The organism is uncultured Pseudoflavonifractor sp. (assembly GCA_904419835.1).
Lineage (GTDB): Bacteria > Bacillota > Clostridia > Oscillospirales > Oscillospiraceae > Pseudoflavonifractor.
Map to the genome: position 1 here is coordinate 1 of CAJFTA010000002.1, position 57,671 is coordinate 57,671.

Here is a 57,671-nt window from a genome sequence, read left to right on the forward strand (position 1 = left end):
GGCATTCGATTCCACGCGAGGCGGGCGGCTGCCCCCTCGCGCTCCCCCGCCCCGACACAGGCGGATTCTGTTCAACCGAGGTTTTTCGACACGCTGAAAAATGGCGCTCTCCCATGGGGAGAGCGCCATTTTTATGCGTTTGATTAGAAATCCGCGTTGCCAACAGTTCTGGGATGGGGCAGGACGTCGCGGATGTTGCCGATGCCGGTGAGGTACATGACCATTCGCTCGAAGCCCAGGCCGAAGCCGGCGTGCTTGCAGCCGCCGTACCGACGCAGGTCCAGGTACCACCAGTAGTCCTCGGGGTTCATACCCAGCTCCTTGATGCGGTTCTCCAGCACGTCCAGCCGCTCCTCACGCTGGGAGCCGCCGATGATCTCGCCGATGCCGGGCACCAGGCAGTCGGCGGCGGCCACGGTCTTTCCGTCGTCGTTGAGGCGCATGTAGAAGGCCTTGATCTCACGGGGATAGTCGGTGACAAAGACGGGCTTCTTGAAGATCTGCTCGGTGAGGTAGCGCTCGTGCTCGGTCTGGAGGTCGCAGCCCCACTCCACCTTGTAGTCAAACTTGTCGTTGTTCTGCTTGAGCAGCTCCACCGCCTCGGTGTAGGTCACCCGGCCGAAGTCGGAGGAGGCCACGTGCTCCAGCCGCTCCTTCAGCCCCTTGTCCACAAAGGAGTTGAAGAAGTTCAGCTCATCGGGGCATTTCTCCATTACGGTGTTGATAATGTGCTTGATCATGGCCTCGGCCACGTCCATGTCGCCGGCCAGGTCGCAGAAGGCCATCTCGGGCTCGATCATCCAGAACTCGGCGGCGTGGCGGGTGGTGTTGGACTTCTCGGCCCGGAAGGTGGGGCCGAAGGTGTACACGTTGCCGAAGGCCATGGCGAAGTTCTCGGCGTTGAGCTGGCCGGACACGGTCAGGTTGGCGCTCTTGCCGAAGAAGTCCTGGCTGTAATCCACGGTGCCGTCGTCCTTCCTGGGCGGGTTCTCCATGTCCAGGGTGGTGACGCGGAACATCTCGCCCGCGCCCTCGCAGTCGCTGGCGGTGATGATGGGGGTGTGGACATACACAAAGCCCCGGTCCTGGAAGAAGGTGTGGATGGCGTGGGCCGCCACGCTCCGCACCCGGAAGGCGGCGGAGAACAGGTTGGTGCGGGGCCGCAGGTGCTGGATGGTGCGCAGGTACTCCACGCTCTGGATGGTGCGCAGGTACTCCACGCTGTGGCGCTTCTTCTGGAGGGGGTAGTCAGGGGTGGAGGGGCCCTCCACGGCGATGGCGTCGGCCTTGACCTCCAGAGGCTGCTTGGCCCCGGGGGTGAGGACCACCTTACCGGTGACGATAAGGGCGGCGCCCACGTTCTGCCCGGCGATCTCCTTGTAATTGTCCAGCACGCCGGCGTCCATGACGATCTGAAGGTTCTTGAAGCAGGAGCCGTCGTTGAGCTCAATGAAGCCGAAGGACTTCATGTCCCGGATGGTGCGGGCCCAGCCGCAGACGGTGACCGTCTGCCCGCCGAACTGCTCCTGGTCGGCGAAAATCTGAGAAATGGTCGTGCGTTCCAAAGCGAATCCTCCTCGATTCTTTGCAGTTGCCTCTCAGTATATCCTTTTTTCACCTGATTTGCAACCACTCCGGGCAGATTGACGGAGAAAAAAGCCGCCCCGGACGTTCAAGCCCGGGACGGACTGCGCTCATATGCGCTCCGGACGTTTCAGCCGCCGGGAGAGCGCCCACACCGCCCAGGCGGTCAGGCATCCCAGCACCGGCGCCGCGCACCACCAGCCCGCCAGGACCCACGCCATGGCGTACCACTCGGCGGAGGCCACAAACCACAGCCCGGGGACGGCCAGCAGCACGGCGGGCAGGAGGATGCGCCATTTTAGTTTGGCCGTCCGGCACAGGAGCAGCTCCAGGAGGAACATGGGGATGAAGTGGGCGTACAGCAGCAGAAGCTGGTGCCATGGGGGGATATCCAGCGGGAGGTCCCAAAAGGCCGTGACCAGAACCGCGGCGTAGGCGGCGAAGGTAATCAGGGTGAGGGAGAGCAGGACAGCATTTCCTTTTCCGTTGATGCGTACCATAACAACACCTCATTTCTAAAGCCGTTCAGTATATCAGTACATTGGGATGAAAAAGAGCCAGGGGGCGGTGACCAGGGCCATAGCCAGGGCGATGATGTGCTTTTCTCTGGCCGTGAGCAGGTCGCACCTGCCCATGGCTTTTTTATCAAAGAAGTAGATGCACACCCCGGCAATGGCCACCCCGGCCAGGGTCCACAGAAAGGCGGCGGGATGGGCGAAGGCGTTGTGCATGATGTGGCCCACCGAGGACTCCCACCAGCTGCCAAAGGGGACGGCAAGAAGCCAACCCAGCAGCATCCACGCCACGCCGATAGCGTCGGCGGCAAAGCCCAGCAGCCAGAACTTCCACCACAGCTGCTTTACCACCCCGCCCTTGTCCCGGTGCTTCAGGGCCAGCAGGGTGAGCAGGAGCAGCAGACAGTCGACCAGCAGGTTGCCCGGGATGACAATAAGCCACACCTGGGGGAAGAGCACCAGCATCCAGATGGGGAAAATCACGTTGTAGAGCCTGTGTTCCCGTTTCATTTTTTCATCCTCCTCTCTTTGACGGTACGGAACAGGGCGCCCACGGTGTTGCCCAGCAGCACGGAGCACAGGACGATGGGGATCATCGCTCCGTCGGCCACGTTGGAGACCAGCCTGGCCAGCAGAACGAAGCAGAGGGTCAGCAGGGCGCAGACTACGGGGTACAGGGGGCAGAAACCCTGCCGCCGGCCCAGGAACAGCCCGGAGAAGAAGCCCCCCGCCGGCAGGATGAGCATGGCGTAGATGGCGGAGAAAATGGGGATGGGGGATTCGCACAGCCGCAGCACCATGGGCAGAACCAGGCACATGAGGGCCGCGAAGGGGAGGTAGGGCAGGGTCTCCCGCCACTTCAGGGGGGACGGTCCCGGGGAGAGGCCCAGCCTCTGCCGGATGGCGGCCACCTCCACATACCAGCCCACCCAGCGGCCCAGCCAGATGAGCAGATAGACCGCCGCCAGCAGCCCAAGATAGAGCGCCACAGGCCAGAACTCCCCCCAGTTCCACCCGCACAGGACCACCAGCACCGTGAGCGTACCGGCGGTGGCGGCGAAGTGGGCCAGGGAGCGGAGCACCAGGGTGGGGCCGTCGTCCGCGAAGGGCAGGGTGGACAGCCCCACCACCGCCCCCATGAGGAAGTAGAGCCCCAGCTGAATGGCAAAGGCCAGGGGGGCGGAGCCGGTCAGGTACTCCAGGTCATAGCTCACCAGCCGGAAGATGGGATTGGGCCCCATGGCGATGAGCCCGCCGCTCACCAGACCGTTGAACACCCCGCCCAGGGGGATGAGGGCGGCGATGCCGATGAGTCCGCCCAGGAGAATGCGGATAAGCCACTGCTTCTGTCTGTCCGTCATAGCGATTCCCTCCTCTCACAGCCCAAGGGCTTCCTTGATCTTTTTCACGTACCGGCGGGACACATAGCACACCGTACCCCCCGCCAGGGTCATCTTGATGGTGCCTGTCAGGGTCAGGTCCAGGGCGGTGACCTTGCGCAGGTTGACGATCTCCGACTGGGAGATGCGCACAAAGGTGTGCCGGTCCAGCCGGGCCTCCAGCTCGTAGAGCCGCTCCTTCAGGTCGAACACCCCGTCGGCGGTCTGGGCCCTGACCCCCTTGTCCTCCCCGTAACACCGGAGCAGCTCTTCCGCCGGGATGGGGAAGGCGGCGCCCTCCCGCCAGCCGATGAGCCGGTCCCCGCTCTCCAGCCGGGCGGCCAGGGCCTTTATCTCGTCGGTGAGGGCGGGGGCCGTGATGGTCGCCGAGGGCGCGCCGCAGCCCGGGTCAATCTTTATGATAACCTTCATGGAACCCACCCCCTTTTCACCTTAACTATAACCAAAAAGAGACCGTCTGTCCATGCCATCGGGACAGACGGTCTCTCTGCCGGAATATTCGGTTGCAGATGGCTCAGGGAGCGCCCGCTTCCCCCACTGTGTAGGTCCAGGAGCCGTCCTCCGCCATCTGGGCGGTACAGTCGGAAAAGGCATAGCTGTCCGTGCCGGAGCGCCACTTCCGGGCCTCAAAGCCGGTCTCCGCGTCCCCTGTGATGGAGAACAGACAGCCGTCCTCCCAGGCGCAGAGGTTGGGGTCCTCCTCACCGCCCTCTGTCATGGGGGTGAGATAGCCCTCCTGCCAGAGCACCTCCAGAGGTACCTCCATAGCGGGCGACAGACGGCAGTCCTCGCCAAAGCGCCAGGCCAGGCCCGCTTTCTCGCCCGGGGTCAGGTCGGTCAGGCCGGACAGGTCCACAGCCAGCTGCTTGGCGCCCTCGTTCAGGCTGGGCTCTGCCGCCCACAGGTCGTTGAGCACCTGGAGGTAGAGGCCGCAGCAGCGGTCGTCCACGCTGCTTCCGTCCCCATCCAGGGCGTAGACCTCATAGAAGCCGGCGGGGCAACTGTACTGTACTGTCCCGTCAAAGGTAATGGTGATTTTCATGCCGTCTGCCAGGTCGTCCGGCGTGGCCGGGTGTCCGTCTATGGTGACGGGGCCATCATCCGCACCCAGGCGGTAGATGCCGCTGCCCCCATCCAGGTCGGCCACCATCAGGGCGCCTGTCTCCGCCCCGTCCACAATGCGCACGGTCAAGGTGAACTGCTTTCGCGCGCAGGCGGTCAGAACCAGCAGCCCGGTCAGGGCCAGCGCCAGGAGCCGAATTTTCATTGTACTTCCTCCTCCTTCCAGGTTTGGTTCTGTTTTTCAGACGTTTTTTATGATAAAAAGTTCCGTTTGTCCCTTGACAGGGGAGAGAAAAGATGTATAATAAGCAAATGATTACAAAACAAACTTTTGCTTAGGAGGCGAGGCCATGACCCAGCGGGAACGACAGATTCTCAAGTGGATTGAGGAGAACCCCCTCATCTCCCAGCAGGAGCTGGCGGAGAAGGCGGGCATCACCCGCTCCTCGGCGGCGGTGCACATCTCCAACCTGATGAAGCAGGGGCACATTGCCGGCCGGGGGTACATCGTCCGCACCGCACCCTACGCGGTGGTGGTGGGCGGCGTGAATATGGACATCGGCGGCCGTCCGTCCCACAAGCTGGTGCCTGCCGACTCCAATCCCGGTGCGGTGCGCATGAGCCTGGGCGGCGTGGGACGGAACATCGCCCACAACATGAGCCTGCTGGGTATGGATGTGCGGCTTCTCACCGCCTTTGGTGACGACATAAACGCCCAGCGCATCGCGGCCAGCTGCGGCGAGCTGGGGATTGACGTGAGCCAGTGCCTGACCGTGCCCGGCGGCGCTACCTCCACCTACCTCTTCATCACCGACGAGCGGGGGGACATGGCCCTGGCGGTGAGCGACATGGAGATTTACCAGCATGTGACCCCTGCGTTCCTGTCCAGCCGGTCCCGTCTGCTCCAGAACGCTCAGCTCATCGTGGTGGACACCAACATTCCCGCCGAGTCCATTGCCTGGCTGGCGGAGAACGTGCGGCTGCCCATCTTTGCCGACCCGGTATCCACCGCCAAGGCGGAGAAGCTCCGGTCGGTGCTGGGCAGGCTCCACACCCTCAAGCCCAACCGGCTGGAGGCCGAGCTGCTCTCCGGCGTGGCCATCACCGACGAGAAGAGCCTCAATGAGGCGGCGGACGCCCTGCTCTCCACCGGCCTGCGCCGGGTGTTCATCAGCCTGGGCGGGGACGGCGTGCTGGCCGCCGACCACAATGGCCGACTGCATGTGCCCTGCTGCCCGGGGGAGATGGTCAACACCACCGGCTGCGGGGACGCGGGCATGGCGGCCATCGCCTGGGCCTATCTGGAGGGTACCGGCCTGGAGGGCACCGCCCGTGCCGCCATGGCGGCGGGGGCCATCGCCATGGAGAGCGCCGAGACCATCAACCCCAATATGAGCGCACGCCTGCTGAAAGAGCGCATGGGCGCATAAGCCTGAAACAGAAAAATTCACTACAAAATGTAATATACATAAAATATTATTCTGGAGGTAATTAGAAATGAGCCTGAACAAGTATCTGGACGTCGCCCCTGAAGTGGCCGAGGCCATTGCCGCCGGTAAGCCCGTGGTGGCCCTGGAGTCCACCATCATCTCCCATGGCATGCCCTATCCCCAGAACGTGGAGACCGCTCTCAACGTAGAGCAGATCATCCGTGAGAACGGTGCCGTGCCCGCCACCATCGCCGTCATCGGCGGCCGCCTGAAGGCCGGCTGCACCAAGGAGGAGATCGAGTACCTGGGCAAGAAGGGCCTGAACGTCACCAAGGCCAGCCGCCGCGACCTGCCCGTGCTGGTGGCCCGGGGTGAGGACGGCGCCACCACCGTCACCACCACCATGATCATCGCCCACATGGCGGGCATCAAGGTCTTCGCCACCGGCGGCATCGGCGGCGTCCACCGCGGCGCCGAGACCACCATGGACATCTCCGCCGACCTGGAGGAGCTGGCCCAGACCCCCGTGATGGTGGTGTGCGCCGGCGCCAAGTCCATCCTGGACCTGGGCCTGACTCTGGAGTACCTGGAGACCCACGGCGTGCCCGTCATCGGCTTCGGCACCAAGGAGCTGCCCGCCTTCTACACCCGCAAGAGCGGCTTCGGTGTGGACTACGAGATTGACACCCCCGAGGAGCTGGCCGCTGCCTTCCATGTCCAGGGCGAGCTGGGCTACAAGGGCGGCATGCTGGTGACCAACCCCATCCCCGAGGAGTACTCCATGGACGCCGACGTCATCAACAAGGCCATCAACGACGCGGTGGAGGAGGCCAAGGCCCAGGGCATCCACGGCAAGGCCACCACTCCCTTCCTGCTGGCCAAGATTAAGGAGCTGACCGGCGGCAGCTCTCTGGACTCCAACATCCAGCTGGTGTACAACAACGCAAAGCTGGCCGCCAAGACCGCCGCTGCCCTCAGTGCCCTGAAGTAAGGCTTGGCAAAGCACAGAACAAAGACGCAGAAGAGAGCTCTGGGAATTCCCGGGGCTCTCTTCTGCGTCTGGAGGAATAAAATATTTCCCAGAGAAAAAGTATGGATTGACAGCGTCAGTGGAACATGTTATCATTTGGTTAGTTCAAACTAATTATTAGAGAAATAAAACTCCTGAAAGGAGGAGCTTCTATGACAGCCCTGCTCTGGGCCGCGGGAGGCACCGGCTTCACCTTCCTGATGACCAGCCTCGGCGCGGCCATGGTATTCTTTTTCCGAAAACAGGTGACCGCCCTGGCCCAGCGGATCTTCCTGGGCTTTGCGGCGGGGGTGATGATTGCCGCCTCGGTCTGGTCCCTGCTGATTCCCGCCATTGAGGAGGCCGAGGCGGCCGGTATGATTGGCTGGATTCCGGCAGCGGGAGGCTTTGTCCTGGGCGTGGCCCTGATGATCGCCATGGACGGTCTGCTGCCCCACCTGCATCCCGGCGCCCGTGAGCCGGAGGGCGTGAAGGCGCCTCTGAAGCGCACCACCCTGCTGGTCTTCGCGGTGACCCTACATAACATCCCCGAGGGCATGGCGGTGGGCCTGTCCTTTGCCCTGGCGGCCCAGCACGGCAACGACCCGGCCCTCTACGCCGCCGCCATGGCGCTGGCCATCGGCATCGGCATCCAGAACTTCCCCGAGGGGGCGGCCATCTCCCTTCCTCTGCGTCAGGAGGGCATGAGTCCGGTGAAATCCTTCCTGTGCGGCAGCCTGTCCGGCTTTGTGGAGCCGGTCTTCGGGATTCTCACCGTGCTGCTGGCGGGGCAGATTGCCCCGTTGATGCCCTGGCTGCTCTCTTTTGCGGCGGGCGCCATGATCTACGTGGTGGTGGAGGAGCTGATTCCCGAGGCCCATCTGGGGGAGCACTCTAACGTGGGCACCCTGGGGGTTATGGGCGGCTTCCTTATCATGATGATTCTGGACGTGGCCCTGGGATAAAAGCAAAACAGCGGCGGAAACAGACGTTTCCGCCACTGTTTTTGTGATTACAGCTTTTTTCTGGCCGCCAGGAAGCCGAAGGCCGTGCCGCAGGCACCGCCCACCAGATGCATGAAGTTGGCCACATTGTCCTGGACAAAGAGGATGGAGTATACCTCCTGGCCCAGATAGAGCAGTGCCACCAGAATCAGGGTGACAGGGATGGAGCCGGCCTTCATACCCGCCAAAGAGGAGAGCATGATGAGCATGAACACAATGCCGCTGGCCCCCAGCAGGGCCACCCCGGGGAAGAAGATGCACTGAAGCAGGCCGGACACGACGGCGGTGAGCGCAATGCCCGCCAGAAGGGTGCCGCTGCCGTACTTCTCCTCCAGCGGCGGGCCCACCACCAGCAGCAGAAGCATATTGCCCAGAAAGTGGTCCCACCCGGCGTGGCCCAGCACATGGCCCAGCAGGCGGACAAAGAAGAGGGGAGAGACGGGAGCGCGGTAGACCGAGAAGAGATGGAGGGTGGTCCACCCGCCGGTGAGCTGGTCCAGCAGCAGAGCCGCCAGGGAGAGAAAGAAGAACGTGAGGATAACCGGGGAATTGTACTGAATTCGTTTCACCTGTATCACCTCAGAAGTAAAATGGGAGCGTCAGGGCTTGCAGTTGCCGCAGGGGGAATACCCCTCCTCCACGGCCTCCTCCCGGCTGGAGAACAGGACCCGGTTCTGCTCGGCGGGCAGGTTGGGGCAGTCTTCCCGGTGGAATACCTTGGAGTTCAGGTTGCCGATGCAGGCCTCCTGGGCGCTCTCGCTCTGGCTGGGCTGGGGGGAGGCCTGGCTGTCCCGGCCGGGGGTGGGGGCGGCGTCCTTTTCCGTGGTGAAGGTGACGGCTGTGCCGTCGCTCACCGCCACCACCGTGCCCTGCTGATCGGTGCGGTACACGGTGGCGCCCGCGTCCCGCAGGCGGCTGAGCACGTCGTCAGAGGGGTGGCCGTAGTCGTTATTCTCTCCCACCGAGATGACCGCATACTCCGGCATGACCTCCCGAAGGAAGGAGTAGCTGGAGGAGGTGTCGCTGCCGTGGTGGCCCACCTTGAGGACCGTGGCGGACAGATCCGCGCCCTGCTCCAGCAGGTCCTTCTCCGCCTTGGCCTCCATGTCGCCGGTGAAGAGGAAGGAGGTGGTGCCGAAGTCCACCCGCAGCACAATGGAGGTGTTGTTGGTCTCACTGTACTCGGCTACAGGGCCCAGAACGGTCACCTGGGCCTCACCCAGGGCGAAGGTATCGCCGGGGGCGGGGATTTCCGGCTCCAGCCCCTGGGCCTCGGTGTACTTGACAAAATCCCCAAAGGCCTTGGAGTCATACTCGGTGACAGGGGAGAGGACGTGGCTGGCTGTGCAGGTGTTCAGCGGGCCGGACAGGCCGCCCACATGGTCCTCGTGGGCGTGGGTGCAGACCACATAGTCCAGCTGGTCGATGCCCTGCTGGTCCAGATAGGACACCACCAGGCTGCTGTCGGCCACGTTGCCGCCGTCGATGAGCATGGTATCCTCTCCGCACACCAGCAGAGCGGAGTCGGCCTGTCCCACATCGATGAAGTGTACAGCCAGGGTAGAGCCGTCCGGTACGGAGGAAGCGCCGCCCGACGGCGGGGCGAGCAGGTCGCAGCCCGTCAGGGAGACGAGCAGGCAGAGCAGAGCGAGCAGGGGGGCGATACGTCGTTTCATGGGAACTCCTTTTCCGCGTTGGTATACATAATGTGCAGACACCAGTATAAACCAAAGCGGCAAAAAAGAAAAGAGCGGCTTGAAAAGAAGAGGACGGCAGTTTTCAGGGAAAGAGAGATAAAAGGGGACAGCGGTACATATCCTTGAAAGGGAAAAGGGGGTATCAGCCATGCAGAGACTGTCCGCAAAGCTCCTGACCGTATTTGTCGCCGCCACCCTGGCGGGGGCCTGTCTCCACTTCTTTTACGATTTTGTTCCCAACCCTGCCGTCGCCCTCATTGCGCCGGTCAACGAGAGCATATGGGAGCACCTGAAAATCATCTACTGGCCCTTCCTGGCGGGGGCACTGGTCCTCTGCCGCCGGAACGGGCGGGACTGCCTGGGGCCCTGGCTCCTGGCTCTGCTGGCCGTCTGTGCCGCCATGCTGGCGGCGGGATATCTCTACCATGTGGCGGCGGGCGGTGGGTCCCTGGCCTTTGACATCGGCCTGTATGTCCTGCTGATGGGGGCGGGCTTTCTGCTTCCGGCGGCCTTTGACCGCCCCGCCGTCCGGCAGCGGACCGACCTGCTTCTGCTGCTAACCGCAGCCCTGGGCGGGGCCATGGTGCTCTTCACCTTCCTTCCCCCGGACCATGTCCTCTTTGCGGACCTGTCCGGCGTCAATACCTGGCAGGTCATCCCCTATTGAGCAGAGCGAAAAAAACAGAAGAACCCCCTTTACAAATCGGAAAATCCTTGCTATAATAATTGAGCGCCTTAGGTGAGGTGCTCATGCGCGCCCGTAGCGCAATTGGATAGAGCGTCAGATTCCGGTTCTGAAGGCTGGGGGTTCGAGTCCCTTCGGGCGTACCACGTCGGAGCAAAGTCCGCTTTGCTCCGACGTCTTTTTATGCCAGAGGCAAAAAAGACGTCATCCGCCCGCTCCCTTGCTCCTCCTTTCCAACTGCGACCCGCTACGCTGGGCTCGCAGTTGGTGGGCCGCCCTGCGGGCGGCATTTTTCCCCATTAAGGAATATCGATTTTAACCGTCCCTTCCAAAAAGAAAGACACGCTGAAAGGCGTGTCTCAGTCTGCCGAGAAATCCGGTCTCCGCATATGTGTAGACCGGGTTTCTCGACACGCTGTGGCGGCAGGCACTTTTGTGCCTGCCGCCTTTTTAATTCCTATCTTCGGATGTACTCTGCCCGGAATAGAGTCTGCGGCTTATACCGCCGCCTGGACGAACCGAGCCAGGACAGCTGCGATTTCAGCCCGGGTAGCGGTGCCCTGAGGATCGCACAGGCCGCCGGGCTTGCCGAAGATGAGGCCGTACTTGACGCACAGCTCCACGCTGTCGCCCGCCCAGCTGCTGACTGTGTTCAGGTCGGTGAGGCCGCTGGTATCCGCAACCTGATCCAGCTCCAGACCCGCAGTTTCCATGTAGCGGATCAGAATGGTGCACAGCTGCTCACGGGTGATGGTGCCATCGGGGTCAAAGCCGGTGCCGGTACCGGTGACAATGCCGGCCGCGGCCGCCCAGTTCACCGCGTCGGTGTACCAGGTGCCGGCGGGCACGTCGGCAAAGCCGGAGGAGGCGGCCGTCTTCTCACCGTCGATGCGGTAGAGAACAGTGACCAGCATGGATCTTGTCATCAACGCGTCAGGGGAGAATACGCCGTTTCCGGTACCGTTGAAGAACTCGTGGGAGGTGACAAAATCAATGGCGTCGGAGGCCCAATAGCCGCTGCCCACGTCGGCAAAGGTCTTGCTGTTGCTGAACAGGCGGTAGGTGCCCTCCACGTCAGCCACATAGCTTACCTCTCCATTTTTCACCACTGCGAAGGGCAGAATCTCGGTGGTACCGTTCTTCAGTGTGACCTGGATCACGCTGCCGGAGGCATCCGGATCCACAATCATGGCGTTAATATCCGCCCCGGAGGAGAGGGTCCCGGCGGGGATGGTAATGGAGAGACCGTCGCCGGTAATGACAATGGGCTTGGAGGCGTTTTCTCTGACCAGCTGGGCTTCCTGGTCACTGGTCAGGTCCTTTTTCAACGTTACGGTTACCTGGTCGGCACCCACGGAGAGCTTGGAGCCGCCGTAGACAGCGGGAGGTCTGTAATCAGGCTCTTCCTCCTCCACCTCCACGTTGTACCCCAGGCTCCAGCCGGAGGGAGCGGGCATCACACCGCCGGCCTCACTCTCGGTTTGGCTCTTTACAAAGTTGGCCACCATCTGAGTGACAAGGCCCTGCTCGTCGCCCAGCGCCGCCTGAGAGGACCAGACTGCGTTGGCGATAATCTCGGCCTTCTCCTCCGTGCTGGAGGCATCCTTACCCATGGCCTTGACGAAGGGATCCTGGCCGATGACGTAGTTGTTGACGCCCACAATCAGGGTCTGAGTGTCGGTAATGGGCTCACCGGTGGAAGAGAGCTTCAGGTTCACTACCCGATCGCCCTCGGGCTTTGCCAGGTCGTACTGGAAGTCCAGGCCGTAGAACAGGGCGGTGACGAAGTTGCTCTGTACACTGTAGGTAATCTCATCGCCGTCCACCTGGGCGGAGTAGAAGGCGGCCACGCCCTCCAGCCACGCCTTCAGCTGGGCTCCGGTCATCTCAATGGCGTAGAGGTAGTTGTCGTAACGGTAGATCCGGTAGATGTCCTTCAGGGAGATGGGGCCGGCGGACACGGAATAGCGGTTGGAGACGATGTCCGTGGTGGCGGCCACATCCATGGCCACGCCGTTCTGCCGGGCGGTCCAGATCTGGGACCGGTTGACCAGGTCGATGGTATCGTTGTGGCCCAGGCGGAAGCTGCTGTTCCCGTCCCAGGTTCCAATGGCAGTGCCGTACTGGGCATTTACATAGCCCTCAGCCGCAGTAGCCGCGGGCTGGATGAGCGTCTTCAGCTCAGCGTCGTTCTCCAGCTTGCTCAGGCTCTGGTTGCCCAGGTCCTCCACGGCGGTGGTGAAGGTGCCGCTCCCGGCATCATAGGATACGGAGACCACCGCACGAGCCAGAGAGCCGCCGCCGCCGTTGATGACGGGAATCTGGTTGCCGTTCTTGTCGGGGGTGGTCCTGGTACGGTAGGACTGGTGGTCGTGGCCGGCGATGACCAGATCGATGCCGGTATTTCCGGCCACCATGCGGGCAATCTGGCTCTCCGTGTTGGTGCCGATGACAAGGTCGCCCTCGGTGTTGCCGCTGCCCATGCCGGAGTGGTAGGCGATGATGACGAAATCGCAGCCCTCGCCGCCCTCGGCCTCGGGCTTGCGCAGCTGGGTGACATACTTCTCCGCCTCAAGGGCCATGTCACGGGTGGGGTTGCCCGGAGGTGTCAGGGTCACGCCGCCGGTGCCGTCCTCGCCCACGCCGAAGTTGGCGGGCACATCGAACTGGTCGCAGTCGGTGTTCTCAAAGCCGATGATGCCCACCTTGAACTCCTGGCCATCCACCTGGAAGGTCTTGGTGATGTAGGGAGTAAAGGCATTCTGCCCGGCGTTGTCGCCGTCCCGCCAGTACAGGTTGGCGCCAAGCACGTCCACGCTGCTGCCGTTCTCGTCATCCTCGGCCTTCAGTTGGCCATACATGGACTGCATGACCTCCCAGGAGTAGTTAAACTCGTGGTTGCCCAGGACAAGGGCGTCGTAACCGATGTTCCGCAGTGCCAGAACCATGGGGTTGTTTTCCCCGTTCTGGGAGAGAATGTTGTAGGTGGAGATGGTGGTGCCCTGGAAGAGGTCGCCGTTGTCGATGAGAATGGTGTTCTCATACTCCGCCCGGATGCTGTCCACTGCGGTGGCCACCTTCAGGAGGCTGTTGTTCACGCTGGCATCGGTAAGCACATCGGTGTCCCACACCTTGCCGTGCATATCGGTGGTGGACATGACCATGATCTCGGCGGGCTGGTGGCTGCCGGGGTTGGCGCCCGGATGGATGGTCCAGTGGGTCTGAGTCCCGGGAGTGATGGTGCCGCCATCCTTGCACATGGCCTTGATATATTCACCCACAATGAGAGGGATGGAGCCGCCCACGGCGCCAAACTCGGCATCCACGGTGCCGTCCCAGATGGCCTGGCTCATATCAATGCCGGTTGTCTTGTACCAGCCGAACTCGTCCGCGTCCGCATTGGCGGCCAGGCGGTAGCTGGACAGGCCCACGATAAACTTGTCATCGTCCTTGACGGGCGTGCCGTCGGGCCAGGTCATGTTGACTACCCGGCTGCCCTCTTCCTCGCCCAGATACACCTCGTAGTTGATGCCGTAGGCAATATCTGTGCCGTATCCGCCGCCGGAGATGGTGTCGCCGCTGACTCTATAGATATTGCTGCAGTAGTCCAGCCAGTCCCTGAGCTGTTTGCCCGTCATCTCGATGGCGTAGAGCAGGTTGTTGTCGTAGCGGTACAGGGAATAGCAGTCCTTCAGACTGATGGTGGCAGTATCCGCCCCCTCACCAAACAGTCCCGCCATGGTAAAGCCATTGCTGGCCACAGGGCTGGTGATGGAGATAATGGTCTCTCCCTCATACTTCTCCGCGTCGGCACTCCGGGCAAGACCCTGCTCCACAGCCCAAATTTGGGCCTTGTGGATGAGGTCGGTTATATCGCCCTGGACAGAGTAAAGCGTCTTGCCGCTTACGGTATCCCACTCGCCGGACAGCGTGCCGATGGGCTCATTGACAAAATCCACGGCTTCATCGTAGGTGGGCTTAATCAGAGCGCTCAGTTCCTCATCGTTGGTCAGGACATTGTCTCCCAGGTTGATGAGGGTGCTCTCGCCAAAGGAGAAGGTCCCGTCGCTGTTGAGGGTGATGGGGGTCTTGGTCAGACGGCTGGTGCCGCCGTTGACACAGGGGACGCTCTCGCCGTTCTTATTCTGCAGGGTGCTGGTGCCCACGGAGTGGTTATGACCGGCGATGACCATGTCAATGCCATCGGTGTTGGCAACAAAGTAGGCCAGCTGGCTCTCCACGTTGAAGCTGTCGGCAGAGCCCTCGCCGCTGTGGGCAGCCACAATGACAATGTCACATTTCTCTTTTTCCAGCTCCGCCTTCCACTTGTTCTCCCACTCCCAGGCGTAGGAGCGGTCCGTGTTGCCGTCGCTCCAGAACTGCATGCCCTCATAGTGGGATGCCACATCCCAGTTGGGCACGTTCATGTTCTCAAAGCCAAGCACGGCAATTTTGAAGGTCTTTTCCCCCGCCTTGAACTCCTTGATTACATAGGGGACATACGGGTCCGCGACCTCGCCTGTCTCGCTGTCCAGCAGGTTGGCGCACACGGCGGTCACCGGTGTGCCGGGCACATCCCCATCAGCGGGGGCGGCCAGCATGTCATAGAAGTTCTTCTGTACCGGCATGGTATAGTTGAACTCGTGGTTGCCGGGGACAAACACATCGTACCCGCAGTAGCGCAGGCACAGCGCCACCGGATTGTTTGCGCCGCCCTCCACATTTACGTTGTAGCTGGTGATGGTGGTGCCCTGAATGGCGTCGCCATTGTCAATCAGGATAGTGCCGTCCATGGCGGCCCGCTCCTGAGCCATGGCCGTGGCTACCTTTAAATAGCTGTTGTTGATTGTTCCGCCCACGGGGTTTTCGCTGTACACCTTGCCGTGCATATCCGTGGTGGAGTAAACACCGATGGTTACGGACTGAACCTCGTCATCTGCTGCGTATGCAGCGGGGAAGAAGCTGACGCACATTGCCAGCGCCAGGACGGTTGCCAACAGACGGTTGCGTTTCTTTTTCACAGCTTTCACCCTTTCTTTTTTCTGTGCAGAAATTGCAAAACTGCCTCTGTCAGAAAAAGCATTCAAAGCCATTGCGCCACGTTTGTCAAGTTTGCGTTTTTCTACACCTGCCCACTTCCTTCTTTGTAAATTTTTATCTTTTTTCACCGCCTTTCCCATTTAACACATTACTTAATTTATTATATTAATAAAATGGACATTTGTCTTGGACAAATGTCCATTTTATAATTCATTTTGATTAATATAGAGGCTTAAATTTACTTATTTTCTGTAAAAATATCACAATGCTTTTGGCGGCGTCCTCCGCCTCTTTGAAGCGCACAGTGTGGGCTCCGCTACATGGGTTCGTGCGCCCTGAAGTTTCTGCCTGGAACTTTCCCGGCCGGTGTGCTATGCTGTAGAAAAAGACAGCCGGGGGCGGTATCATGGGCCAGGTTTTGGACGAGCGTCTCATCTATGAGATTTTATCCGTGGTAGAGGAGATTCCGGCGGGCAGGGTGGCCACCTATGGCCAGATTGCCCGCCTCATCGGCAGAGCGAAAAACGCCAGGCTGGTGGGCAGGGTGCTCAGCAGTGCGTCCTGCTACGGCGGCTATCCCTGCCACCGGGTGGTTAACCACGCCGGACGCCTGGCACCGGGCTGGCCGGAGCAGCGGGACCTTCTGGAGGCCGAGCGGGTGGCCTTCCGGCCCGACGGCCGCGTGGACATAAAGCGGTTCCAGTGGGACGCGGGAGCGCCGGGACAGGAAGAATAAGAAAAAGCAGCGGGCCTCACCATATCGCCGATACGGTGAGGCCTGCTGCTTTTTCAAGGACAGACCCGGGGAGAAGGTCAGTCCAGAAAATCCTTCCGGTAATTGACGCCGAAGTACTCGGCCAGCTCCTTCAGCTGGCTGTCCATGATGGTGTTCTTCCGGGGCAGATGGGCGGTGAGCATGTAGATCTGTGCGGCCTTCTCCACGGTCTCGATGAGGCCGAAGGTCTCGTCCAGGGTCTTGCCGGCGCCGTAGATGCCGTGCATGCCCCACACCACCAGACGGAACTCCTCCATCTTTTTGGCAGTGGCCTCGCCGATGGAGTTGGTGCCGCAGAGCATCCAGGGCAGCACGCCCACGCCGTCGGGGAAGACCACGATGCACTCGGTGCACATCTCCCACAGGGTGTGGGTGAACTTTCTCTCGTCCAGCTCGTGGACATAGTTCATGGCCAGGGTGTAGGTGGGATGGCTGTGCATGACCACCCGGTTTTCCGGGTCCACCTTCAGGCGGGCCATGTGGCTCATCAGGTGGGCGGGCAGCTCGGAGGTGAATTTGCCGCCGTCCCTATAGCCCCACAGCAGCTCGGCGGTGGTGCCGTCCCGGGCGATGCGGATGACGCCCAGGTTGGTCTCCGGGTCGGCCTCCACGTTCTTAAAGTACTTCCCGGTGCCGGTGACGATGAAGTACTTGCCGATGAGGGCCGTGGCGTCAAAGCCGGTGGGGATGGTGCGGATGACCTTGCTCAGGTCCAGGTACTCGGCCACCTCTTCCTCGGGCAGCAGATAGCTGATGTTGCCGCCGTTGCGCTCGTCCCAGCCCATGCGGTACATGTTGGCGGTGGTGCGCTTCATCTCCTCCACAAAGGGAGCGGTCAAAATATCGTTCATTGCGTCTCTTCTCTCCTATCTCACATCAGCTGGCGGAACAGGCTCTTGAAGTCCTCCACGGTGGCCTCTCTGGGGTTGCCGGGGGCGCAGGCGTCGGCGGCGGCGGACTGGGCCAGGAAGTCCAGGTCCTCCTCCTTCATAGCGGGCAGCTTGGTGGGGATGCCCACGTCTTGGGACAGCTGCCGCACCGCATCGATAGCGGCCTTGCGGTAGGCGGCCTGGTCCATGCCGGCGGTATCCACGCCCATGGCCTCGGCGATGGCTTTGAACTTCTCGCCGGTGTACTCCTGGTTGAACTCCATTACGATGGGCAGCATCATGGCGCAGGCCACGCCGTGGGGGGTGTCGTACACGGCGCCCAGGGTGTGGGCCATGGAGTGGGCGATGCCCAGGCCCACGTTGGAGAAGGCCATGCCGGTGACGAACTGGCCCAGGGCCATGCCCTCGCGGCCCTCGTCCTCGTTGTTCACAGCGCCCCGCAGGCTCTTGGAGATGAGCCGGATGGCCTCCAGGTTCAGGCAGTCGGCCAGGGCCCAGGCGGCCTTGGTGGTGTAGCCCTCAATGGCGTGGGTCAGGGCGTCCATGCCGGTGGAGGCGGTGAGGCCCTTGGGCATAGTGGCCATCATGTCGGGGTCCACGATGGCGATGTCGGGGATATCGTTGGTGTCCACGCAGACGAACTTGCGCTTGCGCTCCACGTCGGTGATGACGTAGTTGATGGTGGCCTCGGCGGCGGTGCCGGCGGTGGTGGGCACGGCGATGGTGAACACGGTGCGGTTCTTGGTGGGGGCCACGCCCTCCAGGGAGCGGACGTCGGCGAACTCGGGGTTGTTGATGATGATGCCGATGGCCTTGCCAGTGTCCATGGAGGAGCCGCCGCCGATGGTGATCATGTAGTCGGCGCCGGACTTCTTGTAGGCCTCCACGCCGGACTGGACGTTCTCAATGGTGGGGTTGGGCTTGATGTCGGAGTAGATCTCATAGGCCATGCCGGCCTCGTCCAGCAGGTCGGTGACCTTCTTGGTGACGTTGAACTTGACCAGGTCGGGGTCGGAGGCGATGAAGGCCTTCTTGCAGCCCTTGGCGGCCACCAGACCGGGGATCTCCTTGATAGCGCCCTTTCCGTGATAAGAGATGGCGTTGAGCACAAAACGATTGACCATGGTAATACTCCTCCTGTATCTTTTCCGTTTTATTTGTGATATCAATTCAGCGCTTGGAGAGCACGTCCCGCTCATACTGGAGCACGGTGTCCAGCCAGGTGCCGTCCAGGGGCGCGCCGCACCGGCGGCAGTACTCGTCCCACACGTCGCCGAAGGGCATGGTCTTCAGCTCGTCCTGACGCACCAGCACGGCGGTCAGGTTGCCGGCGTCCTGGTCGGCTTTCAGGCTGTCGCTGGGAGTGAGCAGGGCGCTGAGCAGAGCTTTCTGCCAGTTGCGGAAGCCCAGGGTCCAGGCCGCCACACGGTTGACCGAGGCGTCGAAGTAGTCCAGGGCCATCTTCACGCTGCCTTCCAGGCCGCCGCAGCGGACGATCTCCTTGGCCATCTCACGGGTCTCGTCGTCAAAGAGGACCACGTGGTCGCTGTCCCAGCGGACGGGGCGGGTGATGTGGAGGGCGATCTCGGGGAAGAACACCAGCAGGGCGGGAATCTTGTCGCTCACCACCTCGGTGGGGTGATAGTGGCCGTTGTCCATGAGGGGAATGCACTTGCCGGGGTTGGCGGCGGCGTAGCTCAGGGAGAACTCGGCACTGCCCACGGTGTAGGCCTCCACGCCGATGCCGAACACCTTGGACTCCACGCAGGGCTTGACCTTGTTGAAGTCAAAGGGCTCGGAGAGAATCTCGTCAATGGACGCCTTGTAGCGCATCCGGGGACCCATGCGGTCGGCGGGGATGTCCTTGAAGCCGTCGCCGGTCCAGATGTTCATGACGCAGGGCTGACCCAGCTCCTCGGCCAGGTACTGGCTGATGCGGATGCAGGCCTTGCCGTGGTCGATCCAGAAGCGGCGGGTCTCCTCGTTGGGGGAGGACAGGGTGAGGGGGTCGCACTTGGGGTGGGAGAAGAAGGTGGGGTTGAAGTCGCAGCCCAGGCCTCGCTCCTTGCAGAAGTCCACCCACTTCTTGAAGTGCTTGGGCTCCAGCTTGTCCCGGTCCACCCAGCCGCCGTTCTCGTCGTCAAAGATGGCGTAGTTGGCGTGGAGGTTCAGCTTCTTCATGCCGGGACACAGCTTGAGGACCATGTCCAGGTCGGCCATCAGCTCCTCGGGGGTACGGGCGCGGCCGGGATAATTGCCGGTGGTCTGGATGCCGCCGGTGAGGGGCTTGGTGGGGTCAGTGTCAAAGCCGCGGACGTCGTCGCCCTGCCAGCAGTGGAGGGAGACGGGAGCCTTTATCAGCCGCTCCATGGCCTGCTCGGTGTCCACACCCAGAGCGGCGTATTTCTCTTTCGCTTCGTTATACATATGCAGCCTCCTGCAGCAGAATATTTCCCAGGGCGGTGGCCTCGGGGGAGCCGGTGAGCACGCTCCGGCCGATGGCCTGCTCTGTCAGTTCATTGAGATAGGTGTTGTTGGCGCCGCCGCCCACAATGCACAGCACGTCAAACTTCTCGCCGGTGATGCTTTCCAGCTCGTCCAGCGCGGCGGCATAGGCGTGGGCCAGGCTCTGATAGATGGCGTGGGCGTACTGGCCGGGGGTCTGGGGTACAGGCCAGCCCTTCTGGGCGCACTCGCCGTCAATCTCCGCCCTGACCGACTTGGGGGCCAGGTAGCGGGCGCTGTTCACGTCCAGCCGGTAGTCGAAATTTGCCTCATCTCTGGCCAGCTGTGCCAGCTGGGCGAAGGAGTACCGGTCGTCCAGCTCCCGCTTGAGGCACTGGACCAGCCACAGGCCCATGATGTTCTTGAGGAACCGGATGGTGCCCACGCCGCCCTCGTTGGTGAAGTTGGCCTTCATGGCCGCGGGGGTGGTGACGGGCTGGGCCAGCTCGGCGCCCAGCAGGGACCAGGTGCCGCTGGAGATGTAGGCCGTGCCCTTTTGGGGCAGGGCGGCGATGGCGGAGGCGGTGTCGTGGGTGGCGGGGAGGACCACGTCGCAGTCAAAGCCCACCTGCGACCCGATGTCCGCCTTCAGGCGGCCCAGCTTTACCGGGGGCGTCCGGGGCGGGGCGGCGAAGAGCCGCTCGGGCAGGCCCAGGGCGGAGACAATCTCCATGTCCCAGGTTCTGCCCTTGGCGTCCAGCAGGCCGGTGGAGCTGGCGTTGGTGTACTCGTGGGCCTTGACGCCGGAGAGATAGAAGCTCAGGTACTCGGGCAGCATGAGGAAATCCGCCGCATGGTCCAGCCGTCCATGGGCCTTGTCCCAGCAGAGCTGGTAGATGGTGTTGAAGGGCTGGAACTGGATGCCCGTCCGCTCGTAGAGCTTGTCAAAGGGAACTGTCTTGTGGGCCAGCTCGGCGCCCTCAGCGCCCCGGCTGTCCCGGTAGCAGTACAGGGGCAGGATGGGCTGGTCCCGGCTGTCCAGCAGCACATAGTCCACCGCCCAGGTGTCGATGCCCACGCTGTCGGGCACAATGCCCTGCTCCTTGCAGGCTCTGAGGCCGCTGACCACCTCCCGGCACAGCCGGTCCAGGTCCCACACCAGATGGCCGTCCCGCTCATCGGGCAGGTTGGAGAAGCGGTAGACCTCTTTCATCTTCAGCTCGCCGTCCTCACGCCAGGCGGCAATGTGCCGCCCGGAGGACGCGCCGATGTCAATGGCTAAGTGTATCATGAAGTTCAGTCCTCCTGCTTGTGCCGTGCGGCGATGGCGGCCTGCTCCTCGGGCAGCTTCTTCTCCACGGTGAAGAAGAAGATCAGCGCCGCGCACACCACATAGGCGATGGTCTCCACCCAGATGTAGCCCACGGTGATGGTGCTCTGGACAGCGGCGGACTGGACAAGGGTCTCAGCGCCGCCGGTGGGCTTCTGGTAGTTAACCGCGCCCAGCATGGCCATGAATACGGCGTTCATGATGGGGGTGGCGGCCACCATCAGGGAGGAGTAGATGCTCATGGTCAGGCCGTCGGTGCGGATGCCCCGCTTGAACTCAATGTGGTCGATGACGTCGGCCAGCATGGCCAGGATCAGGTAGCAGGCGGGGGCGGAGCCCAGGCACTTGAGGGCCACGCCGATGGCCACCAGCACGAAGTTGTGGCTGCCCAGGCCGGCGATGACGCCGCCAACAGCGCCGGCCAGCATGCCCGCCATGCACACGGTGCGCTTGGAGAACTTGTTGGCAAGGGGCACCACGAACAGGGCGGCCACGGCCATGGGGATGGCGCCCAGAACGGACAGAACAGTCTGGGCCAGGCCCCAGTCGATGGTGCCGGTGGCGCCGATGACCCACTCACAGAAGTAGCTCATGGAGCCGTTCTTCATGGCGCCCGCCCACTGGAAGCCCAGGTAGAAGAGGATGACAATCCACCACCACTTCTCGCTGGTGACGGCCCCCAGCTGCTCACCCAGGGAGGCGGCCTTGGCCTTGGTTTCCTGGCTGCCGCCGGCGGTCATGGCCTCCTCGGTGACCCGCTCACGGGTGAACTTGTACTGGAGGAAGATGGTCAGGGCGGAGAAAATGGCCACCGCCAGCATAACCATGAACCACATGTTCTGGTCGTTCTTCATCACCTGGCTGACCAGGATGGGGAACACCATGGAGCCCACGCCCATGACGCCCAGACCGGCCACGTTGGTGAAGGAGGCCAGAGCGCCCCGCTGCTGGCTGTTGCGGGTGGACACGGGGATGAGGGTGGAGTTGGCGGTGTTGTAGATGGGGTAGGCCACGGCATAGTAGAGGTTGTAGGCGATGGCGATCCACACCATCCTGGCCGTACCCTCAAAGGGGACGATGAACATGAGCACGCTGGCCACCGACAGCGTCAGGGCGGACAGCAGCACCCAGGGCCGGGCCTTGCCCGCCATGCAGCGGGTGCGCTCGATGAGCTGGCCCACAATCAGGTTGGCGGCCACGATGAGGAGGGTGGACGCCACCTGGAGCGCCGAGAGGAAGGCCTCGTCCAGGGCCAGCACGTCGGTGAAGTACTTGTTGAGGAAGCTGGTGAAGATACCCGAGGAGAGCAGGGCGCCGAAGGGGCCGATGAAGTAGCCCAGCAGCATCTCGGGGAGCCGGACTTCTGAGGAGCGGATGAGGGAGCCGGTGAGGGGCGTGCTCCAGAAGTCATTCTTTTTGTTGTTCATAGTCCATGTCCTTTCTCAGAGCTTGCAGGAACAGGAATGGGTTCCGCTGCCATAAATTGTATGACATCCGTCGGGCAGCGTCAACTCACAGCTTGCGCCCACAGGCACCGTCACTGTCACGGTCAGCGTGCCGTTCTCCGCCTTCCAGTCCACTGCGGCCCGGCCGTAGGGGGTCTCCACCCAGGCGCTGGCCCAGGTGAGGCCGCCGCCCACCAGGGGCTTGACGGCAAAGCGCTTGTAGCCAGCCTCCAGGGGTTCGATACCCGCTACCCGGCGGTAGAGGAAGTCGCCCACAGCGCCGGAGGCGTAGTGGTTGTAGGAGATCATCTTGTCCGTGCCGTCGTCCCCGATGGGGCACTGGCCGTTCTCGTCCAGGCCGTCCCACCGCTCCCAGATGGTGGTGGCCCCCACCTTCACCTCATAGAGCCAGGAGGGGCACTTGGTGTTGAGGAGCATTTTATAAGCGGTGTCGGCGTGGCCGTTGTCGGCCAGGGCGAAGAGGATGTAGGGCGTGCCGGGGAAGCCGGTGCCGATGCAGAAGTCGTTTTTCTCCACCAGCCGGGCCAGATTGTCCGCCGCCTTGGCCCTGGTCTCCGGCGGGAACATGCCGAACTGGAGGGGCAGGACATAGGCGGTCTGGAACTCGTTGAGGAGCCTGCCCTGGCCGTCGGTGAACACGGAGCAGTAGGCGTCGGCCACCTTGGCGCTCAGGTCTTTGTAGTAGGTAGCGTCCTCCGTCTCACCCAGCAGCTGAGCCACCCTGGCGGTCACCGCGCTGGTGTTGCACAGGCTGGCGGTGGCGGTCCACTTGCTGCGGGCCTGCCACTGCTGCATCTTGGGCACATCGGGGGCCACCCAGTCCCCGAAATGGAGCACCGAGGGAGTGCTCCAGATATACTTCTTCTTGCCGAAGCTGAGAAGTCCCGCCCAGAATTTGCAGGCCTTCACATACTTTTTCATCACCGGGTAGAACTTTTTCAGGATGGACAGGTCACCCCGGGCCATGTACTCCGCCCAGGGCACCAGCACGCAGGCGTCGCCCCACCAGTCCACCGCCATGGCGGGCATGGTGGCGGGGAAGCCGTACCCCTGGACGGGCACCGTGTTGGGGATGCCGCCGCCGGGCAGCTGCTCGGCCTGTACGTCCAGCATCCACTTCTCCAGGAAGCGGCTCATGTCAAAGTTATAGCAGGCGGTGGGGGAGAACACGGCGATGTCACCGGTCCAGCCCATGCGCTCGTCCCGCTGGGGGCAGTCGGTGGGGATATCCACAAAGTTGGACTTGGCGCCCCAGCGGATGTTGGACTGGAGCTGGTTGAGCATGTCGTTGGAGCAGGAGAAGCCGCCGTTGTCGTGTACGTCGGAGTAGAGGGCGGCGGCGGTGACGTGGATGTCCTCCGCGTCAATGCCCTCCACGCCCACATAGCGGAAGCCCATGTAGGTGAACCGGGGGGAGTAGGTCTGCTCCCCGTCCACGCAGGTGTACTCGATGCGGGCCTTGGCGGTGCGGAGGAAGGCGGTGTTCAGCGAGCCGTCCGGGTTGAGGATCTCGGCGTGGCGCACCAGGATCTTCTGGCCCCGCTTGCCACGGATCTTCAGCCGGACCACGCCGGCGAAGTTCTGGCCGAAGTCGTACACCAGGCAGTTTCCCACCCTGGTGCAGGAGACGGGGGAAAATTCCTCGTGGGCGGTGACCGCCGGGCCGTAGGCCGCCCGGATGGCCGGGCTGACCCGCAGCTTCTCCACTGTGGCGTTCCGCCAGCCGCCGGTCTCCGCCGTGGCGTCGTACACCTCGCCGTCGTACAGGTCGGCCTCCTTGAGGGGACCCTCCTCGGTGACCTGCCAGGAGGGGTCGGTGCCGATGATCTCCTCTGTTCCGTCCTTATAGGTGACCCGCAGCTCCAGCAGCAGGGCCTGCCGGTCGGCGGTGACCCGGTTCTTCCGGGTGAACACAAAGGATCCCACCGCCCAGCCGCCGGCCACCACCGCCGTCAGGGTGTTGTCCGCCCGGAGACAGCCGGTCACGTCGTAGGTCTGGTACTGCAAATTGGTCTTGTAGGAGGTAAAGCCGGGGGCGAAGTACTCGTTCCCCACCGGTGCGCCGTTGAGGGTCAGCTGGTAGACGCCCATAGCGGTGGCGCGGATTTTGGCCTCCTTCACCGCGCCCCGGAGGGCGAAGGTCTTGCGGAAGGTCATGGGCACGGGGGAGACCTTTTTCTCCGTGAAGGAGTAGGCCCCGTCGCTGATCCACTGCCCGGCCCAGGGGGTGTCCAGCCGCCCGGTCTCAAATTCCAGGGAGGCCCGGGCGGTCTCCCCGGCGTCGTCCACCGCCGTCAGCTCCGCCCGGTATCGGGTGAAGGGCTTCAGGGCCGGGCCGCCGTAGGGGATGGCCACCTGCCGGCCGGTCTCCACCGTCCAGCCGTTGACCGTCAGAACGGCCTTGGCCAGGGCCGCTCCGGCCCGGTCGCTGTCCAGGGAGAAACCGAACCGGGGGGCGGCCGCGTCGGTCACGCAGTGTTCCCGCTGATTTTCGCAGGTAAAGGTTCTGATGGTGAGCATATGCAACCGGCCTTTCTCGTGCTAGCATTGGTTCTTCTCTCCGGCCCCAGCCGGGAAAAGAAATTGCTGTGCCCAGGGCGTTTCCCCAGGCACAGCAATTCAAACCCTGTTCAGGCCTTCAACGCTTGCCTGTAGGTTCTCTCAGGCCTCTTTCCTGTTGAGGCGGAAGAAGGCTGCCGCCATGGCGGCCACGGCGGACACCGCCAGGCAGATCATGTTGGCAATGGTGCCGGTGGCGGAGGACAGGTTCTCGGGGGTCTGCACCTCCAGGGTGACGTCGGCGTTGGAGAAGTAGATGAAGCCCAGGCCCTCGGCTCTGGCGGCAATCAGATTGATGAGGCAGAGGGTGAGGAGCACGGGGGCGGCGATGCGCATGGCGCCGGAGACAAGCTCCGCCGCAGCGGCGGCGCCGCCGGTCAGCTTCAGCTGGGCCAGGACAATGGCCAGCGCCAGCAGGACGACGGCCAGGATGCCGTAGGGGAGCATGCTGCTCACGGCGGCGTTCTGGAAGTAGCCTGCACTGGAGATGTTCACACCGTAGACAATCAGAGAGGCCAGCGCCAGGATGGCGGCAATCAGGTTCACCCAAACGCCGGCGGACTGTTTCTTGATGTTCATGGTTAAACCTCCTCTTTCTTCTTCTCAGGGACCACGGTCAGGGCGATCCAGGCCACGGCGGTAATGACGGCCAGGGCGCCGCTGATGTAGGTGACGGCGGTGAGGGCGTTGTCCCACCAGGTGTTGACCCGCTCGGTGGACACGTTCATGATGGCGCTGTTGGCGTAGGTGTAGAGCTGGTACTTCAGGTTCTCCCGGGCCTGCTCCACCAGGGCGGAGTCGCCGCTGACGCTCTCCACGGAGATGTAGGGCCAGGTGGCGTCCACGCCGCCCTCACCCAGGTTGATGTGGTTGTCCTGGCCGCCGAAGTCGGCCACCTGGGTGATGCCGGCCATGACCATGGACTCGGCGTTGAAGTAGTACTTGTTGTTCATCATGTCGGTGGAGATAAGGCCGGTGTAGCCCCACTCGTTGCGGAGAATATCCACCAGCATGCCCACGTGGTGGGAGGCGTTGGTGGCGCCGATGCGGTTGAAGGCGATCATGACGGCCATGCCGTCGGCGTCGCTCAGGCCGCCCTCAAAGCAGCGCAGGTCGGTCTCGCGGAACTTCTGCTCGTTCATGTAGGCGGAGATGCCGCCGCGGTTGTGCTCCTGGTCGTTGAAGCCCATGTGCTTGGGGCCGTTGAGGATGCCCATGTCGGCGCAGCCCTGGAGAATGCCGTAGCCGATGCGGTTGGCCAGCATGGGATCCTCGGAGATGTACTCATAGTTGCGGCCGTTGTAGGGGGTGCGGCGCTGGGTCAGGCCGGTGCCCCACAGGTGGTAGCGCTGGAGCCACAGGCCGGAGTTGCCCTCCACGCGGCCCCACTCGTAGGCCAGGTCGGGGTTAAAGGAGGAGCCCATCAGGGTCTGGGAGTGGACGTTGAAGCGGTAGGTCTCGCCGGTGGTCTCGTCGGTGTAGGTGGCGGTGAAGCCGCTGACGCCCTCGTTCTGGATGACCACGGGGTTGTCCACGTTGGTCAGCACGTCGGACTGGCTGCCGCCGTGGATGACGGCGCCCACGGCCTCGTCAATGGTGATGGAGGAGACCAGGGTGTCCCAGAAGGGGTCGTCCACGCTCTCCAGCTGCTCATACTGGATGCTGGCGGTGTCGAAGCGGACGCCCTTGTCGCCGCCCTCGGCGGCGGGGCTGTCGGTCTGGATGGTGTAGGTCTCGCCCCGCAGCTCGGCAATCCACTCGTCAGCCCTGGGGCTGTCGGCGATGGTGACGGCCACCTCGTTGTAGTTGATGGGATAGGTGCCCTCCCAGTCGCTGCGGGAGAGATAGGTGACGGTGTCCTCGCCGGTCCAGTAGTTCAGGTCGGCGTCGTCGGCCACGTTGGTGACGGCGGTGCCGTTGGAGACGGAGAAGGTGGTGTCGTCCAGCTCGCCCAGGCTCCAGACCTGAGCGGTGCCGGAGGCCTCGGCGTCCATGCCGTCGGCGGTGGTGTAGCCCTGGGCGGCCAGGATGTTGTTCACGGCCTCGTGGGCTCCGGCGGCGGCGGTGAAGTAGTAGTCGCCGGCGTCCAGAATGTAGGTCTTGGCATTGGTGTAGTCGTAGCTGGCCAGGTACTTGGTGGGCACGGTGATGGTCACCTCGGCGGTGCCGCCGGCGGGGACCTCAGTCTTGCCGGAGTTGAGGAACATCACGGCGGACTTCTCCACCTTGTTCTCCACGTCGTAGTCGGTGTAGGGCTGCTGGACGTAGAGCTGGGCCAGGAAGTAGCCGTCCTGATCGCTGTTGTTCCTGATCTCCACCACGGCGGTGATGTTGCCGTCGGGGGTGCGGTCCACATTCACGCTCTTCAGGGTCTGGGTGTAGTCCAGATAGCTCAGGCCGTGGCCGAAGGAGTAGATCACTTCCTTATTGTAATCCCAGGCGGCGTCCTGGGTGGCGCCCGCGCCGGAACTGGCGCCGGAGGCGGGATTCACAATGGAGTCGTAATACCGGGTCTCGTAGTACTTGTAGCCCACGTAGATGCCCTCGGCCTCCACGATGTAGTAGCCGCCGTTGTAGGTGTCGCTGCCGCCGAAGGAGCCGGCGATGGTGTTGGCGATCTCCACGCCGGGGTAGCGGGGGTCGTCGCCGGCGCTATTGACGATCTCATAGTCGGCGTAGTAGCCGCCGCCGAAGTTCATCACGGCGGGGATGGAGGCGTTGTCGGCCACATAGGTGTCGGGCAGGGCGCCGGTGGCGTTGACCTGGCCGGTGAGCACGTTCACCACGCCGATGGCCTGGTAGTCATTGAGACAGCCGATGTAGGCGATGCCGTCCACCTCGTGGGCGCCGCCGGCGGCGATGTCCTTGATGACCATGGTGTTGCCGGTGTTCAGAAGGACGATGACCTTGGAGCAGGTCTCCCTGGCCACGTCGATGACGGCCAGCTCATCCTCACTCAGGGCCAGGGGGTCCATGCCGGTCTCCTCGCCGGCGTAGTTGACGGCGGAGCCGGGCATATAGGTGTTGCCCTCGCCGGCGCCCCGGGCGAACACGCAGATGCCGATGGTGTTCTCCTTGTCCACCTGGCTCTTCCAGTCGGCGGGCGCGCCCAGGTTCTCATACTCCGTGGGGGGCACCTCGGCGATCTGGTAGGTGGTCATGTCGCCGGGGGAGGCCACGTAGATGTGGTCATAGGCCACGGCGGTCTCCAGCTCGCCGGTCCACTGGTTGGGGACCTCCTCGGTGTGCTTGTTGAGAATGTTGTTCTGATAGAAGTCCTTCACCGTCTCGTTGATCGTCACACCCGCGTCGGTGAGGGCCTGGACCAGGTCCACCGCGTCGGCGTTGCCCGCCTTGTGGTCGCCGCTGGTGTAGGGATAGGGGGCATAGGCGGCCAGACCGAAGAGGGCCACGGTGGTGTCGGAGGCCAGAGGCAGCACATCGTTGTCATTCTTCATGATGACGGTGCCCTCTTCGCCCTCCCGGATGGCGATGTCCCGGGCGGCGGCCTTCATCTCGTCGATGGTGGCGTAGTCGCTCTGGAAGCGGGCGGAATCCTCATCGGTAATGGTGACATAGCTGCTGGTTCCAAGGAAGCCGTCCAGCGCTGAACGATAGCCCTCCGCGATGCCTGTGCCCACGACAGACAGGGCAAGCACGGAGGCCATGACAGCCGAAAGACCTCTCATGACGGGTGCAATTCGTTTCGCTTTCATCGTTTTTCCTCCCCATAGTAGCATGAACATTAACGGCCGTTCTGTTGTGAGGAATTATAACACTGGGGCAATCTTTTGTCCATGTTTTAGTGATAATATCCAACAAGTAGAAAGAACAACATACTTTTTGCTGCAATTGAACACAAATGAGCAGAAATGAGCATGAATAGGAGGGGAGAAATGGCATTGTGCCCGGAAACGGAATCCATAATATTCCAAAAACAAGGGAACATTGACAACAAAATGACCGAATGATACAATATCGGCGGATTATGGAGGGGGTAATTATGCATACGAACGAACGCTTTGACCTGATTCTGGACTATCTCAAAATGCACAAACGCGCAACAGTTGCGGATTTGAGCAAATTGGTGTATGTCAGCGAAGCCACGGTGCGCCGGGACCTGAACGAGATGCAGCGGATGGGACTGCTCCGCCGGACCCACGGCGGGGCCATGTACGCCGATGGGTCGGAGGAGGTGTCCATCTTTGTCCGGCAGGAGGTCAACGCCACCGGGAAGGAGGTCACCGCCTCCATCGCCCTGCCCCATCTGCCCGACTTCCATACCATATTCATTGACAACTCCTCCACCTGCCTGGCCCTGGTGCAGCGGATGAACCTGCAGCACAAGGTGGCGGTCACCAACGGCATCCAGGCCGCCACCTGGCTGACCCAGCAGGACGGCGTGCAGGTCATCATGCCCGGCGGCGAGCTGAAGCCCAACACCGGCTTTACCGGCAGCATGGCCTGCAACGCCCTGCGGGGCTTCCGGTTCGACGTGATGCTCTGCTCCTGCGCCGCCATTGACATGGAGGGCACCTATGAGAACTCCCTGGCGGTAAAGGAGCTGAAGGTCACCGCCATGGAGCTGTCCGACCGCTGCATCCTCATCACGGACAAGACCAAGTTCAGCCTGAAGTCCCCCTACCGCACTGTGGGCCTGCGGAAGTATGACAGCATCTTCACCGACGCGGAGGACGAGCTGCTCTCCCCCTACCGGGAGGCCGGGCTGCAGATCATCAACCGGTGACCGGGCGCAAGGGGGTTTTTCTGTGAGAATCCGCAGCGTTCCGGCGCTGCCGGGGGTGCTGGCCGCCGTGCTTCTGCTCCTGTCCGGCTGCGGGGCGGCCGGGGCGGGGACGCCCGCCTGCACGGTGGTCTTTGAGGACAACCCGGAGCTGTTTTTCTACAACCAGATCTATGAGACCGAGCGGGGCGGGGATGTGACGGCCACCGTGGGCGTGCCCACCGGCCGGCGCATCGATACGGTCAGCTTTGACCGCTATACTGTGTCCGGCAAGACCGGCTTTTCCGCCAGCTACGACTACTACACCCTCATCCTCCACGACGTGCGATACCCCGCCGTGGTGCGGCTGACCACGGCCCCCGCCCTCACCACGGTCTACTCCGCCGGGGCGGGCCGGGGGGAGACCGTCACCGTCCGGGAGGACAGCCCCCGCCTGTCCCCCAACACCCTGCCCTGGCGGGACCAGTTTGCAAGGCCGGGCTTTCTGGCCGTGGGGTGGAATACCGCCCCAGACGGCGGCGGCGCCCACATCGGCTTCGGCAGCCGGGCGGCCAGAGGGGAGGGGGAGGCATCCCTGACCCTCTACCCGGAGTGGCTCCCATGCACGCCGGAGGAGGCCTTCATCTGGAGGGCCCAGGACGGCGGCGCCGTCATCACCGGCTACGACGGCAGGGCGGGGGACCTGGTCATCCCCCAGACCCTGGGCGGCCTGCCCGTCACCGCCATCGCCGCCGGCGCCTTTGGAGCCGTGGCGGCGGAGACTGCAGCCCTGCCGCCCACGATAAGGGCCGTGGAGCCCGGGGCCTTTTCCGCCCTGACGGCGGAGCATCTGTACCTCTTTGACACCCTGGAGCAGGTGGACGAGGCCTCCTTCGGGGACTACGCCGTCACCCGCCTCCACCTCAACGCCGTCAAGGACCCGGCATACAGCGGCACCTACTTCGATACCTTCCCCGACAAGGCGGACTACCTCCGGTCAGTGGCGGAGGCGGACAAGCTGGTGCTCTTCTGCGGATCCTCCGCCCGGTTCGGGTACGACAGCCCCATGCTCGCCCAGGCCTTCCCCGGCTATGAGGTGGTGAACATGGGCGTGTACGCCTACGCCAACATGCTGCCCCAGGCCAGAATCGTCCTCCACTACATGAAGGAGGGGGACATCCTGCTCCACTCCCCCGAGCTGGACGCCATTGCGCAGCAGTTCTGCAGCAGCGCCGCCCTGGACAAGGAGACCTTCTGCATGACCGAATCCAACTACGACCTGCTCTCCCTGCTGGACTGCCGGGAATTCACCAATCTGTTCGGGGCCTTCGGGGCCTTTCAGGCCGCCCGGGCGGACATGGAGCCCCGGTCCTATGCCGACGCCCCCGCCCTGTACGACGAGGACGGCAACCGGCAGGAGCAGGCCACCTACAACCGCTACGGGGACTACATCCTCTACCGGGAGAACAACCTGTCCGGGGAAAATTTCGGCGTCAAGCGGGCCTTCTATAACGCCAGCCATATCACCGAGGCTGACTGGCAGGGCATCAACGCCCTGTACGACAGCTTTGCATCCAGGGGCGTGTCGGTGTACTTCACCTACTCCCCCCGCAGCCGCACCAGCATCTCGGAGGACAGCACGGAGGCGTCCATCGCGGAGCTGGACGCCCTGCTGCGGCAGCGGCTCCGCGCCCCGGTCATCTCCGACATCCGGTCCTCCCTCATGGAACCCCTGTACTTCTACGCCACCGACAACCATCTGAGCACCGAGGGAGCCAAAATTCACACCGCCCAGGTCATTGACGACCTGCGCCGGGCACTGGAGGGAGAAGCGTGAATCTGGTTGTTCTCCAGTACCCCCTCATCCCCATCCTGCTGGCCGCGTCCCTGGCGCTGACCGTCCTGGCCGGACGGCTCCGCCGGGGCGGCGGGATTGCGGCTGTGCTGTCGGTGCTGTCCACATCGGCCATGGTGATAGCCGCCCTGGCCTGCTCGGCGCCCTACGAGGAGATTCTGCTCCTGCTGCTCCTCCCGGCCCTGACCTGCTTTCTTGCCGTGGTAAGGGGGGAGAGGAAATGAGCTTTGTGTCCCCCGGCTTTCTCATCTTCCTCCCGGCGGTGCTGGTCCTCTACCGGCTCGTCCCCTGGCGGAGGCGGTGGATGGTGCTCCTGCCCGCCTCCTACTTCTTCTACGCCTACCACAGCCCCTGGCTGCTCAGTCTCATCTGTCTCACCACCCTGGTGTCCTACGGCAGCGCCCTGCGCATCGAGCGGGCGGAGACGAAAAAGCAGAAGCGGCGGGCGGTGATCCTGGATGCGGCGGTATGCCTGGGCGTCCTCTTCCTCTTCAAATACCTGGACTTTGCACTGGGCGGGGTGTTCTCCCTGCTGCGGCTGTTCGGGGTGGAGAGCGGCTTTACCGGCTTCCACCTGCTGCTGCCCATGGGCATCTCCTTCTATGTGTTCCAGACCATGTCCTACACCTTTGACGTCTACCGGGGCACCATCCGGGCCGAGCGCCACCTGGGGTACTACGCCCTGTTCGTCTCCTTCTTCCCCCAGCTGGTGGCCGGGCCCATCGAGCGCCCCGGCGACCTGCTGCCCCAGCTGAAGGCCCCCAATCCCCTGGAGCAGGCGGACATTGCCCAGGGCGTCCGGTTTCTGGTGCGGGGGTACGGCAAAAAGGTGCTCATCTCCGACTTTCTCGCCCCCTTTGTGGATACGGCCTACGGGGATGCCGCCGGGGCGGGGGGCGCGGCCATGCTACTGGCTACGGTGCTCTTTGCCCTGCAGATCTACTGCGACTTCTCCGGCTACTCCGACATCGCCGCGGGCTGCGCCCGGCTCATGGGCATCAGGCTCACGGAAAACTTCCGGCGGCCCTACGCCGCGTCCTCCCTCCGGGACTTCTGGCGGCGGTGGCACATCAGCCTGACCCGCTGGTTCACCGACTACCTGTACATCCCTCTGGGCGGCAGCCGCCGGGGGCTCTCCCGGCAGTGCGTCAACACTCTGGTGGTCTTTCTGGTCAGCGGCCTGTGGCACGGGGCCAATCTGACCTTTGTGGTGTGGGGCGGGCTCCACGGAGTGTTCCTGGCGGCGGAGACCGTGCTGCTGGGGCGGCGGCAGCTCGCCTCGCCCCTGGGCCGGGGGCTCCACCGGGCGGCCACCCTGGCGCTGGTGTGCCTGAGCTGGGTGTTTTTCCGCTCGGCCGACCTGCCCCAGGCATGGTTTATCCTCCGGTCCATCTTCACCGACTTCCGCCTGTCCGCCGCCCTGACCGGGCTGGGCATGGGCCGGGTGGAGCTGGCGCTGGTCTGCCTGCTGGCGCTTGTGCTGCCTCTGCTGGAGCGCCTGCCCGCCCTCGAGGTGCAGGCGGACAGAATCCGGGGGCGGTACGCCGTCCCTCTGCTCTATTTCCTGCTGGCCGCCGCTATTGTGGCCTGCCGCTGCCTGGTGCTGACAGAGCACGGGGCCACGGCCTTCATCTACTTTCAGTTTTAAGGGGAGGACGCCATGAAACAGCGAAAAACACCCTCCCCCGCCGCCCTCTGCGCCCTGCTGGCAGCGGCATTGTGCCTGCTGGCCGGGCTGCTGCTCCTCTTCGGCTTTGCCCTGCCGAGCCAGTATGAGGACACCTTTCTGGGGGAGATGAAGTACAAGATGGAGCGGCTGGAGACCACGGAGGGGCCCCGCATCATCGTGGTGGGGGGCAGCAGCGTGCCCTTCGCCCTGAAAAGCGGGCTGGTGGAGGAATATCTCCCCGGCTACCGGGCGGTGGACTTCGGCATGTACGCCGGCATGGGCACGGTGGTCATGCTGGACTGGGCCCAGACCCAGGCCCGGGAGGGGGACATCTTTGTCATCGCCCCGGAGCAAAATGCCCAGACCCTGTCCTGCTTTTTCTCCGGCGCGCTGGCCTGGCAGGCGGCGGACGGCGCCTTTGACCTGCTGCCCGCCATCGACCCCAGCCGGTATGAGTCCCTGGCCGCCGCCTTTCCCGCCTTTGCGGGGAAAAAGCTGTGGTACGCCCTGACGGAGGCCCCCGATCCGGAGGGAGTGTATGCCCGGTCCTCCTTTGACGAATACGGCGATATCGTCTACCCGGACCGGACGGCCAACATCATGTCCGGCGGCTATAACCCCAACGACCTCATCTCCTTCTCTCAGGACATCATTACAGAGGACTTCATCGACGCCCTCAACGACTTCGCCCGGGCGGTGACCGCCAAGGGGGCCAGGGTGGTCTACCACTTTCCGCCCATGAACGCCGCCGCCCTGGCGCCCGGCGCCGGCCAGGCGGCGGTGGACGCCTACTACGACTACCTGGACGGGCAGCTCCTGTTCCCCATTCTGGGGGACCCGGGCCGCTGCATCCTGGACAGCGGCTGGTTCTACGACACCAACTTCCACCTCAACGCCAGCGGCGCCGCCGTGTTCACCAAGCTGCTCATTGAGGACCTGAAGGTCTATCTGGAGGACACCTCCCCCACGGACATCGCCCTGCCCGCCATGCCCGCCCCGGGGGCCTCCGCCCTGGGGACGGACAATACCGACGCGGCCCTTTTCACCTACCGGCATACCGATGGCGGCTGGATTGTGTCCGGCCTGACCGAGGAGGGCCGGGCCGCCCAGGCCCTCACCCTGCCCGGCAGCTACCAGGACGAGCCGGTGGTGGGAATGGATGAAACATTATTTTTAGACAATAAAAATATACGTGAAATTACAGTTCAGCCCAACATCGGCATCCTGTATGACGGCATGTTCTCCGGCTGCACCGCCCTGCAGAAGCTGATCCTCACCGGGGAGGACCCGTCGGCCTACGCCGCAGGGGACGGCCTGCGGGACGGGGCGGATTTCCTCATCTGCGTGCCGGAGGAGACCCTGGACCGGTACCGGAGGGACTACTTCTGGCAGGCCTATGCCGCCTGGATTCAGCCCATGGAGGGATAGGGAAGGGTGCGGGCGCGTCACGCGCCCGCACCCTTTTTGCATTTTATGACAGGAAAAAGCCGGAATTCCCTTTTCCAACCTGCCCCGGCATAGTATAATGTTGAAAAACGGGCGGCAGGCCCAACAGGAGCGGGGGCCGCCGGGGGACAGGATATTGGGAGGAAGGTTATGGCGGAGAGGAAGCGGGGACCGGGGGAGAGCCCCTTCGAGTCCCTGAATATGTTGAAGAAAAAATGGAAGGACGGCACCTTTTCCGAGGTTCTGGAGGACTGGAAGTGGATCTTCGGGTACAGCGCCCGGTACAAGGGGGCCATTGCGTTCTATATTGTGATGGGCATACTCAGCACCTCTCTGGGGCTGGTGAGCAGCGTGGCGGGGAAGTACGCCATCGACGTCATCACCGGCCACGAGACCAGCAAGCTGTGGCTGGTGATTCTCATTATGGTGAGCAGCGCCCTTGTCAGCCTGCTGTTCACCAGCGTCATCAGCCGGGTTTCCACCAGGCTGGCCCTGGACATTGACAACGACATCCGGGCGGACATCTTTGACCAGATCATGGACGCGGACTGGCTGTCCCTGAGCCGGTACACCAGCGGCGACATCCTCAACCGCTTCAACGGGGACGTGGGTACGGTGAGCAGCAACGCCATCAAGTGGCTGCCCAGCGTGATCATCGCGGTGTACCAGTTTGCCGCCACCTTCCTGGTGCTGTTCTACTACGACTGGGTGATGGCCCTGATTGCCCTGGGCAGCGCGCCCTTCCTGCTGCTGGCGGGGCGGCTGCTGGTGCGGCGGCAGCGGGAGTACAACCGCCGGGTGCGGGAGGCCAGCAGCGACCTGATGGCCTATGAGGTGGAGGCGGTGAGCAATTTCGACACCATCAAATCCTTCGGTGTGGGCCCCCATTACAGTGAAAAGCTCCGCTGGTGGCAGGCGCGGTTCCGGGACATCAGCCTGAAATACAACCTGTTCTCCATCAAGAGCGGCGCACTCATGTCGGCGCTGGGGATTGTGGTCCAGTTCATAGCCTTTGGGTACTGCCTGTTCCGCCTGTGGGGCGGGGGGATCACATACGGCACCATGACCCTTTTTCTCCAGCAGCGCAGCGAGCTGTCCAACGCCTTCACCAACCTGGTGTCCATCATCCCCAGCTTTCTCAGCAGCTCGGTCTCGGCCCACCGGATCCGGGAGCTGGCGGAGCTGCCCCGGGAGGCGCACCTCCCGGAGAGCGGCGGGCTGGACGCCCGGGGCGGCGGGGGCTTTGAGGTGCGGATGGAGCACGTGACCTTCTCCTACCGGGCGGGGGACAGGGTCATCACTGACTCGGCCTTCCGCGCCGCGCCCGGGGAGATTGTGGCCCTGGTGGGCCCCTCCGGGGAGGGCAAGACCACCCTGATCCGCCTGATTCTGGGCTTGGTGTGCCCGGGGGAGGGGAGCGTGGTCCTCCGGGACTGCGCCACCGGCCGGGAGGCGCCGGCCAATGCGGAGACCCGGCGGCTCTTTGCCTACGTGCCCCAGGGCAACACCATTTTTTCCGGCACTGTGGCGGAGAACATGCGCCTGGTGAAGGAGTCCGCCACGGATGAGGAGATCATAGAGGCCCTGAAGCTGGCCTGCGCCTGGGAGTTCGTGGAGAAGATGCCGGAGCAGATCAACAGTCCGGTGGGCGAGCGGGGGAAGGGGCTGTCGGAAGGCCAGGCCCAGCGGCTGGCCCTGGCCCGGGCCCTGCTGCGGGACGCGCCCGTCCTGCTGCTGGACGAGGCCACCTCCGCCCTGGACGTGGCCACCGAGCGGGCGGTGCTGCGCAATATCGCCGGCTGCGGCAGGGGAAAGACCTGCATTGTTACCACCCACCGCCCCAGCGTCCTCAATCTCTGTCAGCGGGTCTACCGGGTGATGGACACCCATGTGACCGAGCTGAGCCAGGAGGAATCGGGCCGCATGGCCATGGATTTCTGACTTTACCGCCGGGCCGCCGGCCGGAGGCGAAGATATACAAGAGTCCCCCGTGAACCAAGGGTTCACGGGGGACTCAGCGTGCAGAAGGCCTCGCAGAGTTCGCGCCCTCAGGCGCGAAGAAAGTGAAATCTGTTTTCTCCTGGGACATGTGCCTGGGAGAAAACACTGCTCAGGCCGCAGGTGTGGCCTTTGTCCGCCTAATGCGGGCAAAGGACGCGCGCAGCGGCCTGCATCCCACTCGAAAAAGGCGCTTCGCACCTTTTTCGAAAGACAGACCCCCGCGAACCAACGGTTCGCGGGGGTCTGCTGCTCTGTGGAATTATCTGTTGCCCATAACCTCGCCGCCGTTGGGGTCGGGGGCGGAGTTGGCCTGGGACCAGGCCCGCTCCAGAGCGGCCCAGTCGCGGACGGGCTGGAGGACAGTCCAGGACTCAACCTGGGTGCCGTCCACCTCGATGAGCTCAAAGTCATGGGAGTTGGTGGCCTCCTGGACGGCGGCATAGTACCAGGTGGTGGTATCCATGTTGTCGGGCCAGGTGATCATATCGGGCAGCATGTGCTCCGCGGAGGGGGCGCGGCCCAGGGTGCGGTTGACAATGGTCATGGCCTCGGCGCGGGTGATGTAGGCGTCGGGGTCGAAGGTGCCGTCGCCGCGGCCCTCAATGATGCCCAGGACGGCGGCGCGGTTGATGTACTGGTTGGCCCAGTGGCCGGCAATGTCGGGGAAGATATCCTCGCCCTCATAGGTGCCGCCGAAGAAGCGGACCGCGATGGTGGCGAACTCGGCGCGGGTGATGGGGGCGTCGGGATCGAAGAGGCCGCCGGGCTTACCGGTGATGATGCCGGCGTTGGTCAGGGTGGCGGAGGCGTTGTTGAACCAGTCGCTGCTGTCGGTGTCCACATAGACGCTGTCGGTGCTCCAGAACATGGTCCGGGACTCGTCGGTCAGCATACGGAAGAAGATGGTGGCCACCTCGGCGCGGGTGATGGAGGCCATGGGGTGGACCAGACCGTCGTCACGGCCGATGATGTAGGCGAAGTGATCGGTGGTGTTCAGGTCGGGACCGGGGCCCAGGGGGACGTCGGGATCCTCGATGTCAGTGCCGCCGTCACCGCCGTCGCTGAGGGTATAGGTCACGGAGGGACGGGGGAAGTACAGCTTGGACTCGGTGCCGTCGGGGGTCAGATAGGCCTCCACGTTGGGGTAGGTAGTGTGGGTGCCCAGAATGCCGCTGTGGCTGACCAGCCGGGCGGTGTAGGTGATGGACAGCTTCTGACCGCGGAGCAGATCCTGGTGCAGGGTGAGGGTGAAGTGCTCGGTACCGTCAGAGGCCTCGGTGTAGTTCAGGGTGAGGAACTCCCGGCCGTCCTCGGTGTGGAAGACCAGGCTGTCCTTGTCGCCCATGGTCTGGCTCTCCCAGTACAGGCCGCCCTGGTCGGTGCCGTTGGCGTTGGTGAGGCTGACGCGGATGGCCTCGTAGGTGGCCAGGTCAAAGTTGTAGTTCTCATCAGAGCTGTAGCCCAGCACGTCGGTGATGACGCTGCCGGCGGGGACGGCCACGTTGGCGGACTGGCCGTACATGACGCTGATGATGTCATCCAGCTGGGAGGCGGTGTTGTCCAGGGTGGCGTCAAAGCCGCCGTTCTCCACGCTCTTGCTCTGGGCGTAGTCGATGAACTCAGCGGCCAGCTGGGAGAGGGCGGTCACGCCGGCGTCATCCTGATAATAAGGATAGCCCACGGTGACCAGCTTCACGCCGGCGTCGGCCACCTTGTCCAGCTCCTTGGCGGCGAAGTAGACGCCGGTCTCAAAGTTGGTGAGGGCGTCGGCGTCGTCCTTGACGGCCTGGACCGCGGCGGCCAGGGGCTCGTTGGCGGAGGCGCTGCCGTAGGTCTGGGGGGCGGCAGACAGGTCCTGGGCCAGCAGGTTGTTCAGGCTGGTCAGGGACTGGTAGCCGCCCTCGGCGGCGTCGTTGTTGGCCATGGGGGCGGTGGTGCCGTCGGCCTTATAATAGGAGTTGTTCACGGCGTTGCCGCTGTCGTCCAGCCAGTAGAAGCTGCCGCCGTCGGTGATGAGCACCAGGTAGCGCTTGTCGGCGGCCACGGTGTCGGTGGACAGGCCGCTGAGGGCGTTCAGGCCCTCCCGGATGCCGGCCTGGACGTTGGTGCCGTGGTCAGAGGCCAGGACAAAGGCGGCGCAGTCGTTCTCCACATTGGCCAGGTCGTTCTGGGAGTCGCCGGTCAGGAGCTGGGGCTCCATCACGGTTCTGGCGGTGGTGGTGAAGATGGTCAGGCCGGCGTAGATGTTCTTGTCGGCCATGAACTTGAGGGCGTCGGCCCAGTTTTCCACGTAGGTCTTGTTGTCCTCGCTGAGGAAGAGGCTCTGGGTGGCATCCAGCACGAACTGGATGGCGATGGGGTTTTCGTTGGTGTTGGCCACCACGTCCAGGGTGATGGTGGTGTCGCTGCCGGCCAGCTCGCTGGCCTGCTTGCCCAGGGTGACGCCGCCCTCTGTGTTGGCGGGCGGGTTGGTTACCGCGGCAGTGGCGGCGGGGAGCATGCCAATCAGCATGACGGCAGCCAGCGCCGCGGCCAGGAATTTGCGCATACGCATAGCTCATACCTCCGTTTGCAATTTGCATAAAACGGCGCGGCAGACAGCCGGAGAATCTGCGCGCCGCATGCTAACTCATGACAAATTATAGCATAGCTCAGCGGAAACAGCAACAAAAAATCATCCACAGGAAGGGGAAATTTCCAATATTAGTTTGTGAGCGGTTTATGACGCTTTTTGGTTACATATGCGCGAAACATTGCAAAAACGCGGGTGAATAAGTAAAAAAGGGGAATCACATGTTAAAAAATATCCGAAAGAATAAAGGAAGATTCTTGAATTTGAGTGCCGCCTATGCTATACTAACCAAAAATAGGTGCGCTTTCGGCGGAAGGGCCGGAACGAGCCTGATGGTTTGCAGCCAGACCCCTGTATCGACGGTGACGCCGGAAGCCGGCCTTGCGGGGCAACTGTTTTGCAAGGGAGGAGATAAAGTTATGAAGAAAGCAGTGCGGAAGGGCGCGTCCAAAGCGGCAGCGCTGGTACTCAGCCTGGCGATGATCTTCGGCATGGTGCCCCTGGTGGGCGCTTCAGCGGAAGAGACGGCGGGCGCGCAGGACAATTTCGACCGCATCGTCCATCTGGACATGGGCCGGAAGTATTTCACCCCCGAGTGGATCAAGGCGCTTATTAAGGAGAGCGCGGCGCTGGGGTATACGGCGCTTGAACTGGACTTCTCCAATAATGAGGGATTCCGGTTCTCCCTGCCTGAAGAGCAGATGAAGATTGAGGTAGGCGGCTATGAGACCGTGCTCGTGGAAGTGGAGCCCGAGGAGCCTGCGGCGCCCGTGGAACCCACCGAGCCTGCGGCGCCTGTGGAATCCGCCGAGCCCGTGGAGCTCACCGAGCCTGCGGCACCTGTGGAATCCACCGAGCCCGTGGAGCCCACTGAGCCTGCGGCGCCTGTGGAGCCCACTGAGCCCACTGAGTCTGCGCCCCAGTATAAGGAAGTGCAGGTCTGGAACAGCAAGACCGTGGATCTCACCGCGGCGCTGAGCAGCGATGGCTACATTACTGCGGATCAGATGGAGGACATCATTGCCTGTGCTGACGAGGCTGGCATCGAGATTATCCCCCTGCTGAACAGCCCCGGCCATATGGGCGCTATTCTGGATGTGTTCCCGGAGTACCGCTGGACTGCCAAAAATGGAAAGACCAGTGAATCCACCATTGATTTGAGGAACGAGGAAGCGGTGAAGTTTGCCCAGGGCGTGGTGAGCGCCTACGCCAAGTGGTTCGCGGAGCAGGACTGCACGACCTTCAACATCGGCGCGGATGAGTTCGCCAATGATATTGGCGATTCTGTTGGCGACATAATGGGTCTGGATTACATTTATAAAAATGATCGTGACCTGTATGGAGCGCTGATTGACTATATCGACGACCTGGCGGTTTTCGTGGAAGGCTGCGGAATGACCCCCCGCGCCTTCAACGACAGCTTCTGCTACAGCAATGATACCAGCGACGCCCCCAGCCGCAATATTCAGGTCTGCTACTGGTCCTCCGGCTGGAACGGCTATTCCCCTGCTTCTGCCTCCACGCTGGCGGATGAGGGCTATGAGTTGATCAACACCCACGGCAACTACTACTATATCCTGGGGAAGGACGACTGCTGGGACCGCGGCGCTGGGTATGACTTCAACAACAATGCCTTTGCCGGCGGAAGCACCATTTCCGACCCGGCGGGCGCCATGTTCTGCATCTGGTGCGACGATCCCATTGCTGAGACAGAGCAGCAGGTGGCCGAGAAGATTCGCCTGCCCCTGCGCGTCATGGCGGCCCGCATGCAGGGCGAGGACGTGAGCGCCGGCTCCGTTGACATGACGGTAATCCCCGGCGGCTTCAATGCCGACGGCACCATCAACACCGATGCGCCCAGCACTGAGGTGAAGGATGAGGCCACCGGCGTGGCGGTCACGGCGCCCGGCCTGACCGGCATTGCGGTGGAGAAGGCGGATGCTCCCGCTCTGGCGGAAGTCCCCTATGTGGCCTATAATGTCACCCTCAACGGCGGCGGATACACAGGCTCTGCGGAGGTCACCATCCCCCTGGCGGGCACTGGGCTGGAGAATGCGGAGGCCCTGATGGGCTTTGTGCTGGAGCAGGATGGTTCCGTGACCCCGGTTGAAGGCCAGCGCAGCGGCGCGGACTTTACCTTTACCGCCCCCCATTTCTCCACCGTGGGCGTCTACGACGCCTCCGCGCTGGCGGCCTCCTCTGTCGCCGGGGACTATGAGCAGTTCACCGGTACGATGGAGGAAGGGCGGTACCTGATTGTCTATGAGTATACGCATCGTGAGGGCAGTTGGCCTAATTATCATAATGTTACCGACTACTACACCCTGGGCTCCGACGGCTTGGCCTCTTTGGTCGAACGGGACGAGAACGGCGTCATCACCCTGGACGAGAACGATGGGAACCTCCTGTGGAACTTTGAGCGGAGCGGCAACGGCTGGGCCATCACCAACAGCGAAGGCCATCGGATGGGCATGAGCGGCAGTAAAGGGTGGTTTGGCAGCTGGACCATCACCCCCGACTATAATGACAGCAATCCCTGCGTTTTTACAGTCAGCTCCTCCGGCAATGGATGGAACATCAGCGCGGGTGTTACGGACGGAGGCGACAACACCACCGGCTATTTGGTGGGAACTGCTGATCGGTGGGGAGATGTCTCCTTTAGCGGCGACACCGATCAGGGCACCCTTTATCTCTACAAGCTGGCTGAGCCTACTTATGCGGTGACTATCATCTGCCAGACCGAGGACGGTGTGGAGATTCAAAAAGTCCAGGAGATGTGGCCTGCGGGTGCCGCTGTTATCGAGGCCCCCTCGATTTCGGGCTATGACGTGGTTCCCCCTTCTGAGCAGACCATCGCTGTAACGCCCTCCGGCCTGAATACCGTGACCTTTACTTACAAGCAGTCCGAGAATCCGCCGTCCAATGCTCTGCGTGGCAACAGCCTCGAGGTTGAGTGGTGGATTACCAACAGCATGGTGCGCGAGGAGGCTAACGATTGGGCGGATAGCTCTACCACCATCTCCAGTTCCGATGCCAATAGCAATGACGGCGTGGCGCTGACGGGAGTCTCTCCCGAGACGGCCTACTCCAACTACGACGGCTGGGTGGAGCTGCATTACTGGCAGAGCATGCGTCTCGACCGCGATAATCACCAGACCGGCGACAGCGGCGACGATGAGACCGCCGACGGCACCGTCATCACCCGGGTGCGCTATCACAACGGCGCCTGGCAGTACATGGACGAGAACGGCCTCTGGAACTGGTTTGTCAGTGGCGACCAGGTGGTCACCTACTACATGCGGCACACGGATATCACCAAAGAGATTACCACCGCCATGAAGGACTGGGGCTATGATCCCAATACTTCCGGGGGTACTTCGGATACTTCTGGTGGCGATGGCCAGGTGGCCCTGTCGGTGGCTGTGGTCTATCCCGACGGCAGCCTCAGTCCCGCAGAGGGGGACATCTACCTCAACTCCACCACCATTTTCAACTACTGGGCGGGCCGGGACATCGGCATCATCGCCCCCCTCAATAACTCGGAGTATACCGTCACCCGTATCACGGTTGTCGACGGCGAGCGCGATGACCGAGGATGGTGGGATGATAGAAACACCAACGTATGGTATGGCGACGACACCATCACCTGGAATAAAGAGAATGGCCGGTTTGTCGAGAGAGAGGTCTGGAGCGAGGACATGGGCGGCGCGCCCATGGTGAACGGTAAAGTCAGCAACATCACCTGGCCCGCCAAGAGCACTGCCAAGCTGGTTCTCATCTACCTGGAGCCTGTGAAGCGAGAGAGCAACCTGAAGGTGGAGTATCGAGTGGACGACGCGTCCAAGACTCTGCTCTATGGCTTCGATGTTGTGGTCTCCGAGACCGCTGAGGAGCCTGTGACCTTCCTCAACAGCCTGGTGAACGGTTCTGATCAGCCCCCTTATCAGCCCGGCGAGATTGACCTGTCTGACGATGCCTACATTGTCAACAGCTCTAACGTCCACCAGACCTTCAACAAGAATTTGGCCACCATTCCCGACCTAAACCTGCCGGCACGATATAATTATGTCCGCGCGGAGATTTCTGAGGATGGTAAGACGCTGACTCTCTACTATAACCGTCTGGCTTCTCAGTATCAGTTCGTGGTGGACTACGGCCTGCCGGTGGAAATTGATTTTGCGGCGCTGAGCATCGAGGCGAATGGCCTTCAGTCGGTCAGCGGCGGCACTGCTGATATGAGTGTGGCGGCCGACCTGGCCAGTCAAACGCTGACTGTGACGCCCAAGGGTATTTTGAACGACACAGCCACTGTCCCCCTGACCCTGACATATAAGGACACGTCGGGCGGTACCAACACCCAGGAGGTCACTGTGGACTTCATTCCCGCCTCCACGGTGTACTATGAGGATACGGAACCTTTCGTAGACTACAGCGGTAATTGGAGCCTTGTTGGAGATGCGGACACCGATCGCGCTCAGACCACCAGCAAGCTGGGCGACAAGGCTATCTACGGGTATGATGCTGCTTATGGCACCGATGCCACCTACAGCGGCGGCAGCGCCCACAAGGTTACGCTGTCCTCTGGACAGACCGCCACGGCGACCTTCAGCTTCCACGGCACCGGCTTCCAGCTGGTCAGCATGACCGACGCCACCTCCGGCTGCATCACGGTCCACGTCGAGGGCAATGGGGTTGACAAGTACTACTTCGTGGATAACTACTATGCCAGCGGCACGCTCTACCAGGTGCCCGTCATGAAGGTGGACGACCTGGAGCTGGGCAATTACACCGTTACGGTCACGGCGTGTTATCTTAACAGCCGCAACTGGGATAGCGATGAAGCGGGCACCTCCACCTTCGTGCTGGACGGCATCCGCATCTACAAGCCCATCGGCGACTACGCGGACTATGCGCAGGACAACGAGGGCGGCGCGGTTTACAGCGAGATCCGCAACACCCTGATCGGCGGCTGGCAAGATACCAACAAGGTCTATGTGGATACCCTCGGGGAATCCACGAATGAGCTTGGCAAGTATCTCAAGGTCGGCCCCAACAATGAGGTCTACCTGAAGGAGAACGACCAGATCACCTTCACCGTGCCTGAGGGCGGCTCCATCGTCCAGATTGGCGCCAAGCTGGTGTCCGGCGGCAGAATGACCTTTAGTGTAACTGGCACTGACATCAATGACTCCGAGACTATCAGCACCGCGACCGCGACTGAGATGTACTACCTGCTGGATGGCGTGCAGCCCGGCAATACAATTACCATCACCGCCGCAGGCGACGGAATCCTGTCCCTCACCAACCTCAAGCTTGTAAGCGGTTCTTAAGAAAGGGGTGTGCAGTATGAAAAAGGAATATTGTAAACCCGAGATCGCGTTTGAGAGCTTTGAGCTGTGCAGCGACATCGCCAAGGGCTGTTACTTCCATGTGAATTCGAAGGCCTTTGATTGTGAGATCACATGGCCCGGAAGGCCGAACGTTTTCTGTTACGGCCCCTGCAGCAAAACGGCCGAGGATCTGGCCAAGCTGAATGTGCCGGGTATAAATGACAAGGCCTGCTACCATGGCCCCAGCGGCGGCAGCGTACTCTTTACATCCTAAACTGTGCAAAAAGCCCTGCCCCGATGGGGCGGGGCTTTTTTGCAGGGAAAGGAGGCGGCCTTTTTGTACCGCCAGGATTACCAGTTCGGCGGCGTGGGGTTTGCCCTGACGGCGGAGGCGCCCATCCGGCCGGCCCCCCTTTTGGAGCAGTTTCGCGCCCCGGAGACAAGCGCCGCCCATCAGATTCAGTGCCGCTTTGCGGCGCGGCTGCCCGCGCCTCCCGCGCATCCGCCCCTCGACACGCCGGAGGAGAAGATGTGGAGCAAGGACGGCGCGATTTATGGTTTCCATGCCTATCAGATCAGCCATGACGACCCGCTCAGGCCCGCCTGCTGGTGGCGCCGGCGGGGCAAACATACGGAAATGCTGTGGGCGGAGGAGTTCCGGGAGATGCTGTATGCGCGGAACATCCTGACCTCGGCGGATCTCTTTGGAAGCCTGCTGGAGGAGGGAGGAATCATCCTCCATGCCGCTTACATCGTCCATCAGGGGCGCGCGGTGCTGTTTTCCGGTCCCAGCGGAATGGGAAAGACCACTCAGGCCGGACTCTGGGAACGGTATCGCGGAGCGGATATCATCAATGGGGACAGAGCGCTGATCCGGCGCGGGCCGGATGGGACCTTTTGGGCTCACGGCATTTGTTACAGCGGTACATCCGGGATATGCCGAAATGTCAGCGCGCCGCTGGCTGCGGTGGTGCTGCTGTCCCAGGGGCCGGAAAGCAGAACGGAGCCCCTGGGAGGCCTGAACGCATTCAGGGCGCTGCTCCCGAGGGTTTCCTATCATACCTGGGCGGCGGAGGAAGCGAAAAATGTCACGGACATTCTCTCTGCGCTCCTGTCCGAAAAACCCGCCTTTCATCTGGCCTGCCGGCCGGACGAGAGCGCGGTTGAAAGCTTGGAGAAGTATCTATGAGTATATCTGATCAAATCCCGGGCCGCGATGTTGAGCCGCTCTGGTCAACCTATATCCATCAAAAAGGGAGTGCTCTGGGCCTTCCGGTGAGCGGCTCCTTTGAACTGACGCCCCGGTGCAATTTCAACTGCAAAATGTGCTATGTGCACCAGACTGCCGAGCAGGTGGCCGCCTCCGGCCGGCGGGAGATGACGGCGGACCAGTGGCTGGACATCGCCCGGCAGGCAAAGGACGCGGGCATGGTCTTTCTGCTCCTCACCGGCGGGGAGCCGCTGCTCTTCCCGGAGTTTCCCCGGCTCCTCCACGAGCTGAAGCAGATGGGCCTGCTGGTGTCGGTGAACTCCAACGGCTCCCTCATCCGGGGCGAGCTGCTGGAGACGCTGAAAAAAGACCCGCCTCTCCGGTTCAACATCACCCTCTACGGCGGCAGCGACGCCGCCTATGAGCGGCTGTGCGGCCGGCCGGCGTTCCACCAGGTGGTGGACAATATCCGCGCGCTGAAGGAGGCGGGCATCTCCGTGCGGCTCAACGCCTCCATTACTCCCTACAACAAGGACGATGTGCAGGACATTTTCCGCATCGGCAGGGAGCTGGGGGTCCATGTCAAGTCCGCCACGTACATGTTCCCGCCGGTGCGCATCAACGGCGGCGAGGCCGGCAGGGCGGACCACCGCTTTTCCCCGGCCGACGCGGCCAGATACGAGCTGCTCTGCCGGGAGCAGACCATGACGGAGGAGCAGCTGCGGGAAGCGGTGAAGAACGGCGGGCTTCCGCCGGACGGGGAGGAGTGCACCGGCGGCGCCGAGGGAGAGCCCCTCTTCTGCCGGGCGGGCCGGAGCTCCTTCTGGATGACCTGGGACGGCCGCCTGCTCCCCTGCGGGATGATGGCGGACCAGGGCGTCTCCGTGCCGGAGCAGGGCTTCGCCGCCGCCTGGGCGGCGGCCAGGCGGGCGGCCGAGGCCATCCGCCTGCCAAAGGAGTGTACCGGCTGCCCCATGCACACCCAGTGCGCCTCCTGCGCCGCCTCCTGCGCGGCGGAGACCGGCCGGTGCGACGGCAAGCCGGAGTACCTCTGCGAGATGACAAAAGCCCTGATCCACCTGACATGGGAAAAATACGGAAAGTGAGAGCGCAGCAATGGAAGTGAAGAAACAACTGGTCCTGCGGGAGATCGCAGGCGACTATGCTCTGATTCCAGTAGGTGATACTGTAATCAAAAATAACGGTTTGTTTTCGCTGAGCGAGACGGGAGCCCGTATCTGGGCGCTTCTGCCCCAGGCGGACGGGGCGGAACAGCTGGTGGACGCGCTGCTGGAGGAGTACGATGTGGACCGGGAGACGCTGGAGCAGGATGTAAATGAATTCCTGAACCAGCTCCGTCAGCTGGAGATTCTCTGAGTGAAGAAGGGGCGGCAAAGGCTGCTGTGGGCAGTCCTGCCGGCGACCGTTCTGCTTCTGGCGGCCTGGATTGTCTGGGGCGTCTGGCGCTCGGCCAGCCGGCCCGCGGCCAGGACCTGGCAGGTGGAGGCGGGGCTGCCCGTCCGCCTGGCGGTGCTGTCCGACCTGCACGGCAGCGTGTTCGGGGAGCAAAACAGCGAGCTGGCCGCCCTGGTGGCGGAACAGCGGCCGGACCTCATCCTGCTGGACGGCGACATGCTCAATGGCAGCGCGGACAGCGCGGAGCCCCTGCTGGAGCTGATTGGCCGGCTGGTGGAAATCGCCCCGGTCTACTATGCCTGGGGCAACCATGAGCTGGAGTACATGGACCGGGGCGTCTCCGACCTGCGGGCGCAGGTGGAGGCCCTGGGGGCCGTGGTGCTGGAGCTGGAGTATGTGGACCTGACGGTCAACGGCGCGCAGCTGCGGCTGGGCGGCATGTACGACTATGCCTTTGCCCTGGACAACTACAATTCCTGCGACCCGGAGCGGATGAAGCCGGAGGTGTGGCAGTTCCTCACCGAATTCCAGGACACGGACCGGTACAAGGTGATGCTGTCCCACAGACCGGACAGCTTTGTGTTCGGCGCGGCGTCCGCCACCTGGGACGTGGACCTGGTGATCAGCGGGCACCTCCACGGGGGACAGGTGGTGCTGCCCCTGCTGGGCGGCGTGTTCGGCGGGGATCAGGGCCTGTTTCCCCGGTACGTCCACGGAATTTACGAAAAGGACAGGCTTACCCTGGCCGTCACCAGCGGCCTGGGCAGCCAGCCGGAGCGGCTGCCCCGCTTCAACAATCCGCCGGAGGTCATGGTTCTGGATCTGTCGGCCTGAGAGGAGACACCGTCAAATGGAGGAGAATCAGCAGCAGTTTTTACAGTGCCTCCGGGGGGCCCTGTTCCGCCGGGAGGCCGTCCGGTGGCCGGAGGGGGAGGCGGAGCGGGACGCCCTTCTGGCGCTGGCCGGGGAGCAGCACGTCCTCCCCCTGGTGCTGGACCGGCTGATCCCCGCCGCCCGTGCCGCCGGCGTGGACCAGGGGGCGCTGCGCCCCCTGCGGCAGCTTCTGCTCCAGAGCGCCGTGGGCCAGACCAGGCGCACCGGGAAGCTGGTGGAGCTGTGCGGCGCGCTGGAGGCGGAGGGGCTGCGCCCCCTGCTGGTGAAGGGACTGGCCTGCCGCCTGCTCTACCCCAATCCGGATCTGCGCCCCTCCTCCGACGAGGACCTGCTGGCCCGGGACGGGGAGATGGAGGCCATCCACGGCGTGCTCACCCGCATGGGGATGGAGGCTGAGGAGGGCGGACCGCCGGGGCAGGCCCAGGTGGTGACCTATTGTGACCAGGAGAGCGGCCTGCGCATCGAGCTCCACAGGAGGCTCTTCGCGGAGGACGCACAGGCCTACGGCGGCATGAACCGCTGCTTTGCCCGCGCCTTTGAGCGGGGCGTGCTGCTGGAGGGGGCCGGCGGGCCGGTGTGGACCATGGGGCCGGACGACCACCTGCTCTACCTCATCTGCCACAGCTTCAAGCACTTTCTTCACTCCGGCTTCGGCGTCCGCCAGGTGTGCGACATCTGCCTGGCCGCCGCCGCGTGGGGGGACCGGATTGCGTGGGACGCCCTCTTTGACGCGCTGAAGCCCTTCCGGGCGGACTGCTTCGCCCGCAACCTGTTTGCCATCGGCGCGGAGTATCTGGGCTTTGCAGGGCTGTGGCCCGAGCCCATGGCGGCGGCCCTGGCCGCCCGGGGAGAGACGGACTGCCTTCCGCTGCTGGAGGACCTGCTCACTGCCGGCGTGTACGGCAGCAGCTCCGACGTGCGGCTCCACAGCAGCCGCATCACCCTCAACGCGGTGGCGGCAGAGGGGGAGCAGCGGCTGGGCCGGTCGGTGCTGCGGACGGTGTTCCCCTCCGCCCGGGAGCTGGAGGGGCGGTATCCCTATTTAAAGGATAAGCCCTGGCTGCTGCCGGGGGCCTGGGTCCAGCGGCTGGCACGCTACGCCGGGGAAAACCGGGGCCGGGCGGGCGCGGCCCGGGAGAGCGTGGCCATCGGCGAGCGGCGTGTGGCGCTGCTGAAGAAGTACGGGGTGATCCCATGAGCGGCGGGCGGCAGCTGCTGGACAGCGGACAGGTGGAGGAGCGGCTGGCGCCGCTGCTCCGGGCCGGGGCGGAGGTGCCCCTGGTGGTGACGGGGAGCAGCATGGTCCCCTTCCTGCGGGACCGGCGGGACACCGTATACCTCAAATCGCCCGAATATGCGCCCATCCGGACAGGGGACATCCTCTTTTTCCGGCGGGAGAGCGGACAGTGGATTCTCCACCGGCTGCACCATTTCACGCCGGACGGCCTGATGGTCATCAACGGCGATGGTCAGACCTGGTTTGAGACCATCCGACCCGGCCAGGTGCTGGGCGTGGCGGTAAAGATCAGCCGGGACGGTGGGGCGCCCTTCCCCGCCCGCCGGTGGGACTGGGCGCTGCTGCGCCGGGTGTGGAAGCTGCTGCTGCCGGTCCGGCCGGCGCTGCTGCGGTGCATCGGGCGGATGAGCCGGCTGAGACACAGAAAATAAGCGGTATGGAGAGATAGAGATGCGGAGCGCGGCGACTGAAGCGGAAAAAACGGCCTTTTGGCCCCTGACCGGGCGGCAGAAGGTCTATCTCAAGGTGAAATTCGTGGTGGACTGGCTGCTGGCGCTGGCGGCGCTGGTGGTGCTCTCCCCGGTGTTTGGGGTGATTGTGCTGGCCATCAAGCGGGAGGACGGCGGCCCGGTGTTTTTCACCCAGAAGCGGGTGGCCCGGGGCGGCGCCTATTTTCCCATCTACAAGTTCCGCACCATGCGGCTGGACACCCCCCACGACATGCCCACCCATCTTCTAAAGGACCCGGAGCAGTACATCACCAGGGTGGGCCGGTTTCTGCGCCGCACCTCCCTGGACGAGCTGCCCCAGCTGTGGAACATTATCCGGGGGGAGCTGGCGGTATCCGGCCCACGGCCCGCCCTGTGGAACCAGGATGACCTCATCGCCCTGCGGGAGGAATACGGCGTGCAGCAGATCCGGCCCGGCATCACGGGCTGGGCCCAGATCCACGGGCGGGACGAGCTGGAGATTGACAAAAAGGCCGCGCTGGACGCCTATTATCTCCGGCATCTGGGACCTGTGATTGACCTGAAGTGCTTTTTCGGAACGTTTCTGGCCGTGTTCCGGCAGGACGGCGTTGTGGAGGGCGGCACAGGCGCGATGAAGGAAGGAAACGGAGAGACCCCGAAGGCATGAAGATACTGATCATAACCAACCACTCCTATATGTTCTGGCAGTTCCGCCGGGAGCTGACCGCCGCATTGCTGAAGGACCACCAGGTGGTGCTCAGCACGCCCTTTGTGGGGCACCAGGAGGACCTGGAGGCCATGGGCTGCCGCTGCATCGAGACGGCGGTGGACCGGCGGGGTATCAATCCGGCCACGGATTTGAAGCTGTTTTCCGTCTACCGCAGGCTGATCCGGCAGGAGAGGCCGGATCTGGTGATTACATACTCCATCAAGCCCAATATCTACGGCGGCTTGGCCAGCCGACTGGCCGGCGTGCCCTACTGCGCCAATGTCCAGGGGCTGGGCACCGCCTTCCAGAAGAAGGGCCTGGCGGCCCTGGTGACCGCCATGTACCGCGCCGCCCTTGGAAAAGCCCGGCGGGTGTTCTTTGAGAACGAGGGCAACGCCGCCCTGTTCCGGGAGAAAAAGATTGTTCCGGCGCAGCGGCAGACGGTGCTGCCCGGCGCGGGGGTGGATCTGGCCTGCTACACGCCGGAGCCCCGCCCGGAGGACGGACAGGTCCGGTTCCTGTTTGTGGGCCGGATCATGAGGGAAAAGGGCGTGGACGAGCTGTTCTGGGCCGCCCGGCGGCTGAAGGAGGAGTACGGCGAGGGCGTCGCCTTCGACGTGGTGGGCTTTTTTGAGGACGCGTACAGGCAGACCGTGGAGGAGCTGGCGGCGGAGCACATCCTCACCTTCCACGGCTTCCAGCAGGATGTGCGGCCCTTTTACGCCACCGCCGACTGCGTGGTGCTGCCCTCTTACCACGAGGGCATGTCCAACGTGCTGCTGGAGGGGGCGGCCTCCGGCCGGGCCCTGGTGACCAGCGACATTCCCGGCTGCCGGGAGGCGGTGGAGGACGGTGTCACCGGCTTCCTCTGCCCCGCGGGGGACCGGGAGGCCCTGCTGGACCGGCTGCGCCGGTTTGCATCCTGTCCGCCGGAGAAGCGCGCGGCCATGGGCCGGGCGGGCCGGGCCCTGATGGAGCGCCGCTTCCGCAAGGAGGACGTGGTGAACAAAACCATTGCCGCTCTGCTGGAGGAGAAACCATGCTGAATCTGCTGCTCGTCATGGCGGTCTCGGTGGCCCTGGCCTACGGCTCCCAAAAGATGAATCCCTCCGGATTGGATCAACGGGGAAGGGTTTACTGGGATGTATGCCTGGTGCTCATGGCGGTGGTCATGACCATGTTTGTGGGCCTGAGAACCGGCTACAACGACACACAGGCCTATATCACCGGATTTCAGAACGCCGAATCGGTGGCCGCCTTCCTGGCCGACCCGGACAACCTGGATATCCTCCACAACCCGCTCTTTTACTTTATCACCTGCCTGTTCCGCCAGCTGACGGACAATTACCACCTGTATCTGATGGCCTTCGCCGTGTTCAATACGGTGCTGTTTGTCCGCTTCCTGCGGCGGTACGCCCCGGAGGGCGGCTTTGCCTTTGTGGTGTTTCTCTATTTTGCCATCGGCGTGTTCACCTTCTCCATGGCGGCCCTGAAGCAGATCACGGCCTCCGCAGTGCTGACGCTGGCCATTCCCGCCCTTGTGGATAAGAAGTGGGGACGGTACTATCTGCTGGTGGTGATTGCAGGATTGCTCCACACCTACGCCTTTATCTTCGCTTTCCTTCCCCTGCTGTCGGGGAAGCCCTGGGGCTGGAAGACCCTGCTTCTGCTGGCGGGAACCCTGGCGGTCATGCTGACCTTTGAGGACACCATCGGCACCCTGCTGGAATACGCCGACTCCATGGGCAAGCACGTGGCGGAGTACGAGGTGTTTGACGGCAACCAGATGAACCCCTTCCGGGTGGCGGTGTTCGCGGTGGTGCCGGTGCTGTCCCTGGTGTTCCGGCCGTGGCTGGCGCCGGAGGAGGACCGGGAGAAGTGCATTCTGCTCAACATGAGCATCGTCAGCCTGATGTTCATGCTGCTGGCCATGATGAACGGCGCCAATATGTTCGGCCGCCTGGCCCGGTATTTCGTGCTGGGCTCGGTGTGCACCCTGCCCTGGATTCTGGACCGGGTCTTCAACGCCCGCTCCGCCCGGCTCATAAAGCTGCTGGCCGCGGTGAGCTTCCTGGGGTTTTTCCTGTACGACAACCAGGGATTCAGCCAGGCGTATCACGCCATCAGCCTGACCGGCTTTATCTTCGGGCGGTAGAAGGCGGATTGCGGCGCGGCAGGCCGGGAAAAGACTGGAGAAAAGGGAGAATATTTCCCCGGATGTATGCCTGGTTTATTTGACTTCCAGGAAAAAATGAGATAAAATGGAACGAATAAAGTCGGGTATGGGAGAGAAGAGAGATATGAACATGGCGCGTATTCGCGGGTGGATTGTGCTGGCAATGGATGTGCTCACCATCTTTGTGTGCAATATCCTGATGTTTTTGCCCGCCTATCTGAGGAATGATATCCGCCTGATCAATCTGATTCTGCATATCGGGTTCCTGACGGCCTGCGCGCTGGTGTTTCAGGTTGTATTCAAAACCTATGAGAGCCTGTGGCGCTATGCGGAGAGCCGGGAGTACCTCTGCCTGCTCAGCGGGCTGGCGGCGGGCTTTGTGCTCTACGCGGGGCTGAACCTGCTGATGGGCGCCCAGCGGATATGGATTGTGTCCGCGTTCTTTGGAACGGTAATCGCCCTGGTCGTCATGCTGGCCTACCGCTTTGCCTACCGCATGCTCCGGTTCCGCCTGGCGGGCGCCCCCGGCAAGGGCAAGCGGCAGGTGGCCATTATCGGCACCGGCACCGCGGGCGTATCCCTGCTCTATGAGCTGATGCACAACACAGGGGGGAATTACGCCCCCTACTGCCTGCTGGACGACGCCTCCGACAAAATCGGAAAGGTGGTCCAGGGCGTGCCGGTCAAGGGCCCCATCAACGACCTGTGCGCCATTTTACAGGATACGCCGGTGACGGAGATTATTCTGGCCATCCCCAGCCTGACGGCAGCGCGGAAGGCGGAGATTCTGGAGCTGTGCTCCAAGACCAAGTGCCGCCTCCACATCCTGTCCGACCCCATCAAGCAGCTGGAGGGCAACGCAGGCTCCATCATGGCCTCCAACGTCCGCGAGGTGGAGATTGAGGACCTGCTGGGCCGGGACCCCGTCCAGCTGGACAAGGCCAGCGTGCGGGCCTTCCTGGCGGGGAAGCGGGTGCTGGTGACCGGCGGCGGCGGCTCCATCGGCTCGGAGCTGTGCCGCCAGATTGCGGAATGCGGGCCCGCCCGGCTGATTGCGGTGGACATTTCGGAGAATTCGGTCTATGATTTACAGCAGGAGCTGCGCCACAAGTTCCAGAACAGGCTGGACTTTGTGGTGGAAATCGCGTCGGTGCGGGACCGGGAGAAGATGGACAAGCTGTTTGGCCTCTATCAGCCCCAGGTGGTGTTCCATGCGGCAGCCCACAAGCATGTGCCGCTGATGGAGCAGTGTCCGGAGGAGGCCATCAAGAACAACGTGTTCGGTACATACAATACCGCCCTGGCCGCCCGGAAGCACAAGGCGGAGGCCTTTGTGCTTATCTCCACCGACAAGGCGGTCAACCCCACCAACATCATGGGCGCCACCAAGTACCTGTGCGAGCAGGTGCTCCAGGGGCTGCGGGAGAACGCGGAGACCAAGTTTGCCGCGGTGCGGTTCGGCAACGTGCTGGGCTCCAACGGCTCGGTGATCCCCCTGTTCAAGAAGCAGATTGCCTACGGCGGCCCGGTGACCATCACCGACAAACGGATCATCCGGTATTTCATGACCATCCCGGAGGCGGTGCAGCTGGTGCTGGAGGCCGGCTCCCTGGCCCAGAGCGGCGAGGTGTTCGTGCTGGACATGGGCAAGCCGGTGCGGATTCTGGAGCTGGCGGAGAATCTGATCCGCCTGTCCGGCCTGACGCCCTATCAGGACATTCAGATTGAGGAGATCGGCCTGCGTCCCGGCGAGAAGCTGTACGAGGAGCTGCTGACCAGGTCGGCCGACCTGTCCAGAACAGAGAACGACAAGATTTTTGTGGAGTTTAAGCCCGTTATCCCTGAGGCGGCGCTGGAGCGCCGTCTGGCGGAGCTGTCCGACGTGCTGGAGCATGGCCGGCGGGCGGATATCTTCCAGACACTCCACCGCCTGGTGCCCACCTTCCACGACCCGGAGGAGGTCAACCGGGCGGCGCTGAGCCGCATGGCGGAGGCGGCCCCGGCGGAGGATACGGAGGGAGAGGAAGAGGCGGAGACGGAGCCCCGCCCTTTTGAGCTGGGCATACTGCGGCACATTGGCTGAGGAACAAAGGAGAACCAAGATGAAAAAAGCAGGAAAAATTGCCCTGGCGGTGGCGGGCGTGGTCCTGGTGGCCGGAGCCGTTACCGTGGCGGTGCAGTGGAACAACATCAAGGCCGTGGCCTATATGATGACCATGGACACCGGCACCCTGAGCCAGCGGGCGGAGGAGAACCGCAAGACGCTGGACAAGGCCATGGAGGACTACCAGATTCCCTCCTATACCTTCTCGGAGGAGGAGATGAGCCAGCTGGCCAGCGGCGAGCTGAGTGAGGAGGAGGCCGCGGCCCGCATCCTGGGAGAGAACGGCGGCACTACGGCCGAGCCGGAGCCGTCCCAGAGCGGAGCGCCCAGCCAGGAACCGTCCCCCAGTCAGAGCACGCCGCCCAGCCAGGAACCGTCCCCCAGTCAGAGCACGCCGCCCAGCCAGAGCCCGTCCGCCAGTCAGAGCGCCCAGCCCGCCCAGAGCGCGGACCAGGGCGGAGAGACATCCGCCCAGGATGCCGAGGCGGAGCTGCGGCAGCTGGTGGCCACCATGTATGTGCTCCAGGCCACCTATGAGGGCAAGCTGGAGGCCATTGTGCAGGAGGCCATCGACGAATACACAGCCGGTGAGCACACCTCGGAGAACCGCACCAGAATTGTGTACAGCAAGTACGACGCCCTCACCAAGCTGGAGCAGGAGTGCGACCAGAAGGTGGCGGACGTTGTGAGCCGGATGCGGGAGCTGCTGAAGGCAACCGGACAGAGCGAGAGCCTGGCCGACGAGGTGCAGCGGACCTATGAAGAGGAGAAGAGCCTGAAGAAGGCCTACTATATCCGGGAGTTCCAGGAGGGCTGAGACAGGGAGGGAGAGCGCATGGTGGATCTGCACTGTCATATCCTGCCCGGCGTGGACGACGGCGCGGCCTCCCTGGCGGAGAGCCTGGCCATGGCCAGGCTGGCTGTGGACAGCGGCGTGCGCGCCATTGCGGCAACGCCCCACTGCGACCCGGAGAGCGGGTTTGACAACTACCGCTCCCGGGACCTGGCCCAGCGGTTTCTCCAGCTGGAGCAGGCGGTACAGAAGGCGAAGCTGCCCCTGCGGATTCACGCGGGGATGGAGGTCTTTGTGACCCCCTCCACCCCCCGCCTGCTGCGGGAGGGGCGGCTCCTGACCCTGGGGGGCAGCGGGTACCTGCTGGCGGAATTTGACTTCCAGTGCGGCCCCGCCTTTGCCGAGCGCATGCTCTCCGCCCTGCGGCAGGAGGGGGTGCGGCCGGTGGTGGCCCACCCGGAGCGCTACCGCTTTGTCCAGCGGGACCCGGAGCGGCTCTTCCGCTGGCTGGAGGAGGGGTATGTCCTCCAGCTCAACAAGGGCAGCTTCTTCGGCCGCTTCGGCGAAGGGGCGGCCAGGACCGCCCACTGGTGCCTGCGGGAGGGGTGCGTCCACCTCATCGGCAGCGACGCCCACAGCCCCTACCAGCGTACCACCCGCCTGTCCGACATCCATGAGTACATCAGCGGCGCGGCCTCCCAGGGGCTGGCCGACCTGCTGCTGAGGGACAACCCAGGCCGCATCCTGGCCGACCAGCCGGTGGTGTCGCCGGAGCCCATATTTGACGGGTTTGGCGGGTATTGAGGGTGGAGCACTGGTTCAGTTTGATTCCAAATTGTATATTTAATTGAGAAAATACAAAATGGAGTGAGCGAACCGCCGCCGGAGCGGCAAAACAGCAGCCATGAAGTTAGCGAGGAGATACCATGAGGAAGCTTCATTTCATCATCGCCGCGCTCCTGCTTGTGAGCGCGGCGGGTTTTGTCTGGACGGAGGTCCGGCAGCGGAGCGCCGCAGACCAGACGCTGCCCGTCATCGAGTGCCCGGATACTCCCCTGGTGATCCAAGTGGGGGAGAGCAGCGAGGAGGTCCTGCTGGAGGGCGTGACCGCCTGGGATGAGAAGGACGGCGACCTGACGGCTCAGGTTATGGTGGAGGGCATCGAAAAGAGCATCCAGGACAACGAGACCACCGTGACCTACGCCGTGGTGGACAGCGACAGCCACGTGGCCAAGCTGACCCGGACGGTCCGCTATACCGACTACACGCCGCCCAGATTCGGCCTGAGCATGGAGCTGCGCTACGAGCTGGGGGAGCCGGTGGTCATCCGGGACCGGCTGACCGCCTGGGACGTGATCGACGGGGATCTGTCCGCCCAGGTGAAGGCCACCAGCACCGGCCTGGACGCCCTGGCGGAGGGCCGCTATCCGGTCACCTTTGAGGTGACCAACAGCATGGGGGACACCAGCACCTGGACGGCGGAGATCCGCATCCAGAACCGGGAGGCGGGGGAGCCCTATCTGCTGCTGAAGCAGTATCTGGTCTACCTGGAGGCCGGGGACAGCTTCCAGCCCATGGACTACTTTGAAGAGGTCATCGGCGGCGACGCGGCCAACGTGACGGTGGACTCCAACGTGGACACCAGGACGCCGGGCAGCTATCAGGTGACCTATTCCTGCGTCGGGACCACCGGCGTGACGGGGACCACCGAGCTCTTTGTGGTGGTAGAGTAAGGCCGGAACGGAGGAGCCGAAGCAATGGAACAAAAGAAACAGTTCAGCTGGGGCGGCATTGAGCCGCTGTGCGTGGCGCGGCGGGTGCTGCGCCAGCTCCCGGCCATTCTCGCCGGCGGGGTCATCGCCGTGCTGTGCGCGTGGATTGCCATGACCGGCCTCTACCACCCCTCCTATACCGCCAGCACCACCCTGGCCGTGTCGGTCAGGAGCAGCAGCTACTCCTCGGTGCTGTCCAACCTGAGCATGTCCGCCGAGATTGCGGAGACCTTTACCACCCTCTTTGAGAGCAATGTGTTTGACAGCCTGGCCGCCGAGCTGATGGGGGAGGCCTCCCTGCCCGGGGAGCTGTCCGCCGTGGTGATCCCGGAGACCAACCTGCTGGTGCTCACCGTGACGGCGGACCGGCCGGACACTGCCTTCCGCACCCTGAAGCTGGTGC

General features: G+C 63.2%; 45 protein-coding genes and 1 tRNA gene (1 of these 46 running past the window's edge). 28 read left to right on the top strand and 18 right to left on the bottom strand.

Annotation, left to right across the window (positions count from 1 at the left end; all coding sequences use genetic code 11):
* Positions 1 to 143: 143 nt before the first annotated feature.
* The 6 genes from asnS to QZY67_RS00455 form a co-directional block, all read right to left on the bottom strand.
* Positions 144 to 1,565: an asparagine--tRNA ligase gene (gene asnS / locus QZY67_RS00430; protein ID WP_295368040.1), complete on the bottom strand. Its 1,422-nt coding sequence runs from the start codon at positions 1,563 to 1,565 to the stop codon at positions 144 to 146.
* Positions 1,566 to 1,694: 129 nt separating this feature from the next.
* Positions 1,695 to 2,084, bottom strand: coding sequence for a hypothetical protein (locus QZY67_RS00435; RefSeq protein ID WP_295368041.1), 390 nt, complete (start codon positions 2,082 to 2,084; stop codon positions 1,695 to 1,697).
* Positions 2,085 to 2,117: 33 nt separating this feature from the next.
* Positions 2,118 to 2,609 (bottom strand): hypothetical protein, encoded by a 492-nt coding sequence (locus QZY67_RS00440; protein ID WP_295368042.1) that lies wholly within the window; start codon positions 2,607 to 2,609, stop codon positions 2,118 to 2,120.
* On the bottom strand, positions 2,606 to 3,460 hold the full coding sequence (locus QZY67_RS00445) for a DUF3021 domain-containing protein (protein ID WP_295368043.1): 855 nt from the start codon (positions 3,458 to 3,460) through the stop codon (positions 2,606 to 2,608). The genes QZY67_RS00440 and QZY67_RS00445 overlap by 4 nt, the downstream gene beginning before the upstream one ends.
* A gap of 15 nt (positions 3,461 to 3,475) precedes the next feature.
* A complete protein-coding gene (locus QZY67_RS00450) occupies positions 3,476 to 3,910 on the bottom strand; it encodes a LytTR family DNA-binding domain-containing protein (protein ID WP_295368044.1) in 435 nt (144 codons plus the stop codon).
* A 103-nt stretch (positions 3,911 to 4,013) separates the two neighbouring features.
* The gene (locus tag QZY67_RS00455; RefSeq protein WP_295368045.1) at positions 4,014 to 4,766 is read right to left on the bottom strand and encodes a hypothetical protein; all 753 of its coding nucleotides are present in this window, start codon (positions 4,764 to 4,766) and stop codon (positions 4,014 to 4,016) included.
* A gap of 145 nt (positions 4,767 to 4,911) precedes the next feature.
* On the opposite strand from QZY67_RS00455, the gene QZY67_RS00460 reads away from it, so the two are divergent.
* From QZY67_RS00460 to QZY67_RS00470, 3 genes are all read left to right on the top strand, one after another.
* The gene (locus QZY67_RS00460; RefSeq protein ID WP_295368046.1) at positions 4,912 to 5,991 is read left to right on the top strand and encodes a PfkB family carbohydrate kinase; all 1,080 of its coding nucleotides are present in this window, start codon (positions 4,912 to 4,914) and stop codon (positions 5,989 to 5,991) included.
* A gap of 67 nt (positions 5,992 to 6,058) precedes the next feature.
* Positions 6,059 to 6,982 (top strand): pseudouridine-5'-phosphate glycosidase, encoded by a 924-nt coding sequence (locus QZY67_RS00465; RefSeq protein ID WP_295368047.1) that lies wholly within the window; start codon positions 6,059 to 6,061, stop codon positions 6,980 to 6,982.
* A 191-nt stretch (positions 6,983 to 7,173) separates the two neighbouring features.
* Positions 7,174 to 7,965, top strand: a complete 792-nt coding sequence (locus QZY67_RS00470) for a ZIP family metal transporter (protein ID WP_295368048.1) — start codon at positions 7,174 to 7,176, stop codon at positions 7,963 to 7,965.
* Between the two features lie 47 nt (positions 7,966 to 8,012).
* Here the strand turns inward: QZY67_RS00470 and QZY67_RS00475 are convergent, their stop codons facing one another.
* Both QZY67_RS00475 and QZY67_RS00480 read right to left on the bottom strand, forming a co-directional pair.
* Entirely contained in the window at positions 8,013 to 8,573 is a 561-nt protein-coding gene (locus QZY67_RS00475; protein ID WP_295368049.1) for a rhomboid family intramembrane serine protease, read from the bottom strand.
* A 30-nt stretch (positions 8,574 to 8,603) separates the two neighbouring features.
* Positions 8,604 to 9,680 (bottom strand): MBL fold metallo-hydrolase, encoded by a 1,077-nt coding sequence (locus QZY67_RS00480; protein WP_295368050.1) that lies wholly within the window; start codon positions 9,678 to 9,680, stop codon positions 8,604 to 8,606.
* Between the two features lie 169 nt (positions 9,681 to 9,849).
* Between QZY67_RS00480 and QZY67_RS00485 the strand changes: the two genes are divergently transcribed.
* Both QZY67_RS00485 and QZY67_RS00490 read left to right on the top strand, forming a co-directional pair.
* Positions 9,850 to 10,368 carry a DUF6512 family protein gene (locus QZY67_RS00485; protein WP_295368051.1) on the top strand — a complete coding sequence of 173 codons (519 nt, stop codon included), beginning with the start codon at positions 9,850 to 9,852 and terminating at the stop codon, positions 10,366 to 10,368.
* 87 nt (positions 10,369 to 10,455) lie between these two features.
* Positions 10,456 to 10,532, top strand: a tRNA-Arg gene (locus QZY67_RS00490).
* Between the two features lie 351 nt (positions 10,533 to 10,883).
* On the opposite strand, the gene QZY67_RS00495 is transcribed toward QZY67_RS00490, so the two are convergent.
* Positions 10,884 to 15,407: a 5'-nucleotidase C-terminal domain-containing protein gene (locus QZY67_RS00495; RefSeq protein WP_295368052.1), complete on the bottom strand. Its 4,524-nt coding sequence runs from the start codon at positions 15,405 to 15,407 to the stop codon at positions 10,884 to 10,886.
* A 425-nt stretch (positions 15,408 to 15,832) separates the two neighbouring features.
* Here QZY67_RS00495 and QZY67_RS00500 point away from each other — a divergent pair, with 425 nt between their 5' ends.
* Positions 15,833 to 16,162, top strand: coding sequence for an MGMT family protein (locus QZY67_RS00500; RefSeq protein ID WP_294537256.1), 330 nt, complete (start codon positions 15,833 to 15,835; stop codon positions 16,160 to 16,162).
* 77 nt (positions 16,163 to 16,239) lie between these two features.
* Here the strand turns inward: QZY67_RS00500 and rhaD are convergent, their stop codons facing one another.
* The 8 genes from rhaD to QZY67_RS00540 form a co-directional block, all read right to left on the bottom strand.
* Positions 16,240 to 17,052, bottom strand: coding sequence for a rhamnulose-1-phosphate aldolase (gene rhaD / locus QZY67_RS00505; protein ID WP_295368053.1), 813 nt, complete (start codon positions 17,050 to 17,052; stop codon positions 16,240 to 16,242).
* Between the two features lie 20 nt (positions 17,053 to 17,072).
* Positions 17,073 to 18,215: a lactaldehyde reductase gene (gene fucO / locus QZY67_RS00510; RefSeq protein ID WP_295368054.1), complete on the bottom strand. Its 1,143-nt coding sequence runs from the start codon at positions 18,213 to 18,215 to the stop codon at positions 17,073 to 17,075.
* Positions 18,216 to 18,261: 46 nt separating this feature from the next.
* Positions 18,262 to 19,518 (bottom strand): L-rhamnose isomerase, encoded by a 1,257-nt coding sequence (locus tag QZY67_RS00515; protein ID WP_295368055.1) that lies wholly within the window; start codon positions 19,516 to 19,518, stop codon positions 18,262 to 18,264.
* Entirely contained in the window at positions 19,511 to 20,827 is a 1,317-nt protein-coding gene (locus QZY67_RS00520) for a rhamnulokinase family protein (RefSeq protein WP_295368056.1), read from the bottom strand. Before QZY67_RS00520 ends, QZY67_RS00515 begins: the two co-directional genes overlap by 8 nt.
* Before the next feature lie 5 nt (positions 20,828 to 20,832).
* A complete protein-coding gene (locus QZY67_RS00525; protein WP_295368057.1) occupies positions 20,833 to 22,293 on the bottom strand; it encodes an MFS transporter in 1,461 nt (486 codons plus the stop codon).
* A gap of 15 nt (positions 22,294 to 22,308) precedes the next feature.
* The gene (locus tag QZY67_RS00530; RefSeq protein ID WP_295368058.1) at positions 22,309 to 24,852 is read right to left on the bottom strand and encodes an alpha-L-rhamnosidase; all 2,544 of its coding nucleotides are present in this window, start codon (positions 24,850 to 24,852) and stop codon (positions 22,309 to 22,311) included.
* A gap of 141 nt (positions 24,853 to 24,993) precedes the next feature.
* Entirely contained in the window at positions 24,994 to 25,470 is a 477-nt protein-coding gene (locus QZY67_RS00535; protein WP_295368059.1) for a hypothetical protein, read from the bottom strand.
* A 2-nt stretch (positions 25,471 to 25,472) separates the two neighbouring features.
* Positions 25,473 to 28,607, bottom strand: coding sequence for a glycoside hydrolase family 3 C-terminal domain-containing protein (locus QZY67_RS00540; protein ID WP_295368060.1), 3,135 nt, complete (start codon positions 28,605 to 28,607; stop codon positions 25,473 to 25,475).
* Between the two features lie 287 nt (positions 28,608 to 28,894).
* Here QZY67_RS00540 and QZY67_RS00545 point away from each other — a divergent pair, with 287 nt between their 5' ends.
* The 6 genes from QZY67_RS00545 (at position 28,895) to QZY67_RS00570 (ending at position 36,525) form a co-directional block, all read left to right on the top strand.
* Positions 28,895 to 29,638 (top strand): DeoR/GlpR family DNA-binding transcription regulator, encoded by a 744-nt coding sequence (locus QZY67_RS00545; protein ID WP_295368061.1) that lies wholly within the window; start codon positions 28,895 to 28,897, stop codon positions 29,636 to 29,638.
* Positions 29,639 to 29,660: 22 nt separating this feature from the next.
* Entirely contained in the window at positions 29,661 to 31,451 is a 1,791-nt protein-coding gene (locus tag QZY67_RS00550) for a hypothetical protein (RefSeq protein WP_295368062.1), read from the top strand.
* Entirely contained in the window at positions 31,448 to 31,693 is a 246-nt protein-coding gene (locus tag QZY67_RS00555) for a hypothetical protein (protein ID WP_295368063.1), read from the top strand. The genes QZY67_RS00550 and QZY67_RS00555 overlap by 4 nt, the downstream gene beginning before the upstream one ends.
* Entirely contained in the window at positions 31,690 to 33,117 is a 1,428-nt protein-coding gene (locus tag QZY67_RS00560) for an MBOAT family O-acyltransferase (protein ID WP_295368064.1), read from the top strand. The genes QZY67_RS00555 and QZY67_RS00560 overlap by 4 nt, the downstream gene beginning before the upstream one ends.
* Before the next feature lie 12 nt (positions 33,118 to 33,129).
* Positions 33,130 to 34,566: a hypothetical protein gene (locus QZY67_RS00565; RefSeq protein ID WP_295368065.1), complete on the top strand. Its 1,437-nt coding sequence runs from the start codon at positions 33,130 to 33,132 to the stop codon at positions 34,564 to 34,566.
* Positions 34,567 to 34,734: 168 nt separating this feature from the next.
* Entirely contained in the window at positions 34,735 to 36,525 is a 1,791-nt protein-coding gene (locus QZY67_RS00570) for an ABC transporter ATP-binding protein (RefSeq protein ID WP_295368066.1), read from the top strand.
* 319 nt (positions 36,526 to 36,844) lie between these two features.
* On the opposite strand, the gene QZY67_RS00575 is transcribed toward QZY67_RS00570, so the two are convergent.
* Complete coding sequence (locus tag QZY67_RS00575; RefSeq protein WP_295368067.1) at positions 36,845 to 39,139, bottom strand: S-layer homology domain-containing protein; 2,295 nt, start codon at positions 39,137 to 39,139, stop codon at positions 36,845 to 36,847.
* 437 nt (positions 39,140 to 39,576) lie between these two features.
* On the opposite strand from QZY67_RS00575, the gene QZY67_RS00580 reads away from it, so the two are divergent.
* From QZY67_RS00580 to QZY67_RS00655, 16 genes are all read left to right on the top strand, one after another.
* Positions 39,577 to 44,487 (top strand): family 20 glycosylhydrolase, encoded by a 4,911-nt coding sequence (locus QZY67_RS00580; RefSeq protein WP_295368068.1) that lies wholly within the window; start codon positions 39,577 to 39,579, stop codon positions 44,485 to 44,487.
* Between the two features lie 16 nt (positions 44,488 to 44,503).
* Positions 44,504 to 44,761 carry a hypothetical protein gene (locus QZY67_RS00585; RefSeq protein WP_295368069.1) on the top strand — a complete coding sequence of 86 codons (258 nt, stop codon included), beginning with the start codon at positions 44,504 to 44,506 and terminating at the stop codon, positions 44,759 to 44,761.
* A 63-nt stretch (positions 44,762 to 44,824) separates the two neighbouring features.
* Positions 44,825 to 45,676: a hypothetical protein gene (locus QZY67_RS00590; RefSeq protein ID WP_295368070.1), complete on the top strand. Its 852-nt coding sequence runs from the start codon at positions 44,825 to 44,827 to the stop codon at positions 45,674 to 45,676.
* Positions 45,673 to 46,803: a radical SAM protein gene (locus QZY67_RS00595; protein ID WP_295368071.1), complete on the top strand. Its 1,131-nt coding sequence runs from the start codon at positions 45,673 to 45,675 to the stop codon at positions 46,801 to 46,803. Before QZY67_RS00590 ends, QZY67_RS00595 begins: the two co-directional genes overlap by 4 nt.
* 10 nt (positions 46,804 to 46,813) lie before the next feature.
* A complete protein-coding gene (locus QZY67_RS00600) occupies positions 46,814 to 47,074 on the top strand; it encodes a PqqD family protein (protein ID WP_295368072.1) in 261 nt (86 codons plus the stop codon).
* Complete coding sequence (locus QZY67_RS00605) at positions 47,075 to 47,947, top strand: metallophosphoesterase (protein ID WP_295368073.1); 873 nt, start codon at positions 47,075 to 47,077, stop codon at positions 47,945 to 47,947. It begins immediately after the preceding gene.
* 16 nt (positions 47,948 to 47,963) lie between these two features.
* Positions 47,964 to 49,205: a nucleotidyltransferase family protein gene (locus QZY67_RS00610; RefSeq protein ID WP_294536046.1), complete on the top strand. Its 1,242-nt coding sequence runs from the start codon at positions 47,964 to 47,966 to the stop codon at positions 49,203 to 49,205.
* Entirely contained in the window at positions 49,202 to 49,675 is a 474-nt protein-coding gene (locus tag QZY67_RS00615; RefSeq protein WP_295368074.1) for a S24/S26 family peptidase, read from the top strand. Before QZY67_RS00610 ends, QZY67_RS00615 begins: the two co-directional genes overlap by 4 nt.
* A gap of 19 nt (positions 49,676 to 49,694) precedes the next feature.
* Positions 49,695 to 50,381: a sugar transferase gene (locus QZY67_RS00620; RefSeq protein WP_295368075.1), complete on the top strand. Its 687-nt coding sequence runs from the start codon at positions 49,695 to 49,697 to the stop codon at positions 50,379 to 50,381.
* Positions 50,378 to 51,469 (top strand): glycosyltransferase family 4 protein, encoded by a 1,092-nt coding sequence (locus tag QZY67_RS00625; protein WP_295368076.1) that lies wholly within the window; start codon positions 50,378 to 50,380, stop codon positions 51,467 to 51,469. The genes QZY67_RS00620 and QZY67_RS00625 overlap by 4 nt, the downstream gene beginning before the upstream one ends.
* Complete coding sequence (locus tag QZY67_RS00630; RefSeq protein ID WP_295368077.1) at positions 51,463 to 52,578, top strand: EpsG family protein; 1,116 nt, start codon at positions 51,463 to 51,465, stop codon at positions 52,576 to 52,578. Before QZY67_RS00625 ends, QZY67_RS00630 begins: the two co-directional genes overlap by 7 nt.
* Before the next feature lie 151 nt (positions 52,579 to 52,729).
* Positions 52,730 to 54,682, top strand: a complete 1,953-nt coding sequence (locus QZY67_RS00635; protein ID WP_295368078.1) for a nucleoside-diphosphate sugar epimerase/dehydratase — start codon at positions 52,730 to 52,732, stop codon at positions 54,680 to 54,682.
* A 19-nt stretch (positions 54,683 to 54,701) separates the two neighbouring features.
* Positions 54,702 to 55,520 (top strand): hypothetical protein, encoded by an 819-nt coding sequence (locus QZY67_RS00640; RefSeq protein ID WP_295368079.1) that lies wholly within the window; start codon positions 54,702 to 54,704, stop codon positions 55,518 to 55,520.
* Between the two features lie 18 nt (positions 55,521 to 55,538).
* Positions 55,539 to 56,300 (top strand): CpsB/CapC family capsule biosynthesis tyrosine phosphatase, encoded by a 762-nt coding sequence (locus tag QZY67_RS00645; RefSeq protein WP_295368080.1) that lies wholly within the window; start codon positions 55,539 to 55,541, stop codon positions 56,298 to 56,300.
* A 122-nt stretch (positions 56,301 to 56,422) separates the two neighbouring features.
* On the top strand, positions 56,423 to 57,229 hold the full coding sequence (locus tag QZY67_RS00650; RefSeq protein ID WP_295368081.1) for an immunoglobulin-like domain-containing protein: 807 nt from the start codon (positions 56,423 to 56,425) through the stop codon (positions 57,227 to 57,229).
* Between the two features lie 24 nt (positions 57,230 to 57,253).
* Positions 57,254 to 57,671, top strand: partial view of a CpsD/CapB family tyrosine-protein kinase gene (locus tag QZY67_RS00655; protein ID WP_295368083.1) — the start only. The gene runs 1,070 nt beyond the window's last position; the window shows 418 of its 1,488 coding nt (coding positions 1–418); its start codon is at positions 57,254 to 57,256; its stop codon lies beyond the right edge, outside the window.

What these genes read in the sequence shown, in the direction of transcription:
- fucO (WP_295368054.1), bottom strand. Translation starts at nt 18,215, where the DNA reads ATGGTCAATCGTTTTGTGCTCAACGCCATCTCTTATCACGGAAAGGGC.
- QZY67_RS00565 (WP_295368065.1), top strand. Translation starts at nt 33,130, where the DNA reads ATGAAACAGCGAAAAACACCCTCCCCCGCCGCCCTCTGCGCCCTGCTG.
- QZY67_RS00445 (WP_295368043.1), bottom strand. Translation starts at nt 3,460, where the DNA reads ATGACGGACAGACAGAAGCAGTGGCTTATCCGCATTCTCCTGGGCGGA.
- QZY67_RS00470 (WP_295368048.1), top strand. Translation starts at nt 7,174, where the DNA reads ATGACAGCCCTGCTCTGGGCCGCGGGAGGCACCGGCTTCACCTTCCTG.
- QZY67_RS00525 (WP_295368057.1), bottom strand. Translation starts at nt 22,293, where the DNA reads ATGAACAACAAAAAGAATGACTTCTGGAGCACGCCCCTCACCGGCTCC.
- QZY67_RS00450 (WP_295368044.1), bottom strand. Translation starts at nt 3,910, where the DNA reads ATGAAGGTTATCATAAAGATTGACCCGGGCTGCGGCGCGCCCTCGGCG.
- QZY67_RS00610 (WP_294536046.1), top strand. Translation starts at nt 47,964, where the DNA reads ATGGAGGAGAATCAGCAGCAGTTTTTACAGTGCCTCCGGGGGGCCCTG.
- QZY67_RS00540 (WP_295368060.1), bottom strand. Translation starts at nt 28,607, where the DNA reads ATGAAAGCGAAACGAATTGCACCCGTCATGAGAGGTCTTTCGGCTGTC.
- QZY67_RS00635 (WP_295368078.1), top strand. Translation starts at nt 52,730, where the DNA reads ATGGCGCGTATTCGCGGGTGGATTGTGCTGGCAATGGATGTGCTCACC.
- QZY67_RS00500 (WP_294537256.1), top strand. Translation starts at nt 15,833, where the DNA reads ATGGGCCAGGTTTTGGACGAGCGTCTCATCTATGAGATTTTATCCGTG.
- QZY67_RS00515 (WP_295368055.1), bottom strand. Translation starts at nt 19,518, where the DNA reads ATGTATAACGAAGCGAAAGAGAAATACGCCGCTCTGGGTGTGGACACC.
- QZY67_RS00455 (WP_295368045.1), bottom strand. Translation starts at nt 4,766, where the DNA reads ATGAAAATTCGGCTCCTGGCGCTGGCCCTGACCGGGCTGCTGGTTCTG.
- QZY67_RS00645 (WP_295368080.1), top strand. Translation starts at nt 55,539, where the DNA reads ATGGTGGATCTGCACTGTCATATCCTGCCCGGCGTGGACGACGGCGCG.
- QZY67_RS00520 (WP_295368056.1), bottom strand. Translation starts at nt 20,827, where the DNA reads ATGATACACTTAGCCATTGACATCGGCGCGTCCTCCGGGCGGCACATT.
- QZY67_RS00440 (WP_295368042.1), bottom strand. Translation starts at nt 2,609, where the DNA reads ATGAAACGGGAACACAGGCTCTACAACGTGATTTTCCCCATCTGGATG.
- QZY67_RS00615 (WP_295368074.1), top strand. Translation starts at nt 49,202, where the DNA reads ATGAGCGGCGGGCGGCAGCTGCTGGACAGCGGACAGGTGGAGGAGCGG.
- rhaD (WP_295368053.1), bottom strand. Translation starts at nt 17,052, where the DNA reads ATGAACGATATTTTGACCGCTCCCTTTGTGGAGGAGATGAAGCGCACC.
- QZY67_RS00625 (WP_295368076.1), top strand. Translation starts at nt 50,378, where the DNA reads ATGAAGATACTGATCATAACCAACCACTCCTATATGTTCTGGCAGTTC.
- QZY67_RS00595 (WP_295368071.1), top strand. Translation starts at nt 45,673, where the DNA reads ATGAGTATATCTGATCAAATCCCGGGCCGCGATGTTGAGCCGCTCTGG.
- QZY67_RS00575 (WP_295368067.1), bottom strand. Translation starts at nt 39,139, where the DNA reads ATGCGTATGCGCAAATTCCTGGCCGCGGCGCTGGCTGCCGTCATGCTG.
- QZY67_RS00570 (WP_295368066.1), top strand. Translation starts at nt 34,735, where the DNA reads ATGGCGGAGAGGAAGCGGGGACCGGGGGAGAGCCCCTTCGAGTCCCTG.
- QZY67_RS00650 (WP_295368081.1), top strand. Translation starts at nt 56,423, where the DNA reads ATGAGGAAGCTTCATTTCATCATCGCCGCGCTCCTGCTTGTGAGCGCG.
- QZY67_RS00485 (WP_295368051.1), top strand. Translation starts at nt 9,850, where the DNA reads ATGCAGAGACTGTCCGCAAAGCTCCTGACCGTATTTGTCGCCGCCACC.
- QZY67_RS00530 (WP_295368058.1), bottom strand. Translation starts at nt 24,852, where the DNA reads ATGCTCACCATCAGAACCTTTACCTGCGAAAATCAGCGGGAACACTGC.
- QZY67_RS00480 (WP_295368050.1), bottom strand. Translation starts at nt 9,680, where the DNA reads ATGAAACGACGTATCGCCCCCCTGCTCGCTCTGCTCTGCCTGCTCGTC.
- QZY67_RS00560 (WP_295368064.1), top strand. Translation starts at nt 31,690, where the DNA reads ATGAGCTTTGTGTCCCCCGGCTTTCTCATCTTCCTCCCGGCGGTGCTG.
- QZY67_RS00435 (WP_295368041.1), bottom strand. Translation starts at nt 2,084, where the DNA reads ATGGTACGCATCAACGGAAAAGGAAATGCTGTCCTGCTCTCCCTCACC.
- QZY67_RS00585 (WP_295368069.1), top strand. Translation starts at nt 44,504, where the DNA reads ATGAAAAAGGAATATTGTAAACCCGAGATCGCGTTTGAGAGCTTTGAG.
- QZY67_RS00465 (WP_295368047.1), top strand. Translation starts at nt 6,059, where the DNA reads ATGAGCCTGAACAAGTATCTGGACGTCGCCCCTGAAGTGGCCGAGGCC.
- QZY67_RS00535 (WP_295368059.1), bottom strand. Translation starts at nt 25,470, where the DNA reads ATGAACATCAAGAAACAGTCCGCCGGCGTTTGGGTGAACCTGATTGCC.
- QZY67_RS00460 (WP_295368046.1), top strand. Translation starts at nt 4,912, where the DNA reads ATGACCCAGCGGGAACGACAGATTCTCAAGTGGATTGAGGAGAACCCC.
- QZY67_RS00545 (WP_295368061.1), top strand. Translation starts at nt 28,895, where the DNA reads ATGCATACGAACGAACGCTTTGACCTGATTCTGGACTATCTCAAAATG.
- QZY67_RS00630 (WP_295368077.1), top strand. Translation starts at nt 51,463, where the DNA reads ATGCTGAATCTGCTGCTCGTCATGGCGGTCTCGGTGGCCCTGGCCTAC.
- QZY67_RS00580 (WP_295368068.1), top strand. Translation starts at nt 39,577, where the DNA reads ATGAAGAAAGCAGTGCGGAAGGGCGCGTCCAAAGCGGCAGCGCTGGTA.
- QZY67_RS00640 (WP_295368079.1), top strand. Translation starts at nt 54,702, where the DNA reads ATGAAAAAAGCAGGAAAAATTGCCCTGGCGGTGGCGGGCGTGGTCCTG.
- QZY67_RS00620 (WP_295368075.1), top strand. Translation starts at nt 49,695, where the DNA reads ATGCGGAGCGCGGCGACTGAAGCGGAAAAAACGGCCTTTTGGCCCCTG.
- QZY67_RS00600 (WP_295368072.1), top strand. Translation starts at nt 46,814, where the DNA reads ATGGAAGTGAAGAAACAACTGGTCCTGCGGGAGATCGCAGGCGACTAT.